The sequence below is a fragment of the Pseudomonas sp. RIT-PI-r genome (assembly GCF_001297015.1).
Classification (GTDB): Bacteria; Pseudomonadota; Gammaproteobacteria; order Pseudomonadales; family Pseudomonadaceae; genus Aquipseudomonas.
This window is the reverse complement of sequence record NZ_LIGE01000013.1, coordinates 113,082-170,752: the sequence shown is the minus strand read 5'-3', so window position 1 is coordinate 170,752 and position 57,671 is coordinate 113,082. Positions and strand designations below refer to the sequence as shown.

The 57,671-nt window shown below is 59.8% G+C and carries 49 protein-coding genes and 1 riboswitch (2 of these 50 cut by a window edge); of the genes, 28 read left to right on the top strand and 21 right to left on the bottom strand.

The genetic code is table 11. The annotated features are described in order from the left end of the window. From AK821_RS03510 to choV, 3 genes are all read left to right on the top strand, one after another. A protein-coding gene (locus AK821_RS03510; protein WP_064388138.1) for a choline ABC transporter substrate-binding protein crosses the window boundary here: on the top strand, positions 1-173 show its final stretch. Its footprint begins 775 nt before the window's first position; only the last 173 of its 948 coding nucleotides appear in the window; its start codon lies off the left edge, out of view; the stop codon is at positions 171-173. Between the two features lie 66 nt (positions 174-239). After that, complete coding sequence (gene choW, locus AK821_RS03505) at positions 240-1,085, top strand: choline ABC transporter permease subunit (protein WP_008085763.1); 846 nt, start codon at positions 240-242, stop codon at positions 1,083-1,085. Then, complete coding sequence (gene choV, locus AK821_RS03500; RefSeq protein WP_064388137.1) at positions 1,082-2,260, top strand: choline ABC transporter ATP-binding protein; 1,179 nt, start codon at positions 1,082-1,084, stop codon at positions 2,258-2,260. The genes choW and choV overlap by 4 nt, the downstream gene beginning before the upstream one ends. Positions 2,261-2,486: 226 nt before the next feature. Here the strand turns inward: choV and betT are convergent, their stop codons facing one another. Continuing rightward, positions 2,487-4,484: a choline BCCT transporter BetT gene (gene betT / locus AK821_RS03495; protein ID WP_064388136.1), complete on the bottom strand. Its 1,998-nt coding sequence runs from the start codon at positions 4,482-4,484 to the stop codon at positions 2,487-2,489. A 429-nt stretch (positions 4,485-4,913) separates the two neighbouring features. On the opposite strand from betT, the gene betI reads away from it, so the two are divergent. The 9 genes from betI (at position 4,914) to yccS (ending at position 18,762) form a co-directional block, all read left to right on the top strand. Beyond that, the gene (gene betI / locus AK821_RS03485; RefSeq protein WP_034153602.1) at positions 4,914-5,507 is read left to right on the top strand and encodes a transcriptional regulator BetI; all 594 of its coding nucleotides are present in this window, start codon (positions 4,914-4,916) and stop codon (positions 5,505-5,507) included. A gap of 88 nt (positions 5,508-5,595) precedes the next feature. Continuing rightward, positions 5,596-7,068, top strand: a complete 1,473-nt coding sequence (betB, locus tag AK821_RS03480) for a betaine-aldehyde dehydrogenase (RefSeq protein ID WP_064388134.1) — start codon at positions 5,596-5,598, stop codon at positions 7,066-7,068. A 180-nt stretch (positions 7,069-7,248) separates the two neighbouring features. Continuing rightward, positions 7,249-8,952 (top strand): choline dehydrogenase, encoded by a 1,704-nt coding sequence (gene betA, locus AK821_RS03475; protein ID WP_064388133.1) that lies wholly within the window; start codon positions 7,249-7,251, stop codon positions 8,950-8,952. Positions 8,953-9,197: 245 nt separating this feature from the next. Further along, on the top strand, positions 9,198-10,640 hold the full coding sequence (locus tag AK821_RS03470) for a TldD/PmbA family protein (protein WP_064388132.1): 1,443 nt from the start codon (positions 9,198-9,200) through the stop codon (positions 10,638-10,640). Continuing rightward, positions 10,640-11,977, top strand: a complete 1,338-nt coding sequence (locus tag AK821_RS03465) for a TldD/PmbA family protein (RefSeq protein ID WP_064388131.1) — start codon at positions 10,640-10,642, stop codon at positions 11,975-11,977. The genes AK821_RS03470 and AK821_RS03465 overlap by 1 nt, the downstream gene beginning before the upstream one ends. Before the next feature lie 112 nt (positions 11,978-12,089). Next, complete coding sequence (gene mdtD, locus AK821_RS03460) at positions 12,090-13,517, top strand: multidrug transporter subunit MdtD (RefSeq protein ID WP_064388130.1); 1,428 nt, start codon at positions 12,090-12,092, stop codon at positions 13,515-13,517. Positions 13,518-13,597: 80 nt separating this feature from the next. Beyond that, complete coding sequence (gene dbpA, locus AK821_RS03455; protein ID WP_064388129.1) at positions 13,598-14,983, top strand: ATP-dependent RNA helicase DbpA; 1,386 nt, start codon at positions 13,598-13,600, stop codon at positions 14,981-14,983. Between the two features lie 153 nt (positions 14,984-15,136). Beyond that, complete coding sequence (locus AK821_RS03450) at positions 15,137-16,315, top strand: NAD(P)/FAD-dependent oxidoreductase (RefSeq protein WP_064388128.1); 1,179 nt, start codon at positions 15,137-15,139, stop codon at positions 16,313-16,315. A 254-nt stretch (positions 16,316-16,569) separates the two neighbouring features. Beyond that, positions 16,570-18,762: a YccS family putative transporter gene (gene yccS, locus AK821_RS03445; protein ID WP_064388127.1), complete on the top strand. Its 2,193-nt coding sequence runs from the start codon at positions 16,570-16,572 to the stop codon at positions 18,760-18,762. 112 nt (positions 18,763-18,874) lie between these two features. Here yccS and AK821_RS03440 read toward each other — a convergent pair whose 3' ends face one another. Further along, positions 18,875-19,612 (bottom strand): substrate-binding periplasmic protein, encoded by a 738-nt coding sequence (locus AK821_RS03440; RefSeq protein ID WP_064388126.1) that lies wholly within the window; start codon positions 19,610-19,612, stop codon positions 18,875-18,877. A 255-nt stretch (positions 19,613-19,867) separates the two neighbouring features. Here AK821_RS03440 and AK821_RS03435 point away from each other — a divergent pair, with 255 nt between their 5' ends. Then, positions 19,868-20,320, top strand: coding sequence for a GNAT family N-acetyltransferase (locus tag AK821_RS03435; RefSeq protein WP_064388125.1), 453 nt, complete (start codon positions 19,868-19,870; stop codon positions 20,318-20,320). 214 nt (positions 20,321-20,534) lie between these two features. Here AK821_RS03435 and AK821_RS03430 read toward each other — a convergent pair whose 3' ends face one another. The 3 genes from AK821_RS03430 to AK821_RS03420 are packed head-to-tail and all read right to left on the bottom strand — an operon-like array spanning position 20,535 to position 23,518. Beyond that, positions 20,535-20,831 carry a winged helix-turn-helix domain-containing protein gene (locus AK821_RS03430; RefSeq protein ID WP_008081019.1) on the bottom strand — a complete coding sequence of 99 codons (297 nt, stop codon included), beginning with the start codon at positions 20,829-20,831 and terminating at the stop codon, positions 20,535-20,537. A gap of 24 nt (positions 20,832-20,855) precedes the next feature. Beyond that, positions 20,856-21,350 carry a M48 metallopeptidase family protein gene (locus AK821_RS03425; protein WP_064388231.1) on the bottom strand — a complete coding sequence of 165 codons (495 nt, stop codon included), beginning with the start codon at positions 21,348-21,350 and terminating at the stop codon, positions 20,856-20,858. A 44-nt stretch (positions 21,351-21,394) separates the two neighbouring features. Further along, complete coding sequence (locus AK821_RS03420) at positions 21,395-23,518, bottom strand: putative bifunctional diguanylate cyclase/phosphodiesterase (RefSeq protein ID WP_064388124.1); 2,124 nt, start codon at positions 23,516-23,518, stop codon at positions 21,395-21,397. Between the two features lie 320 nt (positions 23,519-23,838). Between AK821_RS03420 and AK821_RS03415 the strand changes: the two genes are divergently transcribed. Beyond that, positions 23,839-24,507, top strand: a complete 669-nt coding sequence (locus AK821_RS03415; RefSeq protein WP_064388123.1) for a polysaccharide lyase family 7 protein — start codon at positions 23,839-23,841, stop codon at positions 24,505-24,507. A 184-nt stretch (positions 24,508-24,691) separates the two neighbouring features. Here AK821_RS03415 and AK821_RS03410 read toward each other — a convergent pair whose 3' ends face one another. The 7 genes from AK821_RS03410 to tkt form a co-directional block, all read right to left on the bottom strand. Next, positions 24,692-25,066 carry a DUF6124 family protein gene (locus AK821_RS03410; RefSeq protein ID WP_064388122.1) on the bottom strand — a complete coding sequence of 125 codons (375 nt, stop codon included), beginning with the start codon at positions 25,064-25,066 and terminating at the stop codon, positions 24,692-24,694. 397 nt (positions 25,067-25,463) lie between these two features. Beyond that, the gene (gene fba / locus AK821_RS03405; RefSeq protein ID WP_008081027.1) at positions 25,464-26,528 is read right to left on the bottom strand and encodes a class II fructose-bisphosphate aldolase; all 1,065 of its coding nucleotides are present in this window, start codon (positions 26,526-26,528) and stop codon (positions 25,464-25,466) included. Positions 26,529-26,780: 252 nt separating this feature from the next. Further along, positions 26,781-27,113, bottom strand: coding sequence for an MliC family protein (locus tag AK821_RS03400; protein ID WP_064388121.1), 333 nt, complete (start codon positions 27,111-27,113; stop codon positions 26,781-26,783). 57 nt (positions 27,114-27,170) lie between these two features. Beyond that, positions 27,171-27,392 (bottom strand): hypothetical protein, encoded by a 222-nt coding sequence (locus tag AK821_RS03395; protein ID WP_064119176.1) that lies wholly within the window; start codon positions 27,390-27,392, stop codon positions 27,171-27,173. A 34-nt stretch (positions 27,393-27,426) separates the two neighbouring features. Further along, on the bottom strand, positions 27,427-28,590 hold the full coding sequence (locus tag AK821_RS03390; RefSeq protein WP_007913753.1) for a phosphoglycerate kinase: 1,164 nt from the start codon (positions 28,588-28,590) through the stop codon (positions 27,427-27,429). 12 nt (positions 28,591-28,602) lie between these two features. Beyond that, positions 28,603-29,655 carry an erythrose-4-phosphate dehydrogenase gene (gene epd / locus AK821_RS03385; RefSeq protein WP_064388120.1) on the bottom strand — a complete coding sequence of 351 codons (1,053 nt, stop codon included), beginning with the start codon at positions 29,653-29,655 and terminating at the stop codon, positions 28,603-28,605. A gap of 150 nt (positions 29,656-29,805) precedes the next feature. Beyond that, positions 29,806-31,803 (bottom strand): transketolase, encoded by a 1,998-nt coding sequence (gene tkt / locus AK821_RS03380; RefSeq protein ID WP_064388119.1) that lies wholly within the window; start codon positions 31,801-31,803, stop codon positions 29,806-29,808. A 259-nt stretch (positions 31,804-32,062) separates the two neighbouring features. Between tkt and AK821_RS03375 the strand changes: the two genes are divergently transcribed. From AK821_RS03375 to AK821_RS03360, 4 genes are all read left to right on the top strand, one after another. Beyond that, on the top strand, positions 32,063-33,058 hold the full coding sequence (locus AK821_RS03375) for an ArsR/SmtB family transcription factor (RefSeq protein WP_064388118.1): 996 nt from the start codon (positions 32,063-32,065) through the stop codon (positions 33,056-33,058). 18 nt (positions 33,059-33,076) lie between these two features. Then, entirely contained in the window at positions 33,077-34,267 is a 1,191-nt protein-coding gene (metK, locus tag AK821_RS03370; RefSeq protein ID WP_016987231.1) for a methionine adenosyltransferase, read from the top strand. A 247-nt stretch (positions 34,268-34,514) separates the two neighbouring features. Continuing rightward, positions 34,515-36,191, top strand: a complete 1,677-nt coding sequence (gene ligB / locus AK821_RS03365) for an NAD-dependent DNA ligase LigB (protein ID WP_064388117.1) — start codon at positions 34,515-34,517, stop codon at positions 36,189-36,191. Positions 36,192-36,288: 97 nt separating this feature from the next. Then, entirely contained in the window at positions 36,289-36,684 is a 396-nt protein-coding gene (locus AK821_RS03360; RefSeq protein ID WP_064388116.1) for a DUF1090 domain-containing protein, read from the top strand. 167 nt (positions 36,685-36,851) lie between these two features. Here AK821_RS03360 and AK821_RS03355 read toward each other — a convergent pair whose 3' ends face one another. Continuing rightward, positions 36,852-37,301, bottom strand: coding sequence for a c-type cytochrome (locus AK821_RS03355; RefSeq protein ID WP_064388115.1), 450 nt, complete (start codon positions 37,299-37,301; stop codon positions 36,852-36,854). A gap of 128 nt (positions 37,302-37,429) precedes the next feature. Between AK821_RS03355 and mltA the strand changes: the two genes are divergently transcribed. Continuing rightward, positions 37,430-38,608 carry a murein transglycosylase A gene (gene mltA / locus AK821_RS03350; RefSeq protein WP_064388114.1) on the top strand — a complete coding sequence of 393 codons (1,179 nt, stop codon included), beginning with the start codon at positions 37,430-37,432 and terminating at the stop codon, positions 38,606-38,608. Between the two features lie 124 nt (positions 38,609-38,732). Here the strand turns inward: mltA and AK821_RS03345 are convergent, their stop codons facing one another. Both AK821_RS03345 and AK821_RS03340 read right to left on the bottom strand, forming a co-directional pair. Then, positions 38,733-39,116 (bottom strand): MAPEG family protein, encoded by a 384-nt coding sequence (locus tag AK821_RS03345; RefSeq protein ID WP_064388113.1) that lies wholly within the window; start codon positions 39,114-39,116, stop codon positions 38,733-38,735. A gap of 38 nt (positions 39,117-39,154) precedes the next feature. After that, positions 39,155-39,988, bottom strand: a complete 834-nt coding sequence (locus AK821_RS03340; RefSeq protein WP_064388112.1) for an EamA family transporter — start codon at positions 39,986-39,988, stop codon at positions 39,155-39,157. A gap of 316 nt (positions 39,989-40,304) precedes the next feature. Here AK821_RS03340 and AK821_RS03335 point away from each other — a divergent pair, with 316 nt between their 5' ends. Together AK821_RS03335 and AK821_RS03330 are read left to right on the top strand one after the other, a co-directional pair. After that, on the top strand, positions 40,305-41,474 hold the full coding sequence (locus AK821_RS03335; protein ID WP_064388111.1) for an MFS transporter: 1,170 nt from the start codon (positions 40,305-40,307) through the stop codon (positions 41,472-41,474). Between the two features lie 289 nt (positions 41,475-41,763). Next, complete coding sequence (locus AK821_RS03330; RefSeq protein ID WP_064388110.1) at positions 41,764-43,026, top strand: cation:proton antiporter; 1,263 nt, start codon at positions 41,764-41,766, stop codon at positions 43,024-43,026. Between the two features lie 31 nt (positions 43,027-43,057). On the opposite strand, the gene AK821_RS03325 is transcribed toward AK821_RS03330, so the two are convergent. Then, entirely contained in the window at positions 43,058-43,921 is an 864-nt protein-coding gene (locus AK821_RS03325; protein ID WP_064388109.1) for a LysR family transcriptional regulator, read from the bottom strand. A 91-nt stretch (positions 43,922-44,012) separates the two neighbouring features. Between AK821_RS03325 and AK821_RS03320 the strand changes: the two genes are divergently transcribed. Beyond that, a complete protein-coding gene (locus AK821_RS03320; protein ID WP_064388108.1) occupies positions 44,013-44,426 on the top strand; it encodes a VOC family protein in 414 nt (137 codons plus the stop codon). Positions 44,427-44,464: 38 nt separating this feature from the next. After that, complete coding sequence (locus tag AK821_RS03315) at positions 44,465-45,754, top strand: cation:dicarboxylate symporter family transporter (protein WP_224790807.1); 1,290 nt, start codon at positions 44,465-44,467, stop codon at positions 45,752-45,754. 2 nt (positions 45,755-45,756) lie between these two features. On the opposite strand, the gene AK821_RS03310 is transcribed toward AK821_RS03315, so the two are convergent. Both AK821_RS03310 and AK821_RS03305 read right to left on the bottom strand, forming a co-directional pair. After that, the gene (locus tag AK821_RS03310) at positions 45,757-46,653 is read right to left on the bottom strand and encodes a formate/nitrite transporter family protein (RefSeq protein WP_064388106.1); all 897 of its coding nucleotides are present in this window, start codon (positions 46,651-46,653) and stop codon (positions 45,757-45,759) included. Between the two features lie 198 nt (positions 46,654-46,851). Beyond that, the gene (locus tag AK821_RS03305) at positions 46,852-47,259 is read right to left on the bottom strand and encodes an acyl-CoA thioesterase (protein WP_007913723.1); all 408 of its coding nucleotides are present in this window, start codon (positions 47,257-47,259) and stop codon (positions 46,852-46,854) included. Positions 47,260-47,457: 198 nt separating this feature from the next. Next, a riboswitch (S-adenosyl-L-homocysteine riboswitch) is annotated at positions 47,458-47,557 on the top strand. 23 nt (positions 47,558-47,580) lie between these two features. On the opposite strand from AK821_RS03305, the gene ahcY reads away from it, so the two are divergent. From ahcY to AK821_RS03285, 4 genes are all read left to right on the top strand, one after another. Continuing rightward, a complete protein-coding gene (gene ahcY / locus AK821_RS03300) occupies positions 47,581-48,990 on the top strand; it encodes an adenosylhomocysteinase (RefSeq protein WP_064388105.1) in 1,410 nt (469 codons plus the stop codon). Positions 48,991-49,163: 173 nt separating this feature from the next. Beyond that, the gene (metF, locus tag AK821_RS03295) at positions 49,164-50,009 is read left to right on the top strand and encodes a methylenetetrahydrofolate reductase [NAD(P)H] (RefSeq protein WP_064388104.1); all 846 of its coding nucleotides are present in this window, start codon (positions 49,164-49,166) and stop codon (positions 50,007-50,009) included. Between the two features lie 193 nt (positions 50,010-50,202). Further along, complete coding sequence (locus AK821_RS03290; protein WP_064388103.1) at positions 50,203-51,015, top strand: substrate-binding periplasmic protein; 813 nt, start codon at positions 50,203-50,205, stop codon at positions 51,013-51,015. Positions 51,016-51,237: 222 nt separating this feature from the next. Continuing rightward, a complete protein-coding gene (locus tag AK821_RS03285) occupies positions 51,238-53,121 on the top strand; it encodes a DEAD/DEAH box helicase (RefSeq protein ID WP_064388102.1) in 1,884 nt (627 codons plus the stop codon). 178 nt (positions 53,122-53,299) lie between these two features. Here the strand turns inward: AK821_RS03285 and AK821_RS03280 are convergent, their stop codons facing one another. The 3 genes from AK821_RS03280 to AK821_RS03270 form a co-directional block, all read right to left on the bottom strand. Next, entirely contained in the window at positions 53,300-53,875 is a 576-nt protein-coding gene (locus AK821_RS03280) for a YceI family protein (protein WP_007913714.1), read from the bottom strand. Positions 53,876-53,906: 31 nt separating this feature from the next. Then, the gene (locus AK821_RS03275) at positions 53,907-54,458 is read right to left on the bottom strand and encodes a cytochrome b (protein WP_007913713.1); all 552 of its coding nucleotides are present in this window, start codon (positions 54,456-54,458) and stop codon (positions 53,907-53,909) included. 347 nt (positions 54,459-54,805) lie between these two features. Further along, positions 54,806-56,563, bottom strand: a complete 1,758-nt coding sequence (locus AK821_RS03270) for a flavin monoamine oxidase family protein (RefSeq protein WP_064388101.1) — start codon at positions 56,561-56,563, stop codon at positions 54,806-54,808. Positions 56,564-56,785: 222 nt separating this feature from the next. On the opposite strand from AK821_RS03270, the gene AK821_RS03265 reads away from it, so the two are divergent. After that, on the top strand, positions 56,786-57,671 hold the 5' portion of the coding sequence (locus AK821_RS03265; RefSeq protein ID WP_064388100.1) for an adenosylmethionine--8-amino-7-oxononanoate transaminase. It continues 521 nt past the right edge of the window; only the first 886 of its 1,407 coding nucleotides appear in the window; its start codon is at positions 56,786-56,788; the stop codon falls past the right edge of the window.

Below are 57,671 nucleotides of genomic sequence, written 5' to 3'. Positions count from 1 at the left end.
ACATGGAGAGTGAACTGATGGGCAACATCCTCGACGACAAGATGAAGCCTGACGCGGCCGCCAAGGCCTGGCTGAAAAAGAATCCACAAGTGCTCGATACCTGGCTCGCTGGCGTGACCACCATTGACGGTAAACCTGGCCTGGAGGCCGTGAAAGCCAAAATTAGTCAGTAATCGCTTATGCCGGGCGGTTAACGCCGTCCGGGCTGTTTATTTCCTTGCATGCGGACGTTCACTACCATGCTGATTGATCAGAAAATACCTTTAGGCCAGTACATCGCGGGCTTCGTCGAATGGTTGACGCAACACGGCGCCAACACTTTCGACGCAATCGCCGTGACCCTGGAAACGATGATCCACGGCGTGACGTTTGCGCTCACCTGGTTCAACCCTTTTGTCTTGATCGGCCTCATCGCCCTGCTCGCGCATTTCATCCAGCGCAAATGGGGATTGACCGTTTTCGTCATCGCTTCCTTTCTGCTGATCCTCAATCTGGGGTACTGGCAGGAAACCATGGAAACCCTCGCCCAGGTGCTGTTCGCGACCCTGGTCTGCGTGGTCATCGGCGTGCCGTTGGGCATCGTCGCCGCGCACAAACCGATGTTCTACACATTAATGCGTCCGGTACTCGATCTGATGCAGACCGTACCGACCTTCGTTTACCTCATTCCTACCCTGACCCTCTTCGGGCTGGGTGTGGTGCCGGGCCTGATCTCCACGGTGGTGTTCGCCATCGCTGCGCCGATCCGCCTGACCTACCTGGGCATCCGCGATGTCCCGCAAGAACTGATGGACGCCGGCAAGGCCTTCGGCTGCTCGCGTCGCCAATTGCTCTCACGGATCGAACTGCCTCACGCCATGCCGAGCATCGCGGCCGGCATCACCCAGTGCATCATGCTGTCGTTGTCGATGGTGGTGATCGCGGCACTGGTAGGCGCCGACGGACTCGGCAAACCGGTGGTCAACGCACTGAACACTGCTGATATCGCCCTGGGCTTCGAAGCGGGCCTGGCGATCGTACTGCTGGCGATCATGCTCGACCGTATCTGCAAACAACCCGACGCCAAAGTAGGGGGTGACGCATGAGCATAATTCGCTTCGAAGACGTCGACGTAATCTTCTCCAAGGATCCACGCGAGGCACTCAAGCTGCTCGATCAGGGCATGACCCGCAACGAGATCCTGAAGAAAACCGGGCAGATCGTCGGCGTGGAAAAAGCCACGCTGGACATCAACAAAGGCGAAATCTGCGTGCTGATGGGCCTGTCCGGTTCGGGCAAGTCGAGCCTGCTGCGCTGCATCAACGGCCTCAACACCGTGAGCCGCGGCAAGCTGTTCGTCGAGCATGAAGGCAAGCAGATCGACATCGCCTCCTGCACCCCGGCCGAGCTGAAAATGATGCGCACCAAACGCATCGCCATGGTGTTCCAGAAGTTCGCTCTGATGCCGTGGCTGACGGTGCGCGAGAACATCAGTTTCGGTCTGGAAATGCAGGGTCGTCCGGAAAAGGAACGGCGCAAGCTGGTCGATGAAAAACTCGAACTGGTTGGCCTGACCCAATGGCGCAACAAGAAGCCTGACGAACTCTCTGGCGGCATGCAGCAGCGTGTCGGTCTGGCACGGGCGCTGGCGATGGACGCCGACATTTTGCTCATGGACGAACCGTTCTCGGCACTCGACCCGCTGATCCGTCAGGGCTTGCAGGATGAACTGCTGGAACTGCAACGCAAGCTGAGCAAAACCATCGTGTTCGTGAGTCACGACCTCGACGAAGCGCTCAAACTGGGTAGCCGCATCGCGATCATGAAGGACGGCCGGATCATCCAGTACAGCGTGCCGGAAGAGATCGTGCTCAACCCGGCGGACGACTATGTGCGCACCTTCGTGGCGCACACCAATCCGCTAAACGTACTGTGCGGGCGCAGCCTGATGCGCACACTGGACAAGTGCAAACGCATCAACGGTTCGGTGTGTCTGGATCCGGGCGGCGATTCGTGGCTGGACCTGGCTGAAGGCAACACCATCAAGGGTGCGCGGCAGAACGGCTCGGTGCTGAATCTGCAGAACTGGGCGCCGGGGCAAGCGGTGGAAGGCCTGGAGCGTAAACCGACGTTGGTGGATTCGAACATCGGCATGCGTGACGCGTTGCAGATTCGTTATCAGACCGGCAACAAACTGGTGCTGCACGATAACAATCATGTGGTGGGGATTCTGGGCGACAGTGAGTTGTATCACGCGTTGCTGGGCAAGAACCTCGGTTAAGGCGGGATAAAAAAAGGGATCGCGGTGAGCGATCCCTTTTTATTGGGTCAGGGAAAAGCCCCTCACCCTAACCCTCTCCCAGAGGGAGAGGGGACTGACCGAGTTGTACTTTCAAGCTACATCGACCTGAGAAATCGAGTCGAATTCAGGCATTGAAAAGCCCTCGATCTGCTCCCTTTCCCCCTCTCCCTTAGGGAGAGGGCTGGGGTGAGGGGGGCTTTTGACTTTAGCTGTACACTCGGCCAAGGAGCTGCCGATGGCTTTCAAACTGATCGAGCACATCCCGCGTGATCTGATCCTGCGTGAAGCCCATCAGGTCGTAATCCTGGCTGCCGTTGTGCAGATACACCTCGGCGCGGTAATAACGCTGGCGCGCTTCATCGGACTGCGCCGATTCAGTCGGGGTCGCCAGATAGCCGTCCAGGCTCACTTCGTAAACGAAAGGGTTACCCTCTTCCATTTCGACGCGCACGCCCATGCAGCGCTTGGATTTACCCAACAGCGTCTGCACTGTCAGACCCTGCGCACGCATCTGCGCGGTGGCGTCTTCCAGCGCCGGGCTGACTTGCTTGTCCATGAAACGCTGCACCACCGATTGGCTCGGCTGCAGATCCAGTTGCGTCAGACGCTCACTGAAACCACGACGCCCGCGCTCTGCCAGTTGCGCTTGCTCCTGTTCGATCTGCACGTCCTGGCGCATCGCCTTGTGCAGGCCGAACATGAAGAACACCAGCACCACCGAGAACGGCAGACCGGCCAGCACCACCATGGTTTGCATGGCTTCGAAGTTACCGGCAAACAGCAGACCGATGGTCACCAGGGTGATCACCACCGACCAGAAGATCCGCAGCCAGTGCGGCGCATCTTCATCGACGTTGCCGCCCTTGCAGGACAGATTCGCCATCATCACCGCGCCAGAGTCGGCCGGGGTCAGGAACAGCACGAAACCGACAAAGATCGACACACCGATGACGACTTTCGACGCCGGGTAGTGTTCAAGCAACTGATAGATCGCCATCGACGGCTGTTCCAGCGCCGTCTTGCCGAGTTCCACCGCACCATGGTTCATCACCAGGTCCAGCGCCGAGTTACCGAAGATCGACAGCCAGGCCAAGGTGAAGCCCAGCGGAATCAGCAGCACGCCGGCGACCAGTTCACGCACGGTACGACCACGGGAAATACGCGCGATGAACATGCCGACGAATGGCGCCCAGGAAATCCACCATGCCCAGTAGAACAGGGTCCACAGGCCCATCCAGCGCTCGGACTTGGCGTTGTCACCTTCGTACACATACAGGTCGAAAGTTTTCAGCACGATGCCGTTGAGGTAGTCGCCGATGTTCTGCACGAAGCCGTTGAGCAGGTGCAAGGTCGGGCCGAACAACAGCACGAAAATCAGCAGACCGCTGAACAGCACGATGTTCAGGTTGGACAGACGACGGATGCCGTTTTCCACGCCGGACACGGCAGCGATGGTCGCCACGGTGCTCATCACGATGATCACGATCAACAGGTTGGTGTTGCTGTGTTCCATGCCGAACAGGTTTTCCAGGCCCGACGACACTTGCAGCGAACCGATCCCCAGGTTCGTCACCAGACCCAGCAGCGTTACGAACATGCCGAAACCGTCCACCGCATGACCGGCCGCGCCTTTGACCCAACGCTCGCCGACCAGCGGATACAGCGCCGAACGCAGGGCCAGCGGCTGATTATGACGGTACGCAAAGTACGCCACGGCCAGACCGACCAGCGCATAGATCGCCCAGCCGTGCAGGCCCCAGTGCAGGAAAGTCAGTTGCACCGCCTGACGTGCGGCCAGGTTGCTGGCCGAGGCGCCTTCCGGCGGATTGAAGTAGTGATCCAGTGGCTCGGACGCGCCGAAGTACAGCAGCGAAATACCGATACCCGACGAGAACAGCATCCCCGCCCAGGCGCCGTAACTGAAATCCGGGGTGTCGTCCTTGCTGCCCAGTTTGAGTTTGCCGTACGAGGAAAACGCCAGGCCCACCACAAACACCAGGTAGGCGGCGATGACCACCATGTAGTACCAGCCGAAGCTGCGCGACAACCAGGCCTGAGCGATACCCAACAGTCTGCCGGCCTCTTGCGGGGCGATAATCAGAATGGCGGTCAACAACAGAATCAGCGCGGTAGAGGTGTAAAACACCCAACCGTTGACCGTCACCTTCTCGGGCGGGGTCTTTATAAGCGAGGCAGAACTCATGGCACAAATGCTCCAGGCAGTGCGAGAGAAGAACACAAGGCAACACGGAACCCGACCAATCGGTTAGTTGGCAGCCGACCGGCGGGTGATATAAAGACACCCCGAAAAAAGCCCGAACCTGCCGAAATGGCGCTGCGAATCGCTTTCGTGGCCGAAGGTGGACGGACGTTCATCCGAAACCTGGCCCTGAGCGTCTTGCCCTTTCAACACGTCCATCGAATCGCGAACCGCGCCATGCCCCACGCAGGTTTCGAGCATTTTCGGATGTCGATTTTATCGCCACTTACACGTAGGAAAAATCTGTAGGCAGCGACGATTTGTCGCAGATCTTATTCTTTGTTGATTGAACGTTCAATCAAAACAAAATAGACTGGCCCTCAATCCGATAGGCGTGATTCGCCGCTCGGAAGGCCTAAGGAGATGTGCAAGATGCCCAAGGTCGGTATGCAACCCATCCGCCGCCAACAACTGATCGAAGCCACTTTGCAGGCGGTCGATCAGGTCGGAATGGGGGACGCCAGCATTGCGCTGATCGCCCGTTTGGCCGGTGTCTCGAATGGCATCATCAGTCATTACTTTCAGGACAAGAACGGCCTGATTGCCGCCACGATGCGGTATCTGATGACAGCCCTCAGCGAGAGCGTCACCGCGCGCCGTCAGGCGCTGGCAGATGACAGCCCACGGGCGCATCTGCAGGTGATCATCGAAGGCAACTTCGACGCCAGCCAGGTCAATGGCCCGGCAATGAAAACCTGGCTGGCCTTCTGGGCCACCAGCATGCACCAGCCGTCTTTGCACAGGTTGCAGCGGATCAACGATCACCGTCTGTATTCCAACCTGTGCTGCGAGTTCCGCCGCGTGTTGCCGCTCGAAGATGCGCGCACCGCAGCGCGTGGCCTGGCCGCGTTGATTGACGGTTTGTGGTTGCGCGGCGCTTTGTCGGGAGACGCTTTCGACACGGCGCAGGCGCAACAGATCGCTTACGAATACATGGATTTCCAATTGGCCAAGAAGGTGAGCTAGAGCACACAGAAAACGCTCGGCCCCTCACTGCCACCGCAGCCTTATCGCGGTGGTCAACGCCAACCACCAATGCACTTGCGAGGACACTATGGCCCGTTTCGAACTGCAAAAACTTTACATCGATGGCGCGTACTCTGACGCCGGCAGCGATGCCACCTTCGAAGCCATCAACCCGGCTAACGGTGAAGTCCTCGCACTGGTGCAACGTGCGACCAAGGAAGACGTCGAGCGCGCCGTGGTCAGCGCTGAAAAGGGCCAGAAAATCTGGGCCGCGATGACCGCCATGGAGCGTTCGCGCATCCTGCGTCGCGCCGTCGACATCCTGCGCGAGCGCAACGATGAGCTGGCCGCCCTGGAAACCCTGGACACCGGTAAATCCTTCTCCGAAACCAAATACGTCGACATCGTTACCGGTGCTGACGTGCTGGAATACTACGCAGGCCTGGTGCCGGCCATCGAAGGCGAGCAGATTCCACTGCGCGACACTTCTTTCGTCTATACCCGTCGCGAGCCGCTGGGTGTTGTCGCCGGTATCGGCGCGTGGCACTACCCGATCCAGATCGCCCTGTGGAAATCCGCTCCAGCGCTGGCTGCCGGTAACGCGATGATCTTCAAGCCAAGCGAAGTCACTTCGCTGACCACCCTGAAACTGGCCGAGATCTACACCGAAGCCGGCGTTCCGAACGGTGTGTTCAACGTGCTGACCGGCAGCGGCCGTGAAGTCGGCACCTGGCTGACCGAGCACCCGCGCATCGAAAAAATCTCCTTCACCGGCGGCACCGACACTGGCAAGAAGGTAATGGCCAGCGCTTCGGCTTCGTCGCTGAAAGACGTGACCATGGAACTGGGCGGCAAGTCCCCGCTGATCATCTGCGACGACGCCGACCTCGATCGCGCTGCCGACACCGCAATGATGGCCAACTTCTACAGCTCCGGTCAGGTCTGCACCAACGGCACTCGCGTGTTCGTTCCGGCGCACTTGAAAGCCGCTTTCGAAGCCAAGATCGTTGAGCGCGTTGCACGCATCCGCGTTGGCAACCCGGAAGACGAAAACACCAACTTCGGCCCGCTGGTCAGCTTCGCGCACATGGAAAGCGTGCTCGGCTACATCGCCAAGGGTAAAGAGCAAGGCGCTCGCGTACTGTGCGGCGGCGATCGTCTGACCGACGGCGAATTCGCCAAAGGCGCGTTCGTCGCGCCAACCGTGTTCACCGACTGCACCGACGACATGACCATCGTCCGTGAAGAAATCTTTGGCCCAGTGATGGCGATCCTCTCCTACGAAACCGAAGAAGAAGTGATCCGCCGCGCCAACGACACCGACTTCGGCCTGGCCGCCGGTATCGTCACCAAAGACCTGAACCGCGCGCCCCGCGTGATTCATCAACTGGAAGCCGGTATCTGCTGGATCAACGCCTGGGGCGAGTCCGACGCAAAAATGCCGGTCGGCGGTTACAAGCAGTCGGGTGTTGGCCGTGAAAACGGCATCAGCTCGCTGAACAACTTCACCCGCATCAAATCGGTACAGGTCGAGCTGGGCGATTACGTCTCGGTGTTCTAAGACCCGAGATTTTCGTTGCCCGCGAAGGCCTCTTCGCGGGCAAGCCCGCTCCCACAGGTTTGGAGTCGTCCATCCAATTTGTGGCAGCCCCCAATCCCTGTGGGAGCTGGCTTGCCAGCGATTCGAGTGCACAGCACTCGCCAAGGTCCGACCTGACCACTATCAAAGAGGGTGCATTCAATGTCCCAAGAATTCGATTACATCATCATCGGTGCCGGCTCGGCCGGTAACACCCTGGCGACCCGTCTGACTGAAGACGCCGGCGTCACCGTTCTGCTGCTCGAAGCAGGCGGCCCGGATTACCGTCTCGACTTCCGCACGCAAATGCCGGCCGCTCTGGCGTTCCCGCTGCAAGGTCGTCGCTACAACTGGGCTTACGAAACCGACGCCGAGCCACACATGGACGGTCGCCGGATGGAATGCGGTCGCGGCAAAGGCCTCGGCGGTTCCTCGCTGATCAACGGCATGTGCTACATCCGTGGTAACGCGATGGACTACGACGGCTGGGCGAAACTGCCAGGCCTGGAAAACTGGTCGTACCTCGACTGCCTGCCGTACTTCCGCAAAGCCGAAACCCGCGACATCGGCCCGAACGATTACCACGGTGGCGAAGGCCCGGTCAGCGTGACCACGCCGAAGGCTGGCAACAACCCGCTGTTCCACGCCATGGTTGAAGCTGGCGTGCAGGCCGGTTACCCGCGCACCGAAGACTTGAACGGTTATCAACAGGAAGGCTTCGGCCCGATGGACCGCACCGTGACGCCGAACGGCCGTCGTGCATCCACCGCCCGTGGCTACCTCGACGTCGCCAAGAAGCGTTCGACCCTGACCATCGTCACCCACGCCCTGACCGACAAGATTCTGTTCGAAGGCAAGCGTGCCGTTGGCGTGCGTTACCTGGTCGGCGACGCTGAAGAGCGCGTTGAAGCCAAAGCGCGCAAAGAAGTCCTGCTGTGCTCCGGCGCCATCGCTTCGCCGCAGATTCTGCAGCGCTCCGGTGTCGGCCCTGCCGAACTGCTGAAGTCCCTCGACATCCCGGTGGTTCACGATCTGCCGGGCGTCGGTGAAAACCTGCAGGATCACCTTGAGCTGTACCTGCAATACGCGTGCACCCAACCGGTGTCGCTGTACCCGTCGCTGCTCTGGTACAACCAGCCAGCCATCGGTGCCGAGTGGCTGTTCAACGGCACCGGTATCGGCGCCAGCAACCAGTTCGAAGCCGGCGGTTTCATCCGTTCGCGTCCGGAATTCGAATGGCCGAACATTCAGTACCACTTCCTGCCGGTGGCGATTAACTACAACGGCAGCAACGGTGTGAAAGAGCACGGTTTCCAGGCGCACATGGGTTCCATGCGCTCGCCAAGCCGTGGTCGCATCCAGGCCAAGTCGAAAGACCCGCGCCAGCACCCGAGCATCCTGTTCAACTACATGGCCACCGAGCAGGACTGGCAAGAATTCCGCGACGGCATCCGCCTGACCCGTGAAATCATGCAGCAGCCTGCGCTGGACGCTTTCCGTGGCCGCGAAATCAGCCCGGGCATCGAAGTGCAAACCGATGAGCAGCTGGACAAGTTCATCCGTGAGCACGCCGAAACCGCGTTCCACCCGTCCTGCTCGTGCAAGATGGGCACCGACGAAATGGCTGTGGTCGATGGCGAAGGTCGCGTGCACGGCATGCAGAGCCTGCGTGTGGTCGATGCCTCGATCATGCCGATCATCACCACCGGTAACCTGAACGCGCCGACGATCATGATCGCCGAGAAAATCGCCGACAAGATCCGTGGTCGTCAGCCGCTGCCGCGCAGCACCGCGCCGTACTACGTTGCGGGCGATGCGCCGGTGAAGGGCAAGCCGATGCGTGATATCACGCCTGCTGCTCAGTAATTCAGTTACACCGTATCAAGGCTGATCGCGAGCAGGCTCACTCCTACAAGGATCTGTAGGAGTGAGCCTGCTCGCGATGAGGCCCTAGCATTCAGCACAAATTCCCTCGCTGCACAGTAAATCCCCCTACACCCCCTCTTCACTTGATCCTACCCCCACGCAGGCCTACTCTAGACCTCGCGCAACCGTTTCACCCCCTTCCTCGCCGTAGCTCTACCGCTTCCCCCTGACAAGGAGGTTCCCGAATGTTCGATTTCCACCCCCAGCTCAAGCAGCGCTTCGCTGCCTTGCGCACGGGCGCTGAGTTCTTTTCCCTGCGGTATGTACGCGAGTCCGGGCAGTACCTGTCGGTGCGCAAGAACGTCGCCGAACCGCCGAGCCTGAGCCGTGACGAAGGGGCGATGCTCACCGTTCGCGTCAACGGCGTTGAGGCCTACGCGGCCACCAACGACCTGTCGCAACAAGGTCTGCAAGCCGCCCTCGAACGCGCTGAGATTCAGGCCCGCCGCCTGAAGCCGCACGCCTTGCTCGACCTGCGCGATCAGCCGGTGTCCAGCGATCGCGCTGATTACCTTTCGCCCAATCTCGAACAACCCTTTCCGTCCCTGAGCGAATGCTTCGAGCTGCTCGGCGCGGAATCCGCCTCGGTGCCAAAGGATGAGCGCCTGGTGAATTGGCAAGTGAGCATTGGCATTACCCAGGTCGAACAGATCTACCTGAGCAGCGCGGGGGCCGAATTGCGCCAGGCCCAGCGCTTCGTTTACCCAAGCCTCGACGTCACCGCCTACGACGGCAACGACAGCCAGACCCGTAGCCTCGGCCGCGAGAACTTCGGCCAACAGGGCGGCGCTGACGTGATCAGCCGTTGTGGCCTGATCGGCGCCGGCCCGCAAGTTGCTGATCAAGCGTTGCAACTGCTGCTCGCACCGAACACCCCGCAAGGCCCGCGCGACCTGCTGTTGATGCCGGATCAGATGATGCTGCAGATCCACGAATCCATCGGCCATCCGTTGGAACTCGACCGCATCCTCGGCGACGAGCGCAATTACGCCGGCACCAGTTTCGTCAAAGCGAGCGACTTCGGCAGCCTGCAATACGGCTCCAAACTGCTCAACGTGACGTTCGACCCGGGCATCCCCGAAGAACTCGCCAGCTATGGCCACGATGACGACGGCAGCAAAGCGAGCAAACAATTCCTGATCCGCGATGGCCTGTTGCTGCGTCCGCTGGGCGGTGCGCTGTCGCAATATCGTGCCGGGATGGAAGGCGTCGCCAACAGCCGCGCCTGCGGCTGGAACCGCGCGCCGATCGACCGCATGGCCAACCTCAATATCGAACCGGGCGATCAGCCGCTGAACAAACTGATCGAAGGCATCGAGCACGGCATCCTGATGAGCACCAACCGTTCGTGGTCGATCGACGATGCGCGCAACAAATTCCAGTTCGGCTGTGAATGGGGCCAGTTGATCGAAAACGGCGAACTGAAAGGCGTGGTAAAAAACCCGAACTACCGGGCGATTTCCGCGCACTTCTGGAAAAGCCTGCGCGCCGTCGGCGACGCCAACACCGTCAAGGTGCTGGGCACGCCGAACTGCGGCAAGGGCGAACCGAACCAGGTGATCCGCGTCGGCCACGCTTCGCCGGCCTGCGTATTCAGCAACGTTGATGTGTTTGGGGGAGACGCCTGATGAGCATTTCGAAGAGTCAGTCCGACGCCTTCAAGGTCATGGTCAATTGGCTGCGCGACAGCGTGCGCGAGCCGGAACAGTTCACCCTCAGCTATGCCGCCGAGTCTTCGGCGTTCGTGCGTTTCAACCACGCCAAGGTACGCCAGGCCGGGCAAGTGCAGCAGGCCAACATCGTGCTGAAGCTGATCAACGACGGGCGTCACGCCGACCTGCAGGTCACCCTGTCCGGGGATCAGGAAGGCGATCTGCAACGCCTCGCCGAAGGCCTGCAGCAACTGCGCGAAACCCTGCCGCTGCTGCCACAGGATCCGTATCTGCTACTCAACCACAACGGCTGGCAAAGCCAGAACGTGCAGGAGCATCCGCTGCCGGACACTGAGCAGGTTGTCGATGAAATCTGCGCCGCCGCTGAAGGTCTGGATCTGGTCGGCTTTTATGCTGCGGGCCCGATCAGCCGTGGTTTCGCCAGCTCTTCGGGGGCGTTTGGCTGGCATCAGGCCAACAGCTTCAACTTCGATTTCAGCCTGTTCCACGACAACGGTGAAGCGGTTAAGGCCAGCTACGCCGGGCATGACTGGAGCAGCGAGGGTTTTGCCAAGCGCTTTGCTCAGGCACGTGAGCAACTGGAGTTTCTCGGCCGCCCGCTGCGTACGTTGGCACCGGGGCAATACCGCGCGTACCTGGCACCGGCGGCGCTGGAAGAAATCATGGGCATGTTGAGCTGGGGCGGTTTCTCGGCGCAGTCGATCGCCAGCAAGAGCAGCCCGTTGCAGAAGCTGTATGTCGGCGATCAGGCGTTCAGTCCGCTGCTGTCGCTGGACGAGAAAGTCAGCGAATCGCTGAGCCCGGCGTTTTCCGGCGAAGGTTATCCGCGCAGTGATTTGCGTTTGATCGTCGAAGGCAAGGCTGGCGATCAACTGGTCGGCTCGCGCAGTGCCGCCGAATATGGTTTGACCGCCAACGGCGCCAGCGGCGGTGAATCGCCGAGTGCGTTGAACATGGCGGCCGGTGATCTGTCCCAAGCGGAGATCCTCAAGCAGTTGGGCACCGGGTTGTACATCAGCAACCTGTGGTACCTGAACTTCTCGGACCAACCGGCGGCGCGCATGACCGGCATGACCCGCTTCGCGACCTTCTGGGTCGAGAACGGCGAGATCCAGGCACCGGTCAGCACCATGCGCTTTGACGACAGCGCTTACAGCCTGCTCGGTTCGCAGCTGGAAGCGTTGACCGCCGAGCGCGAGTTGCTGCTGTCGGCGAGTACGTATAGCCAGCGCAATACCTCGTCGGCGTTGCTGCCGGGGGCACTGGTCAGCCGACTCACGCTGACGCTTTAAAAGCATCGCGAGCAGGCTCACTCCTACATAGGATTTGTGATCGACACAGAATAAATGTAGGAGTGAGCCTGCTCGCGATGAGGCCTTCACTGACTCCACAACAAGAGGTTCCATGCCCACCCGCCCGCCTCTCGACGCCATCACCGCCCGCTGGTTGCCGTGGGTCGTCGCTATCGCTTTCTTCATGCAGTCCCTCGACGGGACCATCCTCAACACCGCGCTGCCAGCCATGGCTCGCGATCTCGCCGAAGACCCGCTGCGCATGCAGGGCGTGATCATCGCCTACATGCTCACCGTGGCCTTGCTGATTCCCGCCTCGGGCTGGATCGCCGACCGCTTCGGCACCAAGAAAATCTTCTTCGGCGCGATTCTGCTGTTCAGTTTCGGTTCACTGCTCTGCGCGCTGTCGAGCAGCCTGAGCATGCTGATCGGCGCTCGTGTCATTCAGGGCCTGGGTGGTGCGCTAATGCTGCCGGTCGGGCGACTGGTGGTGCTGCGTGCTTATCCGCGCTCCGAGCTGGTGCGGATCATGGGCTTCATCACCATCCCCGGTCTGCTCGGCCCGCTGATCGGCCCGACCATGGGCGGCTGGATGGTCGAATACCTGACGTGGCACTGGATCTTCCTGATCAACCTGCCGGTCGGCGTCATCGGTTGCTACGCGGTGTGGAAATTCATTCCCGACCTGCGCGGCACTGAGCGTACGCGCTTCGATAGTTTGGGTTTCCTGTTGTTCGGCGCGGCGATGATCCTGATCACCATCGCCATGGAAGGCCTCGGCGAATTGCACTTGCCGCACCTGCGCGTGATGTTGCTGCTGTTCGGCGGCATGGCCTGTCTGGCGGCGTACTGGTTGCGCGCCGGGCACATTGAGAACCCGCTGTTCGCGCCCTCGCTGTTCAAGACCCGCACGTTTGCCGTTGGCATTCTGGGCAACTTGTTCGCGCGCTTGGGCAGCGGTGCACTGCCGTTTCTGGTGCCGTTGCTGCTGCAGGTAGCGCTGGGTTATTCCCCGTCGCAAGCGGGGATGAGCATGCTGCCGCTGGCGGCGGCGGCGATGATCGCCAAGTGGGTGGCACGGCCGCTGATCGAGCGTCTGGGCTATCGCATCGTCCTCACCGGCAACACCTTGGCACTGGGGATCATGCTGGCGAGCATGGGTCTGGTCAGTGAGCAGACGCCGTACTGGCTGCTGCTGTGCCTGCTGGCAGTGCTGGGCGCGATCAACTCGCTGCAGTTCACGGCGATGAACACCGTGACCCTGATCGACCTCGATGACGCGAGCGCCAGCAGTGGCAACAGTTTGCTCTCGGTGGTGGCGCAGTTGTCGTTGAGTCTGGGCGTGGCGTGCGCCGGTGCGTTGCTCGGCGGGTTTACAGCAGAGGTCGGTAACGATGGCGTGGAAACCGTGCTCGGCGCGTTCCAGCTGACTTTTGTCACCGTCGGCATCATGGCGATGCTCGCCGCGACGATCTTCTCGCAGCTATCGAAAGAAGACGGCCGCCGCGCCAAACGCCCGCAAGAACACATCGAACATTAACCACTGTTCGTCCAGAACTTTCGAAGAAAGTGGCACGGGGCTGCTACACTGCGCGACATTTTGTTTTGCAGGCCAGTCCCGTGACCACCATCGCCACCGCTTTTAATACTCTGCCGCTGTCCGCCGCCATGCTGGCTAACCTCGAATCCCTCGGTTATGCCCAGATGACGCCGATCCAGGCGCAGAGCTTGCCGGTGATCCTCAAGGGGATGGACCTGATCGCCCAGGCCAAGACCGGCAGCGGCAAGACCGCCGCCTTCGGCATCGGCCTGCTCAACCCGATCAACCCGCGCTACTTCGGTTGCCAGGCACTGGTGATCTGCCCGACGCGTGAGCTGGCCGACCAGGTCGCCAAGGAAATCCGACGTCTGGCCCGTGCCGAAGACAACATCAAGGTCCTGACCCTGTGCGGCGGCGTGTCCTTCGGCCCGCAGATCGCTTCGCTGGAACATGGCGCGCACATCATCGTCGGCACCCCGGGCCGCATCCAGCAGCACTTGCGCAAGGGTTCGCTGGTCCTTGATGGCCTGAACACGCTGATCCTCGACGAAGCCGACCGCATGCTCGACATGGGTTTCTACGACGCCATCGAAGACATCATCATCAAGACCCCCGAGCGTCGTCAGACCCTGCTGTTCTCCGCGACTTACCCGGTTGGCATCAAGCAACTGGCGTCGAAGTTCATGCGTGATCCGCAAACAGTGAAAGCCGAAGCGTTCCACGATGACACGCAGATCGAGCAGCGTTTCTACGAGATTTCCCCGGAAGATCGCATGGGCGTGGTGACGAAAGTCCTGCACCACTTCCGTCCGGCCTCCTGCGTGGCGTTCTGCTTCACCAAGCAGCAAGTGCAGGAAACCGTTGATCACCTGACCGCCAAGGGCATTTCCGCAGTCGGCCTGCACGGCGATCTGGAACAGCGTGATCGCGACCAGGTGCTGGCGATGTTCGCCAACCGCAGTACCTCGGTACTGGTTGCCACCGACGTGGCTGCCCGTGGTCTGGACATCGATGCGCTGGACATGGTGATCAACGTCGAACTGGCCCGCGATTCGGAAATCCACATTCACCGCGTCGGCCGTACCGGTCGTGCTGGCGAGAAAGGCATCGCGATCAGCCTGGTTGCTCCGGGCGAAGCGCATCGTGCGCAAGCCATCGAGCAACTGCAGAAGTCGCCGCTGAACTGGGATCAGGTCGATAACCTCAAGTCCCAGGGCCTCGCGCCGCTGCAGCCGCCGATGACCACCCTGTGCATCGGTGCCGGCCGTAAAGACAAGGTGCGTCCGGGCGACATTCTCGGTGCACTGACTGGCGATGCCGGCATTCCGGGTGCGCAGGTGGGCAAGATCGCGATCTTCGACTTCCAGGCTTATGTGGCCGTTGACCGCACCGTGGCCATGCAGGCCTTGCAGCGCTTGAACGACGGCAAGATCAAGGGCCGTTCGCTGCGCGTCCGCATTCTGTAAACGATCTTCCATTTAACGAAGATCCCTTGTGGGAGCGAGCCTGCTCGCGAAGGCAAACTGTCAGTCGACATCAATGTTGAATGACACACCGCTTTCGCGAGCAGGCTCGCTCCCACAGTTTGTTTTGTAGCGACCCACCATGAGGACACCGTTTTGCGCTCTACCGAAGTCGTGATCATTGGCGCTGGCGCCGCTGGGTTGATGTGTGCACTGACCGCCGCCGGGCGTGGGCGTCAGGTATTGCTGCTCGACCACGCGAACAAGGCCGGCAAGAAAATCCTGATGTCGGGCGGTGGCCGCTGCAATTTCACCAACATGTACACCGAGCCGAGCAATTTCCTCTCGCAGAACCCGCATTTCTGCAAATCCGCACTGGCGCGTTACACCCAGTGGGATTTCATCGGCATGGTCGGCAAGCACGCCGTGCCGTACCACGAGAAGAAACTCGGCCAGTTGTTCTGCGATAACAAATCCAGCGACATTCTTGAAATGCTCCTGACCGAGTGCGATCAGGCCGGCGTCGAGCTGCACCTGGATACCTCGATCCAGACCATCGAGAAAGTCGAGAACGGTTACCTGCTCGACACCACCCTCGGCCAGATCCAGTGCCAGTCGCTGGTGATTGCCACCGGTGGCCTGTCGATCCCGACGCTCGGAGCGACCGGTTTTGGTTATCAAGTCGCCAAGCAGTTCGGCCATGAATTGCTGCCGACCCGCGCCGGTCTGGTGCCGTTCACCATCACCGATCAGCTCAAAGAACTCTGCACCGAGCTGTCCGGGACGTCGGTGGATTGTCTGGTCAGCTGCAACGATCAGAGCTTTCGCGAGAACATCCTGTTCACTCACCGCGGCCTTAGCGGCCCGGCGATCTTGCAGATCTCGTCGTTCTGGGAATCCGGTGACACGGTGGAAATCAACCTGCTGCCGGATCACGACGCGGCGAGCTGGTTGCAACAGCAAGTGGCCGAACGCCCGAACAGCGAATTGAAAACCCTGCTGGGTGAGATCTTCACCAAGAAGATGGCCAATCTGCTGGCGGACAACTGGTTTGTGTCCAAGCCGATGAAGCAGTACACCCATGCCGAATTGGCGGAGATTGCCGACAAGCTCGGCAGCTGGAAAGTCGTGCCGGCGGGGACTGAAGGTTATCGCACAGCCGAGGTAACACTCGGTGGCGTTGATACCCGCGAAGTGTCCTCCAAGACCATGGAATCGCTGAAAAGCCCGGGCCTGTATTTCATTGGCGAAGTCCTCGACGTCACTGGCCACCTGGGCGGCTTCAACTTCCAGTGGGCCTGGGCCTCCGGCTACGCGGCCGCGCAATACGCTTAATTCAAAGCTAAATACAAAAACCTGTGGGAGCTGGCTTGCCAGCGATGAGGCCGGCAGATCCAACATCATTGTTGACTGTCATGCAGCCATCGCTGGCAAGCCAGCTCCCACAGGGTTCCGTGCCCAATTCAAGATTTAGTTCTACACAAGATCTCAAAGGAACACTTTTTGCTGTCAGATGTGATCGGCGCCATTGCGTCGGCGTCATTACTGGCTCAATTTAGCGGCATCGCCTCGGAAGGCCTTCGCACTTCATGTCCTCGACCTCGTTTCGTCAGTCTTTGCGGCGCCTGTGGGCGCTGGATAAATTCAGCTACAGCGTGCGGGTGTTCATCGCCCTGACCGGCAGCATGGCGCTGTGTTGGTATCAGGATGAAATGGGCCTGCTGATCCCGTTGTTCCTGGGGATTATCGCCAGCGCCCTGGCCGAAACCGACGACAGTTGGCAGGGCCGCCTCAACGCCCTCGCCGTGACGCTGGTGTGCTTCAGCATCGCTGCACTGTCGGTGGAATTGCTCTTCCCCTACCCCATCGTGTTTGCCATTGCCCTGGCGCTGGCCAGTTTCGGCCTGACCATGCTCGGCGCTCTCGGCGAGCGTTATGGCGCGATTGCTTCGGCGACGTTGATTCTGTCGGTGTACACGATGATCGGCGTTGATCAGCGCGGCGGCGCGGTCACCGATTTCTGGCACGAACCGATGCTGCTGGTCGCCGGTGCGGCGTGGTACGGCTTGCTCTCGGTGCTGTGGCAGGCGCTGTTTTCCAATCAGCCGGTGCAGCAAAGTCTGGCGCGATTATTCCGTGAGCTGGGCTTTTACCTGAAGCTGAAATCCTCGCTGTTCGAGCCGATCCGGCAGATGGACGTCGAAGCCCGGCGCCTGGAACTGGCTCAGCAAAACGGTCGCGTGGTGGCGGCGCTGAACAGTGCCAAGGAAATCATTCTGCACCGTGTTGGCAACGGCCGCCCCGGCTCGAAAGTCAGCCGTTACCTGAAGCTGTACTTCCTCGCTCAGGACATCCACGAACGCGCCAGTTCTTCGCACTATCCGTACAACGCGCTGGCCGACGCGTTCTTTCACAGTGACGTGCTGTTCCGCTGCCAGCGCCTGTTGCGCCAGCAAGGCAAGGCCTGCCGGGCGCTGGCCGAGTCGATCCAGATGCGCCAGCCGTTCATTTACGACGCGAGTTTCGCCGAAGCCCTGAGCGACCTCGATGCCTCCCTCGAACATCTGCGCATCCAGAGCAACCCGGCCTGGCGCGGGCTGCTGCGTTCGCTGCGTGCACTGGCGGCCAACCTCGGCACCCTCGACCGTTTGCTCAGCGACGCCAGCAACCCCGACGCCTTGGCCGATGCGACCGACAGCAGCCTGCTCGACCGCTCACCGCGCAACCTCAAGGACGTCTGGATTCGTCTGCGCACGCAACTGACGCCGACCTCACTGCTGTTCCGTCACGCCTTACGTCTGCCGCTGGCGCTGAGTATCGGCTACGGCATGGTGCACTTGATTCACCCATCGCAGGGTTACTGGATCATCCTCACCACCCTGTTCGTCTGCCAGCCAAACTACGGCGCGACACGACGCAAACTCGGTCAGCGGATTTTCGGTACTGCCATCGGCCTGACCGTGGCGTGGGCGCTGTTCGATCTGTTCCCGAGCCCGTTGGTGCAGTCGTGTTTCGCCATCGCCGCCGGCGTGGTGTTCTTTACCAACCGCACCACCCGTTACACCTTGGCGACGGCGGCGATCACCATCATGGTGCTGTTCTGCTTCAACCAGGTCGGCGACGGTTACGGACTGTTCCTGCCACGGTTGTTCGATACTTTGCTCGGCAGCCTGATTGCCGGGCTGACAGTGTTCCTGTTCCTGCCGGACTGGCAGGGCCGGCGCCTGAACAAAGTGCTGGCCAACACCCTGACCTGCAACAGCATCTACCTGCGCCAGATCATGCAGCAATACGCCGCCGGCAAGAGCGACGACCTCGCCTATCGCTTGGCCCGGCGCAATGCGCACAACGCTGATGCGGCGCTGTCGACGACACTGGCAAACATGCTGATGGAGCCGGGGCATTTCCGTAAGGAAGCGGATGTTGGATTCCGCTTTCTGGTGTTGTCGCACACGCTGTTGAGTTATCTGTCAGGGCTGGGTGCGCATCGCGAGACCCAATTGCCGGCTGAGGTGCGGGAGCAGTTGATTGACGGCGCCGGGGTGAAACTGGCAACGAGCATTGATGAAATCGCTCAGGGACTGGCGAGCAAAGAGCCGGTGGCGATTCAGAGTGATGAAGAAGAAGCGCTGGCCAATGAGCTGGAGCAGATGCCCGATGAGATTGATGAAGGGCAGCGGTTGGTGCAGACGCAATTGGCGTTGATCTGCCGGCAGTTGGGGCCATTGCGCACGTTGGCGGCGCATCTGATCAAGGACACCTCAGAAATCAGCGGCGGTTGACAGGGCGTCATCGCGAGCAGGCTCACTCCTACAGGGGAACGCATTCCAAATTGTAGGAGTGAGCCTGCTCGCGATAGCGACATCTGCCACACAGAAGATTCTGGATCACCCCTCACATCCCATGCTGGCGAAGCAACTTGTCATAACTCCCATCCGCCTTCATCGCCGCAATCGCCTTATCAAACCCCGCAACAATCTGCTCATGCTGAGGATTCTTCAGACTGACCAATATATGCAGGCTGTTCTCACTCAACGGCTTGGACAAAAACTCCACTGAATTGCGCACCTTAGCGGATTCCCGCGCCAGGTAATACTTCGCAACGTACTCATCCTCCAGCGTCAACTTGACCCGATCCGCCGCGAGCATGCGCACAGCCATAGCAAAGTTATGCACAGGGACTTTCTGCAGCGCGGTATCGGCATCGAATGGCGCCGAATAGGCATAACCGCGCACCACAGCAATCGGATAGGTGTGCAGTTGTTGCAAGCTGGAGTAATCGAGCGGAGTGTCTTTGCGCTTGAGAAAGCGGATGCGGTTGAGCAGGTATTCCCCGGAAAACTGGCCGAGCTTGGTCCGTTCATCGTTGTACCAAGCGTTGACCAACACATCGTAGCGACCCTCGCCAACGCCAAGCAGCGCCCGCGCCCAAGGCACCTGCTCATAAGCGCTGGCATAACCGGCCCGGGCCAGCGCGGTGCTGACAATGTCGGTGGCCAGTCCGCCGTTGACCAGGGTGTCGTCGGTAAAGGGTGGCCAGATATCAAACACCAGCCGCAGCTTATCCGCTGCGGCGGTCTGAGCCAGCAAGAGCAATCCGATCAAAGCAAAGGCTCGATGCAATCGCGGCATGCTTGAAAATCCTTAGCGGGCGGGCTGCCCAGCGTGTTTTCAGTCAAAACCCCAAGGCCCCTTACCGGCGAAACCCAGGCACTAACATTAGCTCAAGGAAGCCAAGGCACTGCGCTCACCAGCAGATTACACAAAGAAGTCATCCGTGCGAGAAAGGAATGATGGCATTTTGACCTTTGTCACAGACTCTTACGCCATAAAGACATCTTTGCCGTAGACGCTTAGTATCGGGCGACACGTTCAAGGAATCGGCACATGACAATCGAATGGGTCTGCAAACATCACAGTGATCTGGGCAAGGAGCAGCTGTACGCGCTGTTGAAACTGCGCTCGGACGTGTTCGTCGTCGAACAGAAATGCGCCTATCCGGACCTCGACGGTCAGGATCTGGAAGGCGATACCTATCACCTGATGGGTTGGGAAGATGATCAGTTGATGGCCTACCTGCGCCTGCTGGATCCGCAATCCCAGGGTGGCGACGTGGTGATCGGCCGGGTGCTGACTGCACCTGCGGGTCGCGGCAAAGGGCTGGGGCACGAAATGATGGAGCAGGCGTTGAAACAGGCGGAGAAGCATTGGCCACAGGTGCCGATCTATCTGTCGGCGCAGGCGCATTTGCAGGGGTATTACGGAAGGTACGGGTTTGTTGTGGCGGGTGAGGAGTATCTGGAGGATGACATTCCGCACATCGGCATGCGTCGCGCCTGAAAAGCCCTCACCCTAGCCCTCCCGAAACGTCGGACCGCCCATAGGGAGAGGGGACTGACCTTATCGTCTTGCGGCAGACATCGACCGGAAAAACCGCGTCGATTATGGATTCACAGCAATTCGCTCACGTCGGCGTATCTCTCCAATATCCCCCAATCAGTCCCCTCTCCCTATGGGCGGTCCGACGTTTCGGGAGGGTTAGGGTGAGGGGTTCTTACGGATACTCAAGCACTGCCTTGATTTGCCGCAAATTACGCTCGATCCACCCGCGATCAATCGCCCCCCACTCGCGAATCCGATAGCGCCCGGCATGATTACGTGCGCCCTCTTCCTGCTCGAATTCACAGACGATGTCCAGATCGGCCAACGCGGCAATCGTGTCCTGCGCCGTGCGCCGGGGCATGCCGGTGACGTCAGTCAGCGTCGGCACACTCGGCGCCAGACCGCTGTCGATCAGGTACGCCACATACAAGCGGCGGTAGAAACTGCTTTTGGTCTTGCTGACGTCCATCCCCACCTTCCTGGTTGCGTACGGTTAAGCCTGCATATCCCGCCACGTCAGGTACACCCGCAGATCGAACTCGATCTGGTGATACCCCGGCAGCATGTGCTCGCACAATTTATAAAACGCCTTGTTGTGATCCGACTCTTTGAAGTGCGCCAGTTCATGCACGACGATCATTTTCAGAAAGTCCGGCGCAGCCTCCTTGAACAACGAAGCGATACGAATCTCTTTCTTGGCCTTGAGCTTGCCGCCCTGCACTCGCGACACCGTAGTGTGCAGGCCCAAAGCGCGATGGGTCAGGTCGAGGCGGTTGTCGAACAGCACCTTGTCGATGGCCGGCGCGTTACGCAGGTATTCCTGCTTCAGGTCCAGCGCGTAGCTGTACAGCGCCTTGTCGCTCTGCACATCGTGCCGCCCCGGATAACGCTGAGTCAGGTAATCGCCCAGGCGCCCTTCAGCGATCAGTTGGCGCACCTGGTCCTGCAATTGCGCGGGATAGGCCTGGAGGTACTTCAACACTGTCATGGACTGGCGACACGGTTCAAAAAAGGTGCGCCAGTGTAGCGAATTCAACCGGGCAGCGCGCTCCAGTCAAACGGTTCGGCGAAGCTGGCTGCATCCTCGGCGACCAATGGCCGCGCCACGAGGAAGCCCTGCACGTACTCGCAGCCGTGGGCTTGCAGCCATTGGTATTGCTCGATGGTTTCCACCCCTTCGGCAATCACCAGCAAACCGTATTCCTTGCACAGACTGATGACCGTGCTGACCAGTGAGGCGTCGCGTTTCGAGTCCGGCAATCGCGCAATGAGATGGCGATCAATTTTCAGCGTATCGAGCTCCAGATCGCGCAGATGTGCCAGCGAACACGGCCCGGAACCGAAGTCATCCAGCGCCACGCGCACCCCGAGATTACGCAGCAGACGCAACTGTTTGCGCGTTTCATCGGGATTTTGCATCAGCGCTTCTTCGGTGACTTCGACCTCCAGCTGACGAGGCTGCAGCGCGTGTCGTTCCATGACCTGGCGCAACTCGCTGACCAGATTCGGCAGGCTGAACTGGGTGTTGCTCAAGCTCACGCCGAGCACCAGGTCCTCGGCAAACAAGGTTTCCCAGGCTTTGCGCTGGCCGGCGCCGCGATGATAGATCCAGCTACCGAGCCGACTGATCAACCGCGCTTCTTCCAGCAACGGCAGGAACAGGCCCGGTGGAACATCGCCGACACTCGGATGCTGCCAGCGCAACAACGCTTCAAACCCGCGTATCTGCCCCGTGTCGATCGCCACCTGTGGCTGATACACCAAGTTGAAATCGCGGTTTTCGATGGCCGTGCGCACGCTTTCTTCGAGCATCAGGCGCGAACGGGCGCGACCATTCATTTCATGATCGTAGAAGCGATATTGCTGACGCCCGGCGCGCTTGGCTTCGTACATGGCAATGTCCGACGCACGCAGCAAACCGTCGAGGTTCGAACCGCAATCCGGATACGTGGCAATGCCGATGCTCGCGCCCAGGGCGATATCCAGCCCTTCGATTTGCTGACAGATCGACACGCGTTCGATGAGTTTCTCGGCGATCTTCGCTGCCTGCTCCGGGAACTCCAGATCCAGCAACGCGGTGAACTCATCACCGCCCATGCGCGCGAGTATGTCGAACGGCCGCAGACACGCCTTCAATTGCTCGGAAACCCAACGCAACACACGGTCGCCGGCATCATGACCAAGGGAATCGTTAACCCGTTTGAAGCCGTCGAGATCCAGATACAACAGCACCCAACTGCTGTCACTGCGTTCACCGCGCAGCAGCAGGTTTTCCACGGTCTGGTAGAAGCCGCGGCGGTTGAGCAAACCGGTCAGTGGATCGGTCACGGCTTGAAACTCAAGCTGTTGGTGCAGGTGACGCACTACCGACATGTCGAGAACCGTGACCACCATCGCATGTTGTTCTGTGGGTAGCGCCGCGCAGGACAAGGCCACTGGCACCTGCTGGCCGGGCGCGGTGCGCAATAATGCGTCGTGCAGTCTTAACGTTTCGCCACGTTTGTAGCTGGCGTAAAAATCGGAATCGGCCCACAACGGAACATGCGGTTTCTGCAGGTAATCGAGAAACTCCTTACCCTCCAGCTCCTTTACCGGCGCATTGAGCAGACGCGAAATTGCCGGATTGGCAAAGCGGATCAGGCCGTCCTCACCGACCACCAGAATCCCCTCGGCGGCGTTATCCAATACCGAGGCATTGAAGGCTCGAGCGACTTCCAGATCATGACTCAAACGCTGCAAGGCCCGGCGGTTACGCTGGTGCTCCAGCAATGCCTGCACTTTCGGTTTGAGAATCTGCGGATCAAACGGTTTGAACAGGTAATCCACCGCCCCACTGGCATAGCCCTTGATCACGGCATCCTGGGACTGCTCGTTGGCGGTGAGGAAAATGATAGGGGTCAGACGTGTGCGCTGGCTGCCGCGCATCAATCGCGCGACTTCGAAGCCGTCCATGCCGGGCATCTGCACATCCAGCAGCACCAGGTCGACGTCGTGCTCCAGCAACAGGCTGAGCGCCTCGAAACCGGAGGCAGCGGTGATGACCTGCCAATCCTGACGCTGCAGCAACGCGCGCATGCTGATCAGATTTTCAGGGTAATCATCAACGATCAAAAGGACAGAGTTGCCTTCACCTGGCTGGGATTGCGCGCATTCCATGCTGCTTCTCTTGTCGGGACTTCAGGCCGGTTCCGGTCAAAACCGTACACATACTGAGCGTTCACTCTAGTCCGGGATCGGCGAAAGCAATAGCTGTCATCAGGCCATCATTTAACCAAAGTCTGGTTTAGCCGACTAACGGTCATCTCTGCAGCCCCCTGAAACCGGGAAAGATGGCATTTCGACAGGATGTTGACGTCAATCATCTGCCAAACGGGCGTTAACAAAAAATCCCTCAACGCTTATAAAGGCCGCCCCAAAACGTGCGAGCTAGAGCTTCTGGCACGTACGTGCAGTGAAACTTGAGTGGAAGAACCGACATGATCGATCTCGCAACCTGGAACCTCAGCGTTCCCGTTGGCAGCCCGCCATACACCGTCGAAACCTCCAAACTGGTGAACGGCTTCAAGGATCAGTACTTCCATTCCGACACAGGCACCTTGTTCTTCTGGTCACCGGTTACCGGGTCAAAAACCGAAAACGCCATCTACCCGCGCACCGAACTGCGGGAGACCTATAGCAACGGCACGCTGCGCAACTGGTATTACCCGGATGCCGATAACCTGCTGCGCGCGACGGTTACAGTCAACAAAGTGCCCAGTTCCGGCAAAATCGTCATCGGCCAGATTCACGCTTATGAAAGCCAGAAACCGATGGTCAAACTCGAATATCAATACAAGACCAAAACCGAGACCGGCAACCTGGTGATCAAAGTCCGCATGCACCCGGATGATGACGAAAGCCGCGTCATCACCCTGGCGACCGGGATCAAACTGGATCGCGAATTCAACTACCTTATTCACCTGAGTCCTGGCGGTGCGTTGGGTGTCAGTGCGGCGGGTTATCAGTGGGATTCACAGATCAGCGCGACGTGGCGTAACAAGCCGTTGTACTTCAAGGCCGGGGTTTATGTGCAGGACAATACGGGGTACACCAGCGAAGGTGGCCAGGTCACCTTCTCCAAACTCGACATCGATCACGATAAATAACTTCGCCGAGCCCCCCCTGTGGGAGTTGGCTTGCCAACGATGACGGCCTCAAAGTCACCTAATTTCCTAAGGTTCACATCCGATCCAACTGTAGGAGTGAGCCTGCTCGCGATGACGGACCAACATCCAGCATCAGTGCTGACTGATCCACCGCAATCGCGAGCAGGCTCACTCCTACAGGGGGTCAGCTGGGTATTACAGACTGCGTCACTTCCACATTATCCAGCACCCGATTTACCGCCAGCTCAGCCAGCATGATGATCTGCTGAATCGCCAGAATCGTACGCCGCTGCGGGATATCGACATACGCCGCAATATCGCTGGTCATGATGCTCGCCGAAGCCAGTGATTCGCAGGCGTGGGCCAACAGGCTTTCGTTATCCATGTCAGGAGCAACCTGAAACATCGTGCTGGGCTTGTGGAACTTCAGGGCAGTGACGTTCGGTTCAAGGTAGTGATCGAGCGCACGCTCGGCGGCGTCGTGGAGCTTTCTTGAATCGAGGGACTCGTACGGGGATGTGCAATCGCCTTCAGGCGGATTGGGTGTTGGTTTGATCATCGTGAAACTCCAAGTGATGCATTAAGCTGCCACTGATCGCTGCGACGCGACGGAGGGAGGCAGCTGTACGCGGGGTCGCAGACCGGATCACTTGGAAATCCGGCATACCCGAGGGTATTCCGCGCACAGCCACCATCGACCAAACACAAACACCGAGGCGTTGCGGTTTGGGGTGGCGATTATGCACCAAGTGAGCTGTACGGACTGCGACGTCCGATCGCTGAATTCAGCGATCCCCAGTGCCTATCTACCCCCCTCCCGCCGGACACCCGACGCGACCGGTCGGAATAATCCCCCCGAACGCCAATATCGGTAGGACACGCACTTTGCCTACAACCCGCCCACAAAAACCCCGCCTCTCGGCGGGTTTCTTGAATCAGCGGTCCAACACTCAGGTTTAGTTAACCTTGGCGTTCAACTCACCCTTCAGATAACGCTGGTACATCGCTTCCAGCGAGATCGGTTTGATCTTCGATGCATTACCGGCAGTACCGAACGCTTCATAACGAGCGATACACACGTCACGCATTGCAGTAACAGTCGCGCCGAAGAATTTACGTGGGTCGAACTCGCTCGGGTTGGTGGCCATCAGGCGACGCATGGCGCCGGTGGATGCCAGACGCAGGTCGGTGTCGATGTTGACCTTGCGCACGCCGTGCTTGATGCCTTCGACGATTTCTTCAACCGGTACGCCGTAAGTTTCTTTGATGTCGCCGCCGTACTGGTTAATGATCGCCAGCCACTCTTGTGGCACCGAGGACGAACCGTGCATCACCAAGTGGGTGTTCGGGATGCGCTTGTGGATTTCCTTGATGCGGTCGATTGCCAGCACGTCACCGGTAGGTGGCTTGGTGAACTTGTAGGCGCCGTGGCTGGTGCCGATGGCGATGGCCAAGGCATCGACCTGGGTGCGTTTGACGAAGTCAGCGGCTTCTTCCGGGTCGGTCAGCATTTGGCTGTGATCCAGAACGCCTTCGGCGCCGATGCCGTCTTCTTCACCGGCCATGCCGGTTTCCAGCGAACCCAGGCAGCCCAGCTCGCCTTCTACCGAAACGCCGCAGGCGTGCGCCATGGCCACGGTTTGCTGGGTAACGCGGACGTTGTAGTCGTAGTCGGTCGGGGTCTTGCCGTCTTCGCCCAGCGAGCCGTCCATCATCACCGAGCTGAAGCCCAGTTGGATCGAGCGCTGGCAGACATCAGGGCTGGTGCCGTGGTCCTGGTGCATGCACACCGGGATGTGCGGGAATTCTTCGATCGCGGCCAGGATCAGGTGACGCAGGAAAGGCGCGCCGGCGTATTTGCGAGCGCCGGCCGAAGCCTGGACGATCACCGGGGAGTCAGTCTTGTCAGCGGCTTCCATGATGGCGCGCATCTGCTCAAGGTTGTTGACGTTGAAGGCTGGAACGCCGTAGCCGAATTCGGCTGCGTGGTCCAACATCTGGCGCATGCTGATAAGTGCCATTGTGTGTGTCTCTCCCGGTTGAGGGTCGTTAATCGTGCCAGCCTGCCGGAGCGGCGGCGGCTATTCAAGTGATTGCAGATCGGGGGTTGAGGCCCGGTCTGGTGATTCGATAAAGCCAATTCTTCAGAACTGCGCAGAACCCCTGTAGGAGTGAGCCTGCTCGCGATAGCCATCTTGCAGTCAATATTGCAGCGACTGTCATACCGCTATCGCGAGCAGGCTCACTCCTACAATGGGCCTGCGGTGTTGCAATTATTCAGCCTTGCAGCCGCGGCCGATCAGGTCATTGGTGGCGACCCAGTACACCAGGCCTTCCTCACCTTTGACGTGAAACGCCAGCATGCCGTCGCTGTACAGCGTGCCCGAGGCGCCCGGCTCTTCTTTCAGGCGATAGACCTGATCACCGCCGCCGAGGCGAACGTCGACTTCCTTCTGGCCGGCGTCGGCGTAACGCCAGAGCACTTTGGCCTGGCTGTCGCAGGTCCAGGTCGTCCAGCTATCCGCCGGGGCGGACGACTGAAACAGGTTCAACTGCGCGCAACCGCCCAACAATGCCAACGCCGCAATGGCGATCAAGCCTTTCATCCGTGTTCCTCGACTGACGGCACACGCCGCCAGCCTTGAGTTAAAGAGTCAGACCCGTCAAGGACAACCATGTTCCTTGGCCGGGGTTTGCGTCTCGTATTTCTCCAGGCCGTCCGGGCCCGAGCGCTTGTTCAGCACCGGGTTGGTTTCGGCCTGCCAGTCGGCCTGATAACAGCCCTTCTGCGACTCGCTCGGCGCCGGCGTGGCCTCGGCCTTCGGGTTACTCCCGCAGGCCGCCAGCGTACCGGTCAGCAACAACAGCGCTAACGACTTGACCATGTGAACACTCCTTTGCCTGGCCAAACGGGCGGCCTCAGGCCTTGGCCCGGCTTTCCAGGACTTCAACGGCTGGCAGCACTTTGCCCTCGACGAATTCGAGGAACGCGCCACCACCGGTGGAAATGTAGGAGATTTGCTCAGCCACGCCATATTTATCGATAGCGGCCAGGGTGTCGCCACCGCCAGCGATGGAGAACGCCGAGCTTTCCGCGATGGCCTGGGCCAGCACTTTGGTGCCGTTACCGAACTGGTCGAATTCGAACACGCCGACCGGGCCGTTCCACAGGATGGTTTTCGACGATTTCAGCAGTTCGGCGAAGTTGGCTGCGGTTTGCGGGCCGATGTCCAGAATCATGTCGTCAGCCGCGACGTCAGCGATCAGCTTGACGGTAGCTTCGGCGGTTTCAGCGAATTCCTTGGCAACCACGACGTCAACCGGCAGCGGCACGCTGACTTTGGCAGCGATGGCGCGTGCGGTGTCGAGCAGGTCCGGTTCGTACAGCGACTTGCCAACCGGGTGACCGGCCGCAGCGAGGAAGGTGTTAGCGATGCCGCCGCCGACGATCAGTTGATCGCAGATCTGGCTCAGGCTGTTCAGCACGTCGAGTTTGGTCGACACCTTGGAGCCGGCAACGATGGCCGCCATTGGCTGAGCCGGTGCGCCGAGGGCTTTGCCCAGTGCGTCCAGTTCAGCGGCCAGCAGCGGGCCAGCCGCAGCAACTTTGGCGAACTTGGCCACGCCGTGAGTCGAACCCTCGGCGCGGTGAGCGGTGCCGAACGCGTCCATCACGAACACGTCGCACAGGGCGGCATATTGCTGGGCCAGTTCGTCAGCGTTCTTTTTCTCGCCTTTGTTGAAGCGCACGTTTTCGAACAGCACGATGTCGCCGGCCTTGACGTCAACGCCACCGAGGTAATCAGCCACCAGCGGCACTTCACGGCCCAGCGCTTTGCTCAGGTAGTCAGCGACAGGCTTGAGGCTGTTCTCGGCGGAGAACTCGCCTTCGGTCGGACGGCCAAGGTGCGAGCAGACCATCACGGCCGCGCCTTTTTCCAGGGCCAGCTTGATGGTCGGCAGCGAAGCCAGGATACGCGCATCGCTGGTGACAACACCGTCCTTGACTGGGACGTTGAGGTCTTCGCGGATCAATACGCGCTTACCTTGCAGATCGAGGTCGGACATCTTCAACACGGTCATGGGTCGCACTTCCTACGGTTTTTTTGAAGTTGCTGTTTGCAGATAGTGTTCTGCAACGTCCAGCATTCGGTTGGCAAAACCCCATTCGTTGTCGAACCAGGCCAGGATGTTCACCAGCTTGGGGCCGGAAACACGGGTCTGACTGGCATCGACGATGGCCGAGTGTGGGTCATGGTTGAAATCACAACTGGCGTGCGGCAACTCGGTATAGGCGAGCAGGCCTTTGAGCGGGCCACTGGTGGCGGCCTCGCGCAGGATCCGGTTGACCTCATTGGCATCGGTCGCGGTGGCGGTCTGCATCGTGATGTCGAGGCAGGACACGTTGACCGTCGGCACGCGTACGGCTTTGGCCTGAATTCGCCCGGCAAGTTCCGGCAGCAGGCGCTCGATACCACGCGCCAGACCGGTGGACACCGGGATCACCGACTGGAACGCCGAACGCGTGCGGCGCAGGTCTTCGTGGTGATAGGCGTCGATCACTGGCTGATCGTTCATTGCCGAGTGAATGGTGGTGATCGACACGTAATCGAGGCCAATGGCCTTGTCGAGCAGACGCAACAGCGGCACACCGCAGTTGGTGGTGCAGGAGGCATTGGACACCAGCAGCTCGTCGCCAGTCAGGCAATCCTGATTGACGCCGTAAACGATGGTGGCGTCGACATCCGCCTCGCTGGCCATCGGCTGCGAGAACAGCACGCGTGGCGCACCAGCGTCGAGAAAGCGCTGGCCGTCTTCACGGGTGTTGTAGGCACCGGAACACTCAAGCACCAGATCGACGCCCAGCGACGCCCAATCGATGCCTTCGGGGGTGGCACTGCGCAGAACCTTCACGCAGTCACCATTAATATGCAGACAATCGCCTTCTACTCGCACCTCGCCCGGGAAGCGGCCGTGGGTGGAGTCGAAGCGTGTCAGGTATTCGATGCTGGCCATGTCCGCCAGATCGTTGATCGCGACAATTTCAAACCCGGCTTTCTCGCCTCGCTCAAACAACGCACGCAAGACGCAACGACCAATCCGGCCGTAGCCGTTGAGTGCAACTTTGAAGGGACGCGGTTGAGGCATGGGGTTCTCGATTACCGTGGTGAATCAGGCAGTGCGATGTTGCCTGAACCAACACTTTCGCGAGCAGGCTCGCTCCCACATTGGAATGCATTTCCCTGTGGGAGCGAGCCTGCTCGCGAAGGCGTCAGCTCAGACGACATCTTTTCTGGATCAGTCTTCCAGCAGCTCTTCAGCCTGACCGAGGATGTTTTCCAGGGTGAAGCCGAACTCTTCGAACAGTGCCGAAGCCGGAGCCGATTCGCCGTAGGTGGTCATGCCGATCACGCGACCTTCCAGACCCACGTACTTGAACCAGAAGTCGGCGTGAGCCGCTTCGATCGCGATACGCGCGCCAACCTGCAACGGCAGCACGTCCTGCTTGTAGCCAGCATCCTGAGCATCGAACACGCTGGTGCAAGGCATGGAAACCACACGCACTTTACGACCCTGCTCGGTCAGTTTGTCGTACGCCTGAACCGCCAGGCCCACTTCCGAACCGGTCGATATCAGGATCAGCTCAGGTTCGCCTGCGCAGTCCTTCAGCACGTAACCGCCACGGCTGATGTCGGCAATCTGGCCGGCATCGCGTTCCTGGTGTTGCAGGTTCTGACGCGAGAAGATCAGCGCCGATGGGCCGTCCTTGCGCTCCAGAGCGTTTTTCCAGGCCACAGCCGATTCAACGGCATCGGCTGGACGCCAGGTGTCGAGATTCGGTGTGGTACGCAGGCTGGTCAATTGCTCGATCGGCTGGTGCGTCGGGCCGTCTTCGCCCAGACCGATGGAGTCGTGGGTGTAGACGTGGATCACTTGCTTCTTCATCAACGCGGACATGCGCACGGCGTTGCGGGCGTATTCCATGAACATCAGGAAGGTCGCGCCGTAAGGTACCAGGCCGCCGTGCAGGGTCACGCCGTTCATGATCGCGGTCATGCCGAATTCGCGCACGCCGTAGTACATGTAGTTGCCGCTGGCATCTTCAGCGCTGACGCCTTTGCAACCTTTCCACAGGGTCAGGTTGGAACCGGCCAGGTCAGCGGAGCCGCCGAGCAGTTCCGGCAGCAGCGGGCCGAACGCGTTCAGGGTGTTCTGGCTGGCTTTACGGCTGGCGATGGTTTCGCCTTTGGCCGCGACTTCAGCGATGTAAGCCGAAGCTTTTTCGGAGAAGTCAGCCGGCAACTCACCGCTCAGGCGACGCACCAGTTCGTTGGCTTCGGTCGGGAACGCAGCGGAGTAGGCAGCGAAACGCTGGTCCCACTCGGCTTCGGCCGCGCGACCTTTTTCCTTGGCATCCCATTCGGCATAGATGTCGGCCGGGATTTCGAACGGGCCGTGGTTCCAGTTCAGCGCCTGACGGGTCAGCGCGATTTCCGCGTCACCCAGTGGAGCGCCGTGGCAGTCTTCTTTGCCCTGCTTGTTCGGCGAGCCGAAACCGATGGTGGTCTTGCAGCAGATCAGCGTCGGTTGTGCGCTCTTGCGCGCGGTCTCGATGGCGGTCTTGATCTCTTCCGGATCGTGGCCGTCGACGTTGCGAATCACTTGCCAGTTGTAGGCTTCGAAACGCTTCGGGGTGTCATCGGTGAACCAGCCTTCGACTTCGCCGTCGATGGAGATGCCGTTGTCATCGTAGAACGCGATCAGCTTGCCCAGACCCAAAGTACCGGCCAGGGAAGCGACTTCGTGGGAAATGCCTTCCATCATGCAGCCATCACCCAGGAACACATAGGTGTGGTGATCGACGATGTCGTGGCCAGGACGGTTGAACTGCGCGCCCAGGACTTTTTCCGCCAGGGCGAAGCCCACAGCGTTGGCCAGACCCTGACCCAGCGGGCCGGTGGTGGTTTCAACGCCCGGGGTGTAACCGAATTCCGGGTGACCCGGGGTACGGCTGTGCAGTTGACGGAACTGCTTGAGGTCGTCGATCGACAGGTCGTAACCGGTCAGGTGCAGCAGCGAGTAGATCAACATCGAGCCGTGGCCGTTGGACAGCACGAAGCGGTCACGGTCAGCGAACGATGGATTGCTCGGGTTGTGCTTGAGGTAGTCGCGCCAAAGCACTTCGGCAATATCTGCCATACCCATTGGGGCACCGGGATGGCCGCTGTTGGCTTTTTGCACGGCATCCATGCTGAGGGCACGAATGGCGTTGGCACGCTCACGACGGCTAGGCATCGCTGATCTCCTGGGTGTGAATAGATTGAAACGGAAAAAAGGAGGGCATTTTCCCTCACCGGAGCGCCTCGGGGCAATGACAGATAGTCATCCGGGGGCGTTTTTCCCATGGTTAGCGGCGGTTTCGGTTGGTGAAACCTTTCCGCTACTTGTTTCTAGAGTTAACCGTCTCGTGAGAAGTGCCATTTATCGAGCAATATCAAAACTTTTTGATATTGCCCTTGCGATGGATTCCCCCCCTCTCTAGACTGCCAGCCCTATGAACTTACGCGTGCCTTCCATTCGCCATGACGATTGCGACGAGCTGGCGGCCCTGTGCAAGGCCGGCGGCGATCCGCTGCGGCTGAATGTATTGCGCGCCCTGGCCAACGATTCGTTTGGTGTATTGGAGCTGGCGCAGATTTTCGGCATCGGTCAGTCAGGTATGAGTCATCACCTTAAAGTGTTGGCGCAGGCCGATCTGGTAGCGACCCGCCGTGAAGGCAACGCGATTTTCTATCGCCGCGCCCTGCCCCACACCGAACTGTTGGGCGGCAAGTTGCACGCAGCATTGTTAGAAGAAGTCGACAACCTGGTACTGCCGAACGATGTGCAAGCACGCATCGAACAGGTCCACGCTCAACGGGCCGCCGCCAGCCAGGACTTTTTCGCCCGGGTCGCGGAGAAATTCCGTGCCCAGCAAGACTTGATCGCAGGCCTGCCGCAGTACCGTGACAGCGTGCTGGCCCTGCTCGACAAACTGAACTTCGATGGTGCAGCCACGGCCATTGAAGTCGGCCCCGGCGATGGTGCTTTTTTGCCGGAACTGGCGCGACGCTTCGACACCGTCACCGCGCTGGACAACAGCCCGGCGATGCTCGAACTGGCGCGTCAGGTATGTGAACGTGAACAGCTGGCTAACGTCAGCCTGCAATTGGCCGATGCATTGAACGGCACAAGCCTTCAGGCCGATTGCGTGGTGTTGAACATGGTGTTGCACCATTTCGCCGCGCCGGCCGATGCGCTCAAGCACATGGCCGACCTGCTGCAACCGGGCGGTAGTCTGCTCGTGACAGAGTTATGTAGCCACAACCAGAGTTGGGCCAGGGAGGCCTGCGGTGATCTCTGGTTGGGGTTTGAACAGGACGATTTGGCCCGTTGGGCCACCGCTGCGGGACTCGTTCCCGGGGAAAGCCTCTATGTAGGCTTACGTAATGGTTTCCAGATCCAGGTCCGCCACTTTCAGCGACCGGCTGGCGACACTCACCATCGGTAAATTCAGGAAAACATCGAGATGAGCGAATACTCCCTCTTCACCTCCGAGTCCGTGTCCGAAGGGCATCCGGACAAAATCGCCGACCAGATTTCCGATGCGGTGCTGGACGCCATCATTACCCAGGACAAACACGCACGCGTTGCCGTGGAAACTCTGGTCAAGACTGGCGTGGCCATCGTTGCCGGTGAAGTGACCACCAGCGCCTGGGTCGATCTGGAAGAGATCGTGCGTAACGTGATTCTCGACATCGGCTATAACAGCTCCGACGTCGGCTTCGACGGCGCGACCTGCGGCGTGATGAACATCATCGGCAAGCAGTCCCCGGACATCAACCAGGGTGTTGACCGTGCCAAGCCTGAAGATCAGGGCGCCGGCGACCAGGGCCTGATGTTCGGCTACGCCAGCAACGAAACCGACGTTTTGATGCCAGCGCCGATCACCTTCTCGCACCAGTTGGTGCAGCGCCAGGCCGAAGCCCGTAAATCCGGTCTGCTGCCTTGGCTGCGTCCGGACGCCAAGTCGCAAGTGACTTGCCGTTACGAAGGCGGCAAGGTTGTCGGTATTGACGCGGTTGTTCTGTCGACCCAGCACAACCCTGAAGTGTCGTACAAAGACCTGCGCGAAGGCGTGATGGAGCTGATCGTCAAGCACGTGCTGCCTGCCGAACTGCTGAGCAAAGACACCCAGTTCCACATCAACCCGACCGGCCAGTTCATCATTGGCGGCCCGGTAGGTGACTGCGGTCTGACCGGTCGCAAGATCATCGTCGACAGCTACGGCGGCATGGCCCGTCACGGCGGCGGCGCGTTCTCCGGTAAAGATCCATCGAAAGTTGACCGTTCGGCTGCCTACGCTGGCCGTTACGTTGCCAAGAACATCGTCGCTGCCGGCCTGGCCGAGCGTTGCGAGATCCAGGTTTCCTACGCGATCGGTGTGGCTCAGCCAACTTCGATCTCGCTGAACACCTTCGGCACCGGCAAGATCAGCGATGACAAGATCGTCAAACTGGTCCGTGAAGTGTTCGACCTGCGTCCATACGCAATCACCACCATGCTCGATCTGCTGCACCCGATGTACCAGGAAACTGCAGCGTACGGCCACTTCGGTCGCACGCCAGAGACCAAGACTGTTGGCGAAGACACCTTCACCACCTTCACTTGGGAAAAAACCGACCGCGCCGACGCCCTGCGTTCTGCTGCTGGCCTGTAAGCCTTCCCCGGCGGTACAAAAAAGCCCTGCACGGTTCGCGCCGTGCGGGGCTTTTTCATGCCTCGAAAAGATCAAAAGATCGCAGCCTTCGGCAGCTCCTACAAGTGAAACGCACGCCTCCTGTAGGAGCTGCCGAAGGCTGCGATCTTTTGATCTTCATAACTGAAACACGATGCAAAACACCCACCCGTTGCTGCTCTGAATCCTGACTAATCTTCAAGCATTCCCCTGAGCAAGGACGCTCAACATGCTTGCCACGCTGCGCCTTTTTTCAATTCTTCTGCTGAGCTTCACCCACCTGATCGCTTACGCCGCTTGCCCTGACTGGCCTGTCCCCACCGCGCAAAACGAAATCGCCGCCCTGCAAACACAGATCGACAAATGGGACGACGCCTATCACCGCGAAGGTCGCTCACTGGTTGCCGACGAACTCTACGACCAATCCCTTGCGCAACTGAACGAGTGGCGAGCGTGTTTCAACGTGCCCTCGCCACCCGATCCTTTGCGCACAGTTTCAGGCTCAAACGCCCACCCCATCGCCCACACCGGCCTGGATAAAATCCATAAAGTGGAGGCCGTGGAGGCCTGGCTACGTGATCGCGAGGATGTCTGGATACAACCCAAAGTCGACGGCGTCGCAGTGACGCTGATTTATCGCGCGGGCATTTTGCAACAGGTCATCAGTCGCGGTGACGGGGTTCGTGGGCAAGACTGGACGCCATCAGCGCAGAAGATCGGCGCCATTCCTCAACGCCTGACACAACCGCTGGATATACTGGTGCAGGGCGAACTCTACTGGCGCTTGAACGAGCACGTGCAAGCTCGATCCGGCGGCGTTAACGCTCGCTCCACCGTCGCGGGACTGATGGGACGCAAAACCCTGGATGCCGGGCAAGCCTCCGGTATCGGACTGTTCGTCTGGGACTGGCCACAAGGCCCAGCGCAATTGCCCGAGCGAGTCGCCACATTGGCGACGCTGGGTTTCGCCACGATTGAACCGTACAGTCATCCTGCCCCCGACTTTACTGCCGCGCAAAAATGGCGCGATCACTGGTACCGCTCTCCTCTGCCCTTTGCCACTGACGGGGTGGTGTTGCGCCAGAGCCAGCGTCCACCCGCCGAGCGCTGGCAGGCTCGCGCGCCGTACTGGGCAGTTGCGTGGAAGTATCCTTTTGCTCAAGCGCTGGCCGAAGTGCGCAAGGTCAACTTCAAGATCGGGCGCACCGGGCGTATCACGCCAGTACTCGAACTCAAACCCGTCATGCTCGATGACAGGGAAATCAAACGGGTCAGCGCCAGTTCCTTCAAACGCTGGCAAGACCTGGATATCCGCCCCGGCGACCAAGTGGCAATCAGCCTCGCCGGCCTGACCATTCCACGGCTCGACAGCGTGGTGCTGCGCGCCGCCGAACGCACAGACCTCAACATCCCCAACGCCGAAGACTTCCACACCTTGAGCTGCTGGCAACCCACGCCCGGCTGCAAAAGCCAGTTTCTCGCGCGCCTGACCTGGCTCAGTGGCAAGCAGGGTCTGGCAATGCAACATGTCGGTCGTGGCACCTGGGAGAAACTTCTCGAAACACGCCGCGTAAACAACCTGCTGGATTGGTTGACCCTCGACGCGCCAGAGCTTGCTAACATTGCGGGCTTCGGCGAGCGCAGCAGCGAACGCCTGATGAACAGCTTTCACAGCGCCCGCCAGCGGCCGTTCGCTCAATGGCTCAAGGCCTTGGGCTTGCCGCCAACCGGTCAGGCCCGATTGCCTGATTCGTGGCAGGCGCTGGTACAGCGCAACACCGAACAATGGCAGGCAGAAGCCGGTATCGGCCCGGGACGCGCAGCGCAATTAAGCGCATTCTTTCGCGACCCACAAGTACTGGCCTTGAGCGAAACCTTACATGCCGCCGGAATCGACGGTTTTTGACTACGCAATCCCGGCGCGCCGGGAACCCATCGGCCGCCGAGGCGCTCCAACAGCGCAGTGCCTGACCAACCCGAACGCCTTTGCACATGGAGCTTTTATGAAATTTCTTGCACCGCTCGCCATGCTCACCCTCTGCGGCATGATGGCCGCCCCCGTAATGGCTGACGAAGACGCCCCGGGCCTGACCGGCTGCGCTGCGAAAAAGCAGGGCATCATGAACCAGATCGAACAGGCCAAGTCGCGCGGCAATGCCGATCAGCAGGCGGGTCTGGAAACGGCCCTGCGCGAAGTGAATGAACACTGCACCGATGCGGGCCTGAAGAAAGAACGCGAAAACAAGGTGCTCGAAGCCAAGCACGAAGTAAGTCAGCGTCAGGCCGATCTCGACAAGGCGATGAAGAAAGGCGACCCGGAGAAGATCAACAAGCGCAAAGACAAACTGGCCGAGTCGCGTAAAGAACTGCAGGACGCGCTGGACGAAATCGATAAGTAATTGATGGCCCTGTGACGAGGGGATCTATCCCCGTCCGGCGGCGAAGCCGTCGCAAATCCGGCTAGTCGGGTCTGACTGAAAAAACTCGGCTGTATGGTTTTGGGGCTGCTTCGCCGCCCAACGGGGATAAATCCCCTCGCCACAGGGTTACTCAGCAGTCTTGAAGATCAATGATCCCGAAACTGTTTATGGCAAGCGCTGCAGGCATCTTCAACCTTCTGCACCGCGGGTCCGAGGTTGCTGGCTTTGTATGGCAGAAGCTGACTGGCGGTCACCAATTCACCGGTGGCCGCTTCAAGGTTGCGGGCCATTTCCTGAAACTGCGCCTGTTTCTGCCAGACATCATCCTTGGCGCTGGTGTGATCTTCTTCGCGCACCTGCGGGAAATGCTTCCACGGCTCGTGGGACAACGCATCGAGCTTGACCGCGCCTTCGGCGAACTTCGGCCCGTCGAACGGAATGCGCCCACGCAACATGCCGCCGAGATCTTCACCGGTCTTGAGCATTTGTTTGAAAATTGCCTTGCGTTGACCCAGCGGCGAATTCGGGTCGACACCGCCGCAGGCGGACAAGGTCAGACAGGCCAGCAATACAACAGACATTTTTTTAAGAGTCATGGTGGCTTCAGGTCACGGAATTCGGCGGCCAGTATCCTCGCGCCACCGCCAAACACCAATAGCCCTATTAAAAATACGGGTTGAACGAGCGCATGGAGCACTCGGCCAACCGGCACAGGAATCACTCCATGAACAGCCGTTACAAGGCCTGGCGTCATCCGCTGATCGCGACCCTCCCTCTGCTGGCGATTCTCGCCGGCTGCACCGGTGGCGAGAGCGCCAAGCCGAAAACCCACGCGCTGGCCACTTACTCCAGCGCCACGTGGGATGCCCTGCCGGTTGTGTCCGACAGCGATCTGGTCGCCGGTTTCGGCTCGTGGCGCAGCGCCTGCACCCGGCTCAAGGCTGATACGGTCTGGGGCCCGACCTGCGCAGCGGCGGCCAATGTGCCGCAGAACGCCAACGAGATTCGCGCGTTCCTCAAGCAGAACCTCGATGTCTTCGGCCTGCGCGCCGAGAACGACAACCCCAACGGCTTGATCACCGGTTATTACGAGCCGGTCTATCCCGGCAGCCTGACACCCACCGACGTGGCAAACGTGCCGGTGTATGGCGTGCCCGAAGACATGATCATTGTTTCGCTGGACAGCATCTATCCCGAACTCAAGGGCAAACGCCTGCGCGGTCGCCTCGAAGGCCGCGTGCTCAAGCCATACGACGACGCCGCGACCATCGAATCCAAAGGCGTGAAAGCGCCCGTGGTGGCTTATCTGACCGACCCTATGAACCTGCAATTTCTACAGATTCAGGGTTCCGGGCGCATTCAGACCCAGGACGGCAAACAACTGCGCATTGCCTACGCTGATCAGAACGGTCATCCATACCGGCCAATAGGTCGCTGGCTGGTCGAGCAGGGTGAGCTGAAAAAAGAAGACGTGACCATGAGTGCGATCAGCAACTGGGCCAAAGCCAATCCGGCGCGCATCCCGGAATTGCTCGGCAGCAACCCGAGCTACGTGTTCTTCACCCGCAACCCGGACAGTAACGAAGGTCCTCGTGGCTCGCTCAACGTACCGCTGACTGCCGGTTACAGCGCAGCAGTGGATCGCAAGGTGATTCCATTGGGCAGCCTGTTGTGGCTATCAACCACAAAACCAGATGGTACGGCACTGGTTCGCCCGGTGGCGGCGCAGGATACCGGCGGCGCAATTGCCGGCGAGGTACGCGCGGACCTGTTCTGGGGGACGGGGGATGCGGCCGGGCAACTGGCCGGAGACATGAAACAGCAAGGGCAGATCTGGATGCTCTGGCCAAAAGGTGCCGCGCTGCCGCAAGTGCCGCAGGTGGCGGATACAGAGAAGAAGTAACCCTTGGAATCTGCTGAGGTAATCAGATAGCTATCGCGAGCAGGCTCACTCCTACAGGGGAACGCATTCCAAAATGCAGGAGTGAGCCTGCTCGATGAGGCCATCAGCAACACCAGTAAAATAATCAGACCGACACAAAGAAGAACGAAGCAATCAACCCCATTCCCACAAACCAAACCAGCGACCGCAAGATCGCCCAGTCCGCCAGATAGCAAATGATGTAAAGCAGGCGACTGGTGATAAACAGCACAGCCAGCACATTAACCGTCACCAGCTCTGCCGTACCCACCAGATGCGCGACAATTACCGCCGCCGCAAACGCCGGCATCACTTCAAAGCTGTTCAGTTGCGCCGCATGCGCCCGTCTCGCCACACCGTTGAGACTTTCCAGAAAATCGCGCGGATCGTGGTTGTCACTCAACCGATAGCCACCCACGGCTTTCGCCACGCCTGTGCAGACATACGGCAGAAAAATCGCGATCAACACACACCACAGAGCCACCGTCATAACGCCGTCCTTTTTTCGAGTTATAGATTCGCGGGCTGTCAGAACTTCATGATCAACATGCCGATCAGCACCAGCCCACAGGCTAAGAGCCGTGGCCGGCCGAAAGGTTCTTTCAGGTAGCGCATACCGAACAGCACCACCAGAATCACACTGATCTCACGCAGTGCTGCCGCTTCGGCAATCGAGCCCAACTGCATCGCCCACAGCACCAGAGCGTAGCTGGCCAACACGCAGAAGCCCACCGCCAGCCCGAGCTTCCATTGCTCGCGCCAGAACTGCATGAAGGCCGGGCGCTTGGCGACCCATGCCAACAGCGGAAACGGCCAGGCACTGAGCAGCGTGACCCAGACCAGGTAATCCAGCGGGTGCGACCAACGCCGTAGCGCTTGACCATCAATATAGGTGTAGCAGCCAATGCACAGGCCGATCAGCGCCACCACCGGCACCATCGACCATGGCAGGTGCTTGCCGCCGCCGCCTTGCCAGAGCAGGCAAACCATACCCAAGGGAATCAGCATGATGCCGAAGATCTGCTGCGTGGTGAGTACTTCCCCAGCGAAGATCAGGGTCAGCGCCAGCACCACCAGCGGCGACAAACCGCGCATCAGCGGATAGACCAGGCCGAGATCACCGACGCGATAGGCCTGAATCAGCAGGTAGCGATACAGCAGCTCAAAGGCTGCCGACGCCAGAATCCATGGCCAGATTTCCATGGGCGGCAAGCTCACGAATGGAAACGCGATGGCAACGACCAGCAGCGCCACGGTGTCCATGCACGCCACCACAAGCAGCCGCTCGGCGCTGAATTTGATTAACGTATTCCACGTCGCATGCAACAGCGCCGCCATCAATACCAAAGCTGTCGCCAACACGTTTCACTCCTTATTATTTTTCACGCCCCCCTGTAGGAGCTGCCGCAGGCTGCGATCTTTTGATTCTGATTTTCAACAACAAGATCAAAAGATCGCAGCCTGCGGCAGCTCCTACAGTGAAAATCGATAATTCGAATAGTCAGATTATTGATTCGCGATGTGTCAGCAGGTGTTTATACTGCAACCGACCACGCCGCACTCAGTTGCGCACAGAAAAAAACCAATAATTCCTGCCTGCACCGCCCTCCTTCGAGAGCGGTCGTCGGCCTGCGTATGCCTGATCAAAGCGTCAAGACTACCGACAGAGACCTTGCGCATGCCACTCGCCTTGCTTGCACTCGCTGTTGCCGCATTCGGCATCGGCACCACTGAATTCGTCATCATGGGCCTGCTGCCCGACGTTGCCCGCGATCTTGCCGTGAGCATTCCTCATGCCGGCCTGTTGATCACCGGTTACGCGCTGGGCGTGGTGTTCGGCGCGCCGATTCTGGCGATCGGCACCGCCAATATGCCGCGCAAAGCGACGCTGTTGGGCATGACGCTGATGTTCATCCTCGGCAATATCCTCTGCGCCCTGGCACCGAACTACGCGACATTGATGGCGGCGCGCGTGGTCACCGCGTTGTGTCATGGCGCGTTTTTCGGCATCGGTTCGGTGGTTGCCGCCGGGCTGGTCGCACCGAACAAACGCGCGCAGGCGATTGCGATGATGTTCACCGGCCTGACCTTGGCCAACGTCCTCGGCGTGCCATTGGGCACGGCGCTCGGGCAATACGCCGGGTGGCGTTCGACCTTCTGGGCGGTGTCGGTGATCGGCCTGATCGCCGCCCTCGCACAATGGTTGTGGCTGCCGAAACACATCCCGATGGACAAGGCCAACCTCGCCAGCGAATTCAAGGTGCTGGGTAAGGTCAACGTGTTGCTAGCGCTGGGCATGAGTGTGCTGGCCTCGACCAGCCTGTTCAGCGTGTTCACCTATATCGCGCCGATTCTGCAGGACATCACCGGCGTCAGCCCGCACGGTGTGACTGTGATGCTGTTGTTGTTCGGCGTCGGTCTGACCGGCGGCAGCATGCTCGGCGGGCGTCTGGCTGATAGCCGTTTGTTGCCGTCGCTGGTCGGAGTGGCCTTGGCGGTGGTGGTGATTCTGGCGGCGTTCAGCCAGACCAGCCGTTCGGTGGTGCCGGCGGCGATCACGCTGGTGCTGTGGGGGATTTTCGCTTTTGCGCTGTGCCCGATTCTGCAATTGCTGATCATTGATCAGGCCCATGAAGCGCCGAACCTCGGCTCGACGCTGAACCAGAGCGCTTTCAATCTCGGCAACGCGGCGGGTGCGCGGATTGGCGGGCTGGGGGGGGCCCGTGGCGCGGGTCTGGCGGGTTTGCCGCGGGCCGGGGCGCTTGTTGGCGTATTGACCGTGCTGACGGCGCTGTTTTTCATCTATCTGCAACGTCGCGGCGCGGCTGCGGTCAATGTGTCCGGCTGATCGGGTTTAGCCTGCAAGAGCCCTCACCCTAGCCCTCTCCCAGAGGGAGAGGGGACTGACCGTGTTGAATGTTCGAGTTACATCGATCTGAAATTTCGAGCCGAACTCAGGCCCTGAAAGACTTGAAGATCTGCTCCCTTTCCCCCTCTCCCTAAGGGAGAGGGCTGGGGTGAGGGGGCTCTTGATCTCATCACACCATCAACTGTGTCCCGATCCTGACTCAGCCCATCCAATCCCTGCACCAAAGATCCGGTGCGCTATCTTTCACCCCTCATCCAAAGGACCCCGGATGCTTGAACTTGTCGCCGCTTTCATCTGCCTCACCACCCTCCTGACTTTCGTCAATTTCCGTTTCATCGGCCTGCCGCCGACCATCGGCGTGATGGTTACCGCGCTGCTGTTCTCGCTGATCCTGCAAGGCCTGAGCGTGCTCGGCTATCCCGGTCTCGAAGAACGCGTGCAACAACTGATCGGCCAGATCGACTTCGGCGATCTGCTGATGAACTGGATGCTTTCGTTTCTGCTGTTCGCCGGCGCCTTGCACGTCAACCTCAATGACCTGCGCAGCTATCGCTGGCCGATTGGCCTGCTGGCAACCTTCGGCGTTCTGATTGCCACTGCAGTGATCGGCAGCCTCGCCTATTACATCTTTGCGTTGTTCGGCTGGCATGTGAGCTTTCTCTACTGCTTGTTGTTCGGCGCGCTGATCTCGCCGACCGACCCGATCGCGGTGCTCGGCGTGCTGCGTACCGCCAATGCCTCAAAGCCGCTGAAAACCACCATCGTTGGCGAATCGCTGTTCAACGACGGCACAGCTGTTGTGGTGTTCACCGTATTGCTGGGCATCGCCCAACTCGGCGAAACCCCGACCGTCAGCGCCACCGCGATGTTGTTCGTTCATGAAGCCATCGGCGGTGTGCTGTTCGGCGGTCTGATCGGTTATCTGGTTTATCGAATGATCAAAAGCGTCGAGCAGCATCAGATCACAGTGATGCTGACCTTGGCGCTGGTCATCGGCGGTTCGGCGATGGCCACCGAGATTCATGTTTCGGCACCGATCGCGATGGTGGTCGCCGGTCTGATCATCGGCAACGTCGGGCGCAATCTGGCGATGAATGACATGACCCGGCGCTATCTCGACGGCTTCTGGGAATTGCTCGATGACATGCTCAACGCGCTGTTGTTCGCGCTGATCGGCATGGAACTGTTGCTGCTGCCATTCAACTGGCTGCACATGGCAGCGGCCGGTTTGCTGGCGGTGGCGATTCTGCTGTCGCGCCTGCTCACCGTGGCCCCGGCGATCGTCCTGCTACGGCGCTGGCGTACGGTGCCGGCCGGCACCATCCGGATTCTGACCTGGGGCGGTTTGCGTGGCGGTGTTTCGGTGGCGCTGGCATTGGCCCTGCCGTTAGGGCCAGAGCGCGACTTGCTGTTAAGCATCACTTACATCGTGGTGCTGTCGTCGATCCTGTTGCAGGGTCTGACCATCGGCAAACTGGTCAAGCATGCGACACGCAACGAGCCGAATGCTGCGACTGAACCAGCACACTGACGCACCACTGCAGCGCCGTCGTGAACTGCTTTCATGACGCGTTGCAGAGCAATTCGAGCAGATGCCGCATCGCCAACGGGCGGTGCGGCGTCGAACTGTGCATCACCACCAGCTCCCGCGAGTAACGCTGCCCATCCTCCACCGGCATGGCACACACACCGTCCAACGCCATTGCGGCCCATTGCGGCACCAGCGATACCCCCATCCCCTGCGCGACAAGCATGACGATGGTCTCCAGCGCATCCAGCTCACAGAGCACATTGGGCTCGATCGCCTGTTCATCGAGGTAGCGCTGAGCAATCTGGCCACCCCATGAGCGCGCGTCGTAACGTATGAACGGGCCTGCTCGCAGCAACGTTTCCAGCGACTGCCCGGCATGTGAGGCCGGGGCAACCAGAACCAGCGGCTCGACCTTCAGCACTGTCTGCGTCAAAGCTTTGGGTGGTTGAAACGGCGGCCTGACCAGAATCGCGGCGTCCAGTTCGCCCGCCAGCACTTTCTCGTAAAGGCTTTTTGAGTCCCCCGGCGTTATCTTCAATTTCAGCGCCGGTGCCGATAACGCCAAGCGCTCGATCAACCCTGGCAAGACACCGGTCAGCGCCGTCGAGACCGCACCGATCGTCACTTCACCCGTCAGAGCATCGTGATGCAGATCGTTTTGCAGCGCCTGCGTCTGTTCGATGATCGCGCGGATTTTCGGTAACACCAGCAGGCATTGATCCGTCGGCCGTGTGGCATGCGCGGTGCGTAGCAACAGGGCATAACCCAATGATCGCTCGAGTGCCTGCACGCGCTGACTGATCGCCGCCGCCGTGCGGTTTTCGCGGCGCGCGGCCGCCGCAATCGAACCGGTTTCAACCACTGCTATCAGGCTTTGAAGAAAGCGCACATCCATAAGTTTTCCTTTCGCTCAGAACAAGGCGAAGCCGTTTTGCCCCACCGATCAGCCTGTTTACCCTGAGCGCTCCTTCACTCAGGGCTATCACATGAACAGACCCTTTCACGCTGCATACCATGTTTGCGACCTGGAACAGGCGCGGATTTTTTATCGAGATGTGTTGGGTTGCACTGAGGGCCGCAGTACAGAGAGCTGGGTCGACTTCGATTTTTTCGGCAATCAGATTTCGCTGCACCTGGGCACACCCTTTGCCACCACCCGCAGCGGAAACGTCGGCGAACACAAAGTCTTGATGCCGCACATCGGTGTCGTGCTGCCACTGGATGAATGGCTGGCACTGGCCGAGCGCCTGCACCGCCTCGACACCGTTTTCGAGATCCCGCCGGTGATCCGCTTCGCCGGCGAACCCGGCGAGCAACGCACGATGTTCTTCCTTGATCCCAGCGGCAATCCGATCGAAATCAAAGGCTTCAAGGACTTCAGCGGCCTGTTTGCGCACTGATTCCATCCCCAACAAACACAAGAAAAAAGGGGCACTGCATGAGTAGCAAAACACCCACCAGCCTGGTCACCCGCATAATGATCGGGCTCGCCGCCGGGGTAATCGTCGGCATCCTTCTGAACCAGTTTCCCGAACACAAGACCTGGTTTATCGACAACCTGCTGCAACCGGCGGGCGACCTGTTTATCAGGCTGATGAAAATGATCGTCGTACCGCTGGTGTTTGCCTGCATGGTCGTCGGCATAGCCGGCGCGGGCAGTACCAAAGCGCTTGGCCGGGTCGGGGTCAAAACGCTGGTGTATTTCTTCACGATCACCAGCATCGCCATCGTCTTCGGTTTGATCGTCGGCAACGTCTTCCAGCCCGGCGCGGGCGCGGACTTCAGCAGCACTTTACAAGCACCGGTCACCGGGCTGGCCACGATGGGCGAAACACAGAACCTTGGCCGCACACTGGTAAACATTGTCCCCGACAACATCGTGCTGGCCATGTCTCAGGGCAAGCTGCTCTCGGTGTTGTTCTTCGCCATCCTGTTCGGCTGCGCCCTGTCGATGCTGCCCGAGCAGCAGAAGGCGCCGTTGATCGCGGTGATCCAGGCGGTTTCCGACACCATGTTCAAGGTCACGCATCTGGTCATGCACTACTCGCCGATTGGCATTTTCGGCCTGATCGGTGTGACCGTGGCCAGTTTCGGCCTGAGCGCCCTGCTGCCACTGGCCAAGCTGATCGGCATCACCTACGTGGCGGTGTTGCTGTTCGCACTGTGCGTGCTGGGTGTGGTGGCGCGAATGGCCGGGATCCGTTTTTTCCACCTTATACGGGCAATACGCAGTGAACTGCTGTTGGCTTACAGCAGCGCCGCTTCGGCCACGGTAATGCCGCAGCTGATCGAAAAAATGGAACGCTACGGGGCACCGCGCCCGATCACCAGCATGGTCATTCCATTGGGTTACTCGTTCAACCTGGATGGCGCATCACTGTTCGCGGGGCTGGGCACGTTGTTCATCGCCCAGGCCTACGGCATCGATCTGGGCCTGGCTGATCAAGCGATGCTGGTGCTGATCATGGTGCTGACATCGAAAGGCGCGGCGGGCGTGCCGGGCTTCATGTTCATCATTCTGACGGCAACATTGACCGCCGCCGGGTTGCCGGTAGAAGGTGTGGCGATCATCGCCGGTGTCTACCGCTTGATGGACATGCCAGTGACTGCGCTCAATGTATTGGGCAATGCGCTGGCGCCGCTGGTCATCGCGCGCTGGGAAGGCCAGCTCAAGGCCCCTGATAGCGCACCGACCGTAGAACCGGCCAGGGCGCCATTCAAGGCCTGAAGCTATTGGCTTTTGCTGTCCGAGTCATCTTCGCGGGTTTCGCCAGAGCCGGGTTTATCGGCCTTTGGCGCCCCGCTCTCACTGCGGATCTGCGCATGGCTGATCAGCGCGAAAATAAAGCTGCCGCCAATGATGTCCCCCGCCAGCGTCGGCCCCGCGAACACCGCCCAGAAATCACTCCACGGCAATTCGCCGGCAAACACCAGATACGACACTTCTGCCGAACCCACCACAATGTGGGTGAAATCACCGAGCGCCATCAGATAGGTGATGAGGATGATGATCCACATCTTCGCGCTCTCCATGGACGGGATCATCCAGACCATGGTGGCGATCATCCAGCCGGAAACGATGCCTTTGGCGAACATCTGGCTGGCGTGGTTTTCCATGACCTTGCGGCCGATTTCGAGGAAGGCGTGGTCAGTCTTGGTGTCGAAGATCGGCAGTTCGAGCATCACGTACGCCACCAGAATCGTGCCGCAGAGGTTACCGACCAGCACCACTGTCCACAGGCGGATCAGACGGCCGAAATTGAGCAGGGTCGGTTTGGTCATCACCGGCAGCACGGCGGTCAGGGTGTTTTCGGTGAACAACTGCTGGCGTGCGAGGATCACCGCGAGGAAGCCTGCGCAGTAACCGAAACTGGCGATTACCTTGAATTCTTCGCCCTCGGGCAGGCGCGAGTTGAGCAAGCCCATGCCCATCAATGACAGGCCCATGGTCAACCCGGCGGCCAGCGCCGACCACCAGAGCGCGGCGATGCTGCGCTCCAGTTCCTGATCGCCTTGGCTGCGGATGATTTCGTGCAGGACAGCCGCACGCGGCGGCTGGCTTTTCTCGACTTCGTGCTGTTCTTTGGCCGAGAGGTCGGGGGTTTTGCCGTCGGTGGGAGTGGTCATGGCGTGGGAACCGTGGGGGTGGTGTTTACCTACGACCCTTGCGGCTTGTAATACGTTCTGTGAGCGCCACGCAAATCCTACGTCGGACCTGTAGGAGCTGCCGAAGGCTCGGGCCGCGATCGGACGATCTTTTGATTTTGATTTTTTAGAAACAAGATCAAAAGATCGCAGCCTGCGGCAGCTCCTACGGAGCTCGCATTACTCGCTGACTAATTCATCTTCCTGGAACTGGTCCTTGACGTATTTGATTTCGGTGCGGCCGTGCGGTGCCGGCAAGCCGTCTTCGCCGAGGTTCACAAACACCATCTTCTCAACCGTCAGAATGCTCTTGCGAGTGATCTTGTTGCGCACTTCGCAGGTCAGGGTGATCGAGGTACGACCGAACTCGGTGGCGGTGATGCCCAGTTCGATGATGTCGCCCTGGCGCGAGGCGCTGACGAAGTTGATTTCGGAAATGTACTTGGTCACCACGCGCTGATTGCCCAGTTGCACGATGGCGTAAATCGCCGCTTCTTCGTCGATCCAGCGCAACAGGCTGCCGCCGAACAGGGTGCCGTTGGGGTTGAGGTCTTCGGGTTTTACCCATTTGCGGGTGTGGAAATTCATCTTCACTCCTGAGTGTCTTGCCGAACGATGGACGGTATCTTGGCAGACTGAGCGGTCAGGCTCCATGCGGCTTCGACTATGGTCGCCATTAACGATCTTCATCTGGCCGACAGAAACCCTTTGGAAGATCAGTCTAGACGGCTATAATCGCCCCCGTTTCAAAACGGTCATCTTCAATTGATACCGTTTTCCCGCCACCTGTCCGAGGGGCGCTGCAGCAGGTTCAACCTGTCAGGCTCGGATGGGGCGTTGACTGGCCTTAGGCCGGACACTAAACGCACAACGGCGCCCATTCGCATACATTACGAATGGAGGCTCTTCATGAGCGCTGTTATCACGCCTGCAGATTTTAACGATTACAAAGTTGCCGACATGTCCCTGGCTGCCTGGGGCCGTCGCGAAACCATCATCGCCGAATCGGAAATGCCGGCTCTGATGGGTCTGCGTCGCAAGTACTCCGGCGAACAGCCGTTGAAAGGCGCCAAGATCCTCGGCTGCATCCACATGACCATTCAGACTGCCGTGCTGATCGAAACCCTGGTTGCCCTGGGTGCCGAAGTACGCTGGTCGTCGTGCAACATTTTCTCGACTCAGGATCAGGCTGCTGCCGCTATCGCTGCTGCCGGTATCCCGGTTTTCGCCTGGAAAGGCGAAACTGAAGAAGAGTACGAGTGGTGCCTGGAACAAACCATCCTGAAGGATGGCCAGCCATGGGACGCCAACATGATCCTCGACGACGGCGGCGACCTGACTCAGCTGCTGCACGACAAGTACCCACAAGTACTGGATCGCGTTCACGGCGTGACCGAAGAAACCACCACTGGCGTACACCGTCTGCTGGACATGCTGGCCAAGGGCGAGCTGAAAATCCCGGCCATCAACGTCAACGACTCGGTGACCAAGTCCAAGAACGACAACAAGTACGGCTGCCGTCACAGCCTGAACGATGCGATCAAGCGTGGTACCGACCACCTGCTGTCCGGCAAGCAAGCGCTGGTCATCGGTTACGGTGACGTGGGCAAGGGCTCGGCCCAGTCCCTGCGTCAGGAAGGCATGATCGTTAAGGTTTCCGAAGTTGACCCGATCTGCGCCATGCAAGCGTGCATGGACGGTTTCGAACTGGTTTCGCCGTTCATCGACGGTATCAACGACGGTTCCGAAGCGAGCATCGACAAAGCGCTGCTGGGCAAGATCGACCTGATCGTGACCACCACCGGTAACGTCAATGTTTGCGACGCGAACATGCTCAAAGCCCTGAAGAAGCGCGCCGTTGTCTGCAACATCGGTCACTTCGACAACGAAATCGACACCGCTTTCATGCGCAAGAACTGGGCATGGGAAGAAGTGAAGCCACAGGTACACAAGATCCACCGTACCGGCCCGGGCGCTTTCGACGCTCAGAACGACGACTACCTGATCCTGCTGGCCGAAGGCCGTCTGGTAAACCTGGGTAACGCCACTGGTCACCCAAGCCGCATCATGGACGGTTCGTTCGCCAACCAGGTGCTGGCGCAGATCTTCCTGTTCGGCCAGAAGTACGCCGACCTGTCGCCAGCCCAGAAAGCCGAGCGTCTGACCGTTGAAGTACTGCCGAAGAAACTCGACGAAGAAGTGGCCCTGGAAATGGTTCGCGGCTTCGGCGGCGTGGTTACTCAACTGACCAAGCAACAGGCTGACTACATCGGCGTCACCGTCGAAGGCCCGTTCAAGCCGCACGCTTACCGCTACTGATTGGCTGAGCGTCGACGCGGTGTGCCTGGCGCACCGCGTTGCCTGACTGGCGCTGCTGACCGCTCTGTGTAGGAGCTGCCGCAGGCTGCGATCTTTTGATCCGCAAAGATCGCAGCCTGCGGCAGCTCCTACAGGGTGCAGCGTCCGGCTTACGTGTTTCCAAGGGTATGACCATGTCCCAAGACCGTCGCTACAGCTTCGAGTTCTTCCCGACCAAGACCGATGCTGGGCATGAAAAACTGCTCGCCACTGCCCGTCAGCTGGCCACTTACAACCCTGATTTCTTTTCCTGCACCTATGGCGCTGGTGGTTCGACCCGTGATCGCACCCTCAACACCGTTCTGCAACTGGAAAGCGAAGTCAAAGTACCGGCCGCACCGCACCTGTCGTGCGTCGGCGACAGCAAGGACGACCTGCGCGGCCTGCTGAACGAGTACAAGGCTGCCGGCATCAAGCGCATCGTTGCCCTGCGCGGTGACCTGCCGTCCGGCATGGGCATGACCAGCGGTGAGCTGCGTCACGCCAATGAACTGGTGGAATTCATTCGTGAAGAAACCGGTGACCATTTCCACATCGAAGTCGCTGCTTACCCGGAGATGCATCCGCAAGCACGCAACTACGAAGACGATCTGGCCAACTTCGTGCGCAAGGCTCGCGCCGGCGCCGATAGCGCGATCACCCAGTACTTCTTCAACGCCGACAGCTACTTCTACTTTGTCGACCGTTTGCAGGCGCAGGGTGTCGATCTGCCGATCGTCCCGGGGATCATGCCGATCACCAACTACAGCAAACTCGCGCGCTTCTCCGATGCCTGCGGTGCGGAAATTCCGCGCTGGATCCGCAAGCAACTGGAAGCCTACGGCGATGACACTCAGAGCATTCAGCGCTTTGGTGAACAAGTCGTCAGCGAGATGTGCGAGCGTCTGTTGCAGGGCGGCGCGCCGGGGCTGCACTTCTATTCCATGAACCAGGCTGAACCGAGTCTGGCGATCTGGAATAATTTGAAGTTGCCGCGCTGAAGCAGCTGCAAGCTTCAAGCTGAAAGCTACAAGCAAGATCAAAAGATCGCAGCCTTCGGCAGCTCCTACACAGGGTGATTAATACCAATGTAGGAGCTGCTGCAGGCTGCGATCTTTTGCTTTTAAATGCCCGAAACAGAGCTTCTACTGCCACCTTCTGGCTCTTTCGCGTTTCTCGTCGTAATCTCAAGCCATGCCTTTGATCACGCAGTTATTCGCCGTGCTGGTTTTTGCTTGCCTGAGCTTCGCCGCTCGAGGCGAGAAGCTGCGTATTGTCACCGAACCATGGGCGCCTTACGTCTATGAAGAGAACGGCAAGAACCTCGGGCTCGACTACGAAACCACTGCCATCGTCTTCAAACGTCTGGGTATCGAAGTGGAATGGCAATTCCTCCCGTGGAAGCGCTGCCTGTCGATGCTGGAGACCGGCCAGGCGGATGGCGCGCTGGATATTTTTCACAGTGACGAGCGTGATGCCACCCTGCTTTACCCGAGCGAACCACTGTCGGACGTCGAGTTCGTGATGTTCTACGCCAACGACCGGCCGCACCCGTTCAGCAAACTCGAAGAACTCAAGGGCCTGACCATCGGCACCTCACCGGGTTATCTGTATAGCCCCGACTTCAGCAATTCAACGCTGTTTACCCGTGAGCCCGCGCCGACCCACGAAGCCAACTTTGGCAAACTGGTGCGCGGTCGCATCGACCTGTTGATCACCGATCGCCGCGTTGGTCAGCACTTGCTCGACGAATTGAACATTCGCGATCAGATCAGTGAAAACCCGACCGTTATTAGCCGTCAGAGCCAGTTTCTGGCAGTTCGGCGCAATGCCGGCATGGATTTGCTGGTGCAGCGTTTCGGTGCCGAGCTCAAGCGATTCAAGCGTGAACCCGCGTATGCAGAGTTGAGCGCCCGCTATGGCACCGCGCCCGCCAGCGGCCCCTCGATGGATTCGGCCACGGCCAGCGGCAAAACCGTTGAGCAGCAGGAAAGCAGCGCGCAGTGATTGCTCTGTTATACTCCGGCGTTCCCGCCAGGCTCACGCCCGGACGCCCGGAACCGTAACAGGCCTCTCGACCCGCTACAGCGCAGCTTTGCAGCCCGCGCGAGCGCTCCAGACGTGCCTTCGGAACCGCAGCAGGACCGGACGGGATTGCGTCCTCTTAAACGTGATTCGCGCCAGGCAAGACTCCCATTGGGCCAAGCCCTAACTAAAACAGGATTACTCATGTCCTTTGCTTCCCTCGGTCTCTCCGAGGCTTTAGTCCGCGCCATCGAAGATGCGGGCTATACCGAGCCTACTCCGGTGCAACAGCGGGCCATTCCCGCCGTGTTGCAAGGTCGCGACCTGATGGTTGCGGCACAGACAGGTACCGGTAAAACCGGCGGTTTCGCCCTTCCGATCCTGGAGCGGTTGTTCCCCAACGGTCACCCGGACAAATCCCAGCGTCATGGCCCGCGCCAACCGCGCGTACTGGTCCTGACCCCGACCCGCGAACTCGCGGCCCAGGTTCACGAGAGCTTCAAGATCTACGCCCGTGACCTGAAATTCGTCAGTGCCTGCATCTTCGGCGGCGTCGGCATGAACCCCCAGGTTCAGGCCATGTCCCGTGGCGTCGACGTGCTCGTTGCCTGCCCGGGTCGCTTGCTCGATCTGTGCGGCCAGGGCAGCGTTGACCTGTCCCACGTGGAAATCCTCGTCCTCGACGAAGCCGACCGCATGCTCGACATGGGTTTCGTGCACGACGTAAAGAAAGTTCTCGCGCGTCTGCCGTCCAAGCGTCAGAACCTGCTGTTCTCGGCGACGTTCTCCAAGGACATCACCGATCTGGCCGGCAAGCTGCTGCACAACCCGGAACGCATCGAAGTGACGCCGCCGAACACCACGGTCGAGCGCATCGAACAACGCGTCTTCCGTCTGCCAGCCAGCCACAAGCGTGCGCTGCTGGCGCACTTGATCACCGCCGGCGCGTGGGAACAGGTGCTGGTGTTTACCCGCACCAAGCACGGCGCCAACCGTCTGGCCGAGTACCTGGACAAGCACGGCCTGCCGGCTGTGGCGATCCACGGTAACAAGAGCCAGAACGCGCGCACCAAAGCGCTGGCCGACTTCAAGGCCAACCAGGTACGCATCCTGGTCGCCACCGACATCGCTGCGCGCGGCCTGGACATCGATCAGTTGCCACACGTGGTCAACTTCGAACTGCCGAACGTCGATGAAGATTACGTTCACCGTATCGGCCGTACCGGCCGTGCCGGTCGTTCGGGCGAAGCGATCTCGCTGGTTGCCCCGGACGAAGAAAAACTGCTGAAAAGCATCGAACGCATGACCAAGCAGAAAATCGCCGACGGCGACCTGATGGGCTTCGATTCGAGCACCATTGAAGCCGAGAAGCCGGAAGTGCGCGAGCGTCCGGACGTGCGCAACCCGCGCAATCCACGTGGCCCACGCGGCGACGGGCCGAATGGCGGCGGCGGTGGTGGCGGTCGTAAAGACAAAGGCAAGGACAAGGGCAAAGACAAGCCGGCCGGTGAACGTGGCGAGCGCCCTGCCCGTCAGCAGAAACCGCGCGAAGGCACTCCGGCCCGTGAACAGCGTCCGAGCCAGCCGCCGCGTGCTGCTGCCGATCGCGCACCGGACGAGTTCCTCGACGACGATATCGATAACTTCGGTAACCGCGTTGATTACGTGCCGAAGCCGGCTCCTGCTGGCGGCCGTGGTCGTCGTCCAGGCGCACCGGCTCAAGGTGCTGGCGCAGGTTCGGGCGCACCACGCGGCGGTCAGTCGCAAGGTCGCCAGAACGGCCCGCGCAACAGCAACGGTTCAAGCACCGGCACCCCGCCAGCCAAACGCAGCGGCCCGCGCAACGGCGCACCGCGTGATGGTCAGTCGGGTCGTCGCGACGATTCCGCCTCGTCCTCGCGCAACCGTCGTCCGGCCCGTGACGATCAGCCACGTAGCGAACCGGCTGTGCAAAACCCGCGCAGCAATGGCCCGAAGATCATGCACAAGGAATCGAAAGCCGACCGCTTCCCGACGCCTGAGCAGCTCGATCAACTGCCAAGCCGTCCGCGTGGTGAAAAACCAGCCTTGCTGACCCGCAATCGCTGATTTGACGCTGCAATGAAAAATGCCCCGCCTCGCAAGAGCCGGGGCATTTTTATGGGCGACTCAAACCCGCTTTCTGTAGGAGCTGCCGAAGGCTCCTACAGGGGATCAGGGTTGTGGCGGACAATAAAAAACGCCCCCGGCCTTTCGACCGGGGGCGTTTTTCTGTGGCGAGCGAAAGTTATTTAACTTTCACGCCTTCCAGCGAGATGTCCAGATCCGCAGTTTGCGAGGTAGGACCTGGGCCCTTGATCCCGAAATCGTTCAGGTTGAGGGTGGTCTTGGCGTTGAAGCCAGCACGCTCGCCGCCCCATGGATCCTTGCCTTCGCCGTTGAACGTAGCCTTGAAGGTCACAGGCTTGGTCACGCCGTGCAGGGTCAGGTCGCCGGTCACGTCAGCAGTCTTTTCACCGGTCGACTTAACCGCGGTGGAAACGAACTTGGCATCAGCAAACTTGCCAACGTCGAGGAAGTCTTTGCTGGCGATGTGCTTGTCACGTTCAGCGTGGTTCGACCACAGGCTGGCGGTTTTCACATCAACCGAGATCTTGCTGGCTTCAGGCTTGGCCGAATCCCACGAGAACGTACCGTCGAAATCCTTGAAAGTACCGTGGATGAAGCTGTAGCCCAGGTGGCTGATTTTCCAGTCAACGAAGGCGTGCTGACCTTCCTTGTCGATTTTGTAGTCCGCTGCCATGGCCTGAGCCGAGAGCAGTGCAGAACCGATTGCCAGAGCGGCCAGAGTCTTTTTCAACATGCTTTCTTTTCCTTTGAGTCGAGGTTGAATTTCAGGCTTTGCGACCGAGCATTCGTGTCAGGGTCGCATCACGATCGATAAAGTGGTGCTTCAATGCTGCCAACGCATGGAGACCGGAAAAAATTACCAGCGCCCACGCCAGCCAGAGATGAATCACCCCGGCGGTATCTGCCTGATCCGGTAGTCCGGAAACCAGTGCAGGAACTTCAAACAGGCCAAACACCGGGATCCCGACACCGTCTGCGGTGGAAATCAGGTAACCGGCAAGCATCACAGCGAACAGCGCCAGATACAGAAACCCGTGGCCGAACTTGGCGCCGATACGGGTCATCCGGCTGTAGCTCTGCAGCGTCGGCGGTGGTGGGCTGATAAAGCGCCACAGCACCCGCAACACCATCACGGCCAGCAACACCAGGCCAATACTCTTGTGCAGATCCGGCGCTTCTTTGCGCCAGCTGCTGTAGTAATCCAGCCCGACCATCCACAAGCCCAGCGCGAACAGCCCGAAGACCACCAGCGCCACGCCCCAGTGCATGAAGATGCTGACCCAACCATAGCGCGAAGAAGAGTTACGTAGCTGCATTGCCCAAATCCTGTGAGAACTGCGAACCAAGACTAGCGAGTTATCTATCGAATTAAAGCGGAAAATTTCGCTTTGAAATATCGAGAAATACGATCAAGAGTCTGTAAGTGGCGTGTTAAGGAAAGATTAAAGGGAAAAGTGTGGCGGGATGTTAGGTGGCAGATACTGATGATGCGCTGTCTGGACAGGCCTCATCGCGGGCAAGCCCGCTCCCACAGTGGTCGGTGGCGTTCACAAATCCTGCGTTCACCTCAGAAACCTGTGGGAGCTGGCTTGCCAGCGATGGGGCCCTCACAGGCAAAAAAAAGCGCGGCATAAACGCCGCGCTTCTTCATTCACCGCAAGGCTTACTGCGCCTTGGTCTCGGTCGTTGCCGCTGGCTTCTTCGCCGGTTCAGCCTTCTTCGCTGCCGGTTTCGCCGCAGGCTTTTTCGCTTCGGTTTTAGCCGCCGGCTTCTTCGCCGCAGGCTTGGCCGCCGCTTTCTTCGCCGGTGCAGCTTTCACTGGTGCCGCAGGCTTCGGTGCTTCCACCGGAGCTGGCACAGGTGCCGGAGTCGGCGCAGGTGCTGGCGCGACCGGAGCTGGAGTCGGCTCTGGTGCTTTCACTGGCTCAGGCTTCTTGTCGTCATCCGAACCGCCGAACAGGTTGCTGAAGAAGTTGCCCTTCTTCGCCGCCACGGCACCCGCCGCGCCTGCCGCTGCTGCAGCCGGAACCACTTTCGCCGGTTCAAACGATTTGCCAGCCGCCAGGTCTTCAACCTGACTCGCCGCCCGCTGGCCGGTGCGCAATGCGCCTTCCAGCGTGCCCGGGTACAAGGTGTCGGTGTGTTCGCCAGCGAACGTCACGCGTTGCAGCGGACGTTCCCACAGGCGCCAGAACTTGCTGATCTGGCCCGGGCCATAAGCCAGGTAAGCGCCGCCCATCGACGGGTCGGTGCTGTAGCGGCGGATTTCATAACCGGTGAACGAGCCACGGGCCTGTGGATAAAACGCGTGCAGACGAATCAGCACCTGATCGACCATCTGCTTGTCGCCGAACGCCTGCATCACGCGGGCGTTGTCGCCGGACAGGTTGATCACCACGTTGGCGCCGCCCTTCAGCGCAGGTTCGATCCAGAGCATGCCGAGACCGGTGTTGCTGTAGATCTCGCCGGACATGCGCGCCTTGCTTTCCCACACCGGCGTCTTGAACTTCAGCATGATCTGGTCGCGCCAGCCGTAGTTGGTGCCTTTGATCGCGGCCAGATGCTGAGCATCCAGTGCCGGGGTCAGCGCAATCTTGTTCAGTGCGCGCAATGGCACGGCCAGTACGACGTAATCAGCCTGGTAGCCAACACTGCCGACCTTGACGGTCACGCCGTCCTTGTCCTGATTGATCGCCGACACCGGCGAGTTGGTCTTGATGGTCTTGATCTGTTTGACGAACGCCTGCGCCAGCACCTGGCTGCCGCCAACCAGACGCGAAGCGCGCAGGTCACGGTCGGAAACGCCACGATACACGCGGTTCTGCTGAGCGAAATACAGCAACGACAGACGCGAAGGTTCGTCGTAGTGAGTGCGGATGTCCTGGTTGATCAGCTGGCGCGCGGTGGCCGGAAGATTCTGCTTGTCGAGCCAGCTCGATACGGTGATCTGGTCCAGCGCGTGCAGCGTGCTGGTCGCCGCCGGGTTCTGCGGGTCGTCGATCGAGCGGGCCAGATCGTCAAGGGTTTTCTGGTAGCGCTTCAAGGCATCGGCGGTGGCCGGTTGCTTGGTCGCCAGATCAGCGGCGGAGAAATACTCGCCGTCGATCAGATAACCCGGAGTACGTACGAATTCCGGAGCCGGCGTGGTGCCCAGCTTGAATGTCGAAACGTACTTGTTCAGCACCGGCTGCGTCTTGTCGTTGCCAATCCACTCGCTGGTGGCCATGCCGGAGCGACCGCCCAGGCTCGGCTTGGCTTCCAGCAGCGTGACCTGCCAGCCTTTGTTTTGCAGTTCGTAAGCGGCGGTCAGGCCCGACAGGCCGCCGCCGATCACGATTGCAGTTTTATCCTTGGCCAGCGCCGTAACGCTGAACAGCCCCAACATCACCAGCGCACAGGCGCGCAGCCAACCGACAGACATTCAGCGAACTCCGGAAATAACACAGAAAAAAGCAGTTGTGCGGGTCAGACAACCCAAAGAACCGCGAAGAATACGTTAGCCATCAAAACGCCGCCAGCGACGTCTATCGGCTCATACAAAGTAGCTCAATCGACACAATGGGTTGTCCCCGCGCGACGCATTGCATAGGCTTGCGCGATTGTTTGCCCGCGCCTGACGCGAGCCGCCTCGAGGAGACTGTAAATGGGCCTGAATAACCAGTGGATGCAACGCGACCTCGCGGTGTTGTGGCATCCCTGCACCCAGATGAAAGACCACGAACAGCTGCCGCTGATCCCGATCAAGCGCGGTGAAGGCGTCTGGCTCGAAGACTTCGAAGGCAAGCGTTACCTCGATGCTGTCAGCTCGTGGTGGGTCAACGTGTTCGGCCATGCCAACCCGCGCATCAACCAGCGCATCAAGGATCAGGTCGATCAACTGGAACACGTGATTCTGGCCGGCTTCAGCCATCAACCGGTGATCGAGCTGTCCGAGCGACTGGTGAAGATGACGCCGGAAGGGCTGAACCGGGTGTTCTACGCCGATAACGGTTCGTCCTGTATCGAAGTCGCGCTGAAAATGAGCTTTCACTACTGGCTCAATCGCGGCCAACCGAACAAAAAGCGCTTCGTCACCCTGACCAACAGCTACCACGGCGAGACCATGGCGGCGATGGCCGTCGGCGACGTGCCGCTGTTCACCGAAACCTACAAAGCGCTATTGATGGACACCCTCAAAGTGCCGAGCCCGGATTGCTATGGGCGCCCCGAAGGCATGAGCTGGGAAGAACACTCGCGCAACATGTTCGCCGCCATGGAACAGACTCTGGCCGAGAATCATGACAGCGTCGCGGCAGTGATTGTCGAGCCGTTGATTCAGGGCGCCGGCGGCATGCGCATGTATCACCCGGTGTATCTGACGTTGCTGCGCGAAGCCTGTGATCGCTACGGCGTGCACCTGATCCTCGACGAAATCGCCGTTGGTTTTGGCCGTACCGGGACGATGTTTGCCTGTGAGCAGGCCGGCATTCGCCCGGACTTCCTCTGTCTGTCGAAGGCCCTGACCGGCGGCTACCTGCCACTGGCGGCGT

Excerpts from the sequence above, each read along its gene's own strand:
- choW (WP_008085763.1), top strand. The coding sequence starts at position 240 with ATGCTGATTGATCAGAAAATACCTTTAGGCCAGTACATCGCGGGCTTC.
- choV (WP_064388137.1), top strand. The coding sequence starts at position 1,082 with ATGAGCATAATTCGCTTCGAAGACGTCGACGTAATCTTCTCCAAGGAT.
- betT (WP_064388136.1), bottom strand. The coding sequence starts at position 4,484 with ATGAGTTCTGCCTCGCTTATAAAGACCCCGCCCGAGAAGGTGACGGTC.
- betI (WP_034153602.1), top strand. The coding sequence starts at position 4,914 with ATGCCCAAGGTCGGTATGCAACCCATCCGCCGCCAACAACTGATCGAA.
- betB (WP_064388134.1), top strand. The coding sequence starts at position 5,596 with ATGGCCCGTTTCGAACTGCAAAAACTTTACATCGATGGCGCGTACTCT.
- betA (WP_064388133.1), top strand. The coding sequence starts at position 7,249 with ATGTCCCAAGAATTCGATTACATCATCATCGGTGCCGGCTCGGCCGGT.
- AK821_RS03470 (WP_064388132.1), top strand. The coding sequence starts at position 9,198 with ATGTTCGATTTCCACCCCCAGCTCAAGCAGCGCTTCGCTGCCTTGCGC.
- AK821_RS03465 (WP_064388131.1), top strand. The coding sequence starts at position 10,640 with ATGAGCATTTCGAAGAGTCAGTCCGACGCCTTCAAGGTCATGGTCAAT.
- mdtD (WP_064388130.1), top strand. The coding sequence starts at position 12,090 with ATGCCCACCCGCCCGCCTCTCGACGCCATCACCGCCCGCTGGTTGCCG.
- yccS (WP_064388127.1), top strand. The coding sequence starts at position 16,570 with ATGTCCTCGACCTCGTTTCGTCAGTCTTTGCGGCGCCTGTGGGCGCTG.
- AK821_RS03440 (WP_064388126.1), bottom strand. The coding sequence starts at position 19,612 with ATGCCGCGATTGCATCGAGCCTTTGCTTTGATCGGATTGCTCTTGCTG.
- AK821_RS03435 (WP_064388125.1), top strand. The coding sequence starts at position 19,868 with ATGACAATCGAATGGGTCTGCAAACATCACAGTGATCTGGGCAAGGAG.
- AK821_RS03430 (WP_008081019.1), bottom strand. The coding sequence starts at position 20,831 with ATGGACGTCAGCAAGACCAAAAGCAGTTTCTACCGCCGCTTGTATGTG.
- AK821_RS03425 (WP_064388231.1), bottom strand. The coding sequence starts at position 21,350 with ATGACAGTGTTGAAGTACCTCCAGGCCTATCCCGCGCAATTGCAGGAC.
- AK821_RS03420 (WP_064388124.1), bottom strand. The coding sequence starts at position 23,518 with ATGGAATGCGCGCAATCCCAGCCAGGTGAAGGCAACTCTGTCCTTTTG.
- AK821_RS03415 (WP_064388123.1), top strand. The coding sequence starts at position 23,839 with ATGATCGATCTCGCAACCTGGAACCTCAGCGTTCCCGTTGGCAGCCCG.
- AK821_RS03410 (WP_064388122.1), bottom strand. The coding sequence starts at position 25,066 with ATGATCAAACCAACACCCAATCCGCCTGAAGGCGATTGCACATCCCCG.
- fba (WP_008081027.1), bottom strand. The coding sequence starts at position 26,528 with ATGGCACTTATCAGCATGCGCCAGATGTTGGACCACGCAGCCGAATTC.
- AK821_RS03400 (WP_064388121.1), bottom strand. The coding sequence starts at position 27,113 with ATGAAAGGCTTGATCGCCATTGCGGCGTTGGCATTGTTGGGCGGTTGC.
- AK821_RS03395 (WP_064119176.1), bottom strand. The coding sequence starts at position 27,392 with ATGGTCAAGTCGTTAGCGCTGTTGTTGCTGACCGGTACGCTGGCGGCC.
- AK821_RS03390 (WP_007913753.1), bottom strand. The coding sequence starts at position 28,590 with ATGACCGTGTTGAAGATGTCCGACCTCGATCTGCAAGGTAAGCGCGTA.
- epd (WP_064388120.1), bottom strand. The coding sequence starts at position 29,655 with ATGCCTCAACCGCGTCCCTTCAAAGTTGCACTCAACGGCTACGGCCGG.
- tkt (WP_064388119.1), bottom strand. The coding sequence starts at position 31,803 with ATGCCTAGCCGTCGTGAGCGTGCCAACGCCATTCGTGCCCTCAGCATG.
- AK821_RS03375 (WP_064388118.1), top strand. The coding sequence starts at position 32,063 with ATGAACTTACGCGTGCCTTCCATTCGCCATGACGATTGCGACGAGCTG.
- metK (WP_016987231.1), top strand. The coding sequence starts at position 33,077 with ATGAGCGAATACTCCCTCTTCACCTCCGAGTCCGTGTCCGAAGGGCAT.
- ligB (WP_064388117.1), top strand. The coding sequence starts at position 34,515 with ATGCTTGCCACGCTGCGCCTTTTTTCAATTCTTCTGCTGAGCTTCACC.
- AK821_RS03360 (WP_064388116.1), top strand. The coding sequence starts at position 36,289 with ATGAAATTTCTTGCACCGCTCGCCATGCTCACCCTCTGCGGCATGATG.
- AK821_RS03355 (WP_064388115.1), bottom strand. The coding sequence starts at position 37,301 with ATGACTCTTAAAAAAATGTCTGTTGTATTGCTGGCCTGTCTGACCTTG.
- mltA (WP_064388114.1), top strand. The coding sequence starts at position 37,430 with ATGAACAGCCGTTACAAGGCCTGGCGTCATCCGCTGATCGCGACCCTC.
- AK821_RS03345 (WP_064388113.1), bottom strand. The coding sequence starts at position 39,116 with ATGACGGTGGCTCTGTGGTGTGTGTTGATCGCGATTTTTCTGCCGTAT.
- AK821_RS03335 (WP_064388111.1), top strand. The coding sequence starts at position 40,305 with ATGCCACTCGCCTTGCTTGCACTCGCTGTTGCCGCATTCGGCATCGGC.
- AK821_RS03330 (WP_064388110.1), top strand. The coding sequence starts at position 41,764 with ATGCTTGAACTTGTCGCCGCTTTCATCTGCCTCACCACCCTCCTGACT.
- AK821_RS03325 (WP_064388109.1), bottom strand. The coding sequence starts at position 43,921 with ATGGATGTGCGCTTTCTTCAAAGCCTGATAGCAGTGGTTGAAACCGGT.
- AK821_RS03320 (WP_064388108.1), top strand. The coding sequence starts at position 44,013 with ATGAACAGACCCTTTCACGCTGCATACCATGTTTGCGACCTGGAACAG.
- AK821_RS03315 (WP_224790807.1), top strand. The coding sequence starts at position 44,465 with ATGAGTAGCAAAACACCCACCAGCCTGGTCACCCGCATAATGATCGGG.
- AK821_RS03310 (WP_064388106.1), bottom strand. The coding sequence starts at position 46,653 with ATGACCACTCCCACCGACGGCAAAACCCCCGACCTCTCGGCCAAAGAA.
- AK821_RS03305 (WP_007913723.1), bottom strand. The coding sequence starts at position 47,259 with ATGAATTTCCACACCCGCAAATGGGTAAAACCCGAAGACCTCAACCCC.
- ahcY (WP_064388105.1), top strand. The coding sequence starts at position 47,581 with ATGAGCGCTGTTATCACGCCTGCAGATTTTAACGATTACAAAGTTGCC.
- metF (WP_064388104.1), top strand. The coding sequence starts at position 49,164 with ATGTCCCAAGACCGTCGCTACAGCTTCGAGTTCTTCCCGACCAAGACC.
- AK821_RS03290 (WP_064388103.1), top strand. The coding sequence starts at position 50,203 with ATGCCTTTGATCACGCAGTTATTCGCCGTGCTGGTTTTTGCTTGCCTG.
- AK821_RS03285 (WP_064388102.1), top strand. The coding sequence starts at position 51,238 with ATGTCCTTTGCTTCCCTCGGTCTCTCCGAGGCTTTAGTCCGCGCCATC.
- AK821_RS03280 (WP_007913714.1), bottom strand. The coding sequence starts at position 53,875 with ATGTTGAAAAAGACTCTGGCCGCTCTGGCAATCGGTTCTGCACTGCTC.
- AK821_RS03275 (WP_007913713.1), bottom strand. The coding sequence starts at position 54,458 with ATGCAGCTACGTAACTCTTCTTCGCGCTATGGTTGGGTCAGCATCTTC.
- AK821_RS03270 (WP_064388101.1), bottom strand. The coding sequence starts at position 56,563 with ATGTCTGTCGGTTGGCTGCGCGCCTGTGCGCTGGTGATGTTGGGGCTG.